This is a genomic window from Streptomyces sp. NPDC026394 (genome assembly GCF_055567735.1).
Genome location: NZ_JBVHPX010000003.1, coordinates 507194 through 564279, shown reverse-complemented (window position 1 = coordinate 564279; position 57086 = coordinate 507194). Strand labels below are relative to the sequence as shown.

Below are 57086 nucleotides of genomic sequence, written 5' to 3'. Positions count from 1 at the left end.
GTCGTGGACGGCGACAAGGCCCGCGCGCAGCAGCGCGCCAAGGGGGAGCGGACGGCCGAGGACCTCCAGGGCATCCTGGGGCAGTACGGCCTGGGCGGCAAGAACGCCGCGAAGGGCAAGGGCGGCGTCGACGTCATCGGCTCCGGCTGGACCTCGATCGCCCACGTCAAGGGCGTCGGCTCCGGTCTCTCCTCGGCCGACGGCAAGGGCGCGTCCGGTGACGCGGCCAAGCTGCTGGACAGCCTGGGCGAGAAGGTGAACGGGAAGTTCGGCTCCGGCCGGCTCTTCAGCACCCGCCTGGTCAACGCCCTGGTGACGGACGACGGCTCGGTCTACGCCGGTGCCGTGGACAAGGAGTCCCTGATCAAGGCGGCCGAGTCCGCCAGGTGACGGGACCGGCGCGGGGCGGGGCCGGCCGGCCCCGCCCCGCGTCCGGGACGGGACCGCCGGCGCGACCGGCCGCGGTCACCGGTGCGACCACAGGCGTGACCACATGGGGGAGCCGATGACGCAGCCGTCCGCCGGGGACCGGGTGATCGAAACCCGGGGGCTGACGAAGACCTACCGCGGCGGGCCACCGGCCGTCGACCGTCTCGACCTCGCCGTACCGCGCGGCACCGTCTTCGGCTTCCTCGGACCCAACGGCTCGGGCAAGACCACCACCATCAGAATGCTGCTCGGCCTGATCGAGCCGTCGGCGGGCGGCGTCCGGCTGCTCGGCGAACCGATGCCGCGGGCCGCCCGCCGGGTGCTCCCCAGGGTCGGCGCCCTCATCGAGGGACCGGCGCTGTACGGCTTCCTCAGCGGGCGGGACAACCTCGTCCGGTACGACGCGGCCGATCCGGCCACGGACCCCCGCACCCGCGGCCACCGCGTGGGCCACGCGCTGGAACGGGTCGGGCTGGCCGCCGCCGCCCGCAAGAAGGCGCGCGCCTACTCGCTGGGCATGAAGCAGCGGCTGGGGCTGGCCGCGGCGCTCCTCCAGCCCCGCGAACTCCTCGTGCTGGACGAGCCGACCAACGGCCTGGACCCGCAGGGCATGCGCGAGATCCGTACGCTCGTCAGAGAGCTGGCGGGCGACGGCACCACCGTCTTCCTCTCCTCCCACCTCCTCGACGAGATAGAGCAGGTCTGTACGCACGCCGCCGTGATGGCCCGCGGCCGGCTCGTCACCCAGGGCACGGTCGCCGCGCTGTCCGCGGGCACGCGCGGGCGGCTGGCGGTCGGCACCCCCGACACCGCCGACGCGGCGCGGGTGCTCAAGGAGTGCGGGGTGACCGACCTCGTGGTGGCGGAGGAGCGGGTGTCCGGTGACCTGCCGACGCCGGCCGGCGGGCCGCCCGACCTGGCGGAGGTGAACGCCGCTCTCGTACGGGCCGGGGTGCGCGTCCGGGCCTTCGGCGTGGAACGGGCGTCCCTGGAGGACGTCTTCGTGCAGTTGACCGGGGAGGGCTTCGATGTCGCGGGTTGAGACGGCCGGGAGCGCGGGGGCCGGGAGGGCGCCGGCCGGCAGCGCGGCCGTGCGCCGTGCGCCGCGACCGCTGTGGTCGCTCGGCCTGCTGCGCAACGAGATCGGCATGACCTTCCGGCGCTGGCGCACCCTCGCGCTGCTCGCCGTCCTCGCCGCCGTACCGGTCCTGATCGGTGTCGCCGTCAAGATCGAGACGAGCGGTGAGGGCGGCGGACCGGGCGGCTCCGGCGGCGCGGCATTCGTCTCCCAGATCACCAACAACGGCCTCTTCCTGGTCTTCACCGCACTCGCCGTCACCCTGCCGGTCTTCCTGCCGCTGGCGGTCGGGGTGGTCGCCGGGGACGCCGTCGCCGGTGAGGCGCACGCGGGGACGCTGCGCTACCTGCTCGTCGCCCCGGCAGGGCGGACCCGGCTGCTGCTGGTCAAGTACGCGACGACGCTGACGTTCTGCCTGGTGGCGACGCTGGTCGTGGCGGTGTCGGCGCTGGTGACCGGCGCGCTGCTGTTCCCGGTCGGCGAGGTGACGCTGCTGTCCGGGACGACCGTGCCGTTCGGCGAGGGGCTGCTGCGGGCGCTGGCGATCGCGGTCGTCGTGGCGCTGTCCCTGGTGGGGGTGGCGGCCATCGGCCTGTTCGTCTCGACGCTCACCAACAGCGGCATCGCGGCGATGGCCACCACCGTCGGTCTGCTGATCGTGGTGCAGATCCTGGACACCATCCCGCAACTGCACGCGATCCAGCCGTACCTCTTCTCGCACCACTGGCTGTCCTTCGCCGACGTGCTGCGCGAACCCGTCTACTGGGACCAGCTCCAGAAGAACTTCGGGCTCCAGGCGGTGTACGCGGCGGTCTTCGGCTCCGCGGCCTGGGCGCGCTTCACGGCGCGGGACGTCACGGCCTGAGCCGCGGCGCCCCGCGCCGTACGCTCCCGGTCCGCCGGTGCGGCCGGCCGTCAGAAGGTGAGCTTCCAGCCGTCGATGTAGCCGGTGTCCTGCGGACCGAGGTCCTGCACCCGCAGCCGCCAGGTGCCGTCGGCCGTCTCGGCGGACGCGTCGACGGTGTACGTGGTGAGCACGTTCGGCGCCGAGTCCGAGCCGCTGGAGTTCTTCAGCCGGTACGCCTGCCCGCTCGGCCCCACGAGGTCGATGGCCAGGTCACCGCGGTAGCTGTGCTTGATGTCCACGCCGACCTGGAGGGTGGCCGGCGCGTTGCCGGTACGGCCGGAGACCGTCACCGACGAGGTCACCGCGGCGCCCGCGTCCGGGATCTGCACGTCGTCGGTGTTCTCGAAGACGGTGCCGCCGGGCGGGGTCGTCGTGCCGACGCCCAGCGTCCACACCGCGTGGGCGACGGCGTCGCTGTTGCGGTCCAGGGCGGTGTCGTCGATGTTCGACGACGTGTCGCAGGAGCGGTGGTAGCAGCGGTCGAAGGGCTGGCCCGCCGTACCGCCCCACTTCTGCGCCTGCGCGGCCGTCTTGGTGTAGTCCGCGCCGGAGAACAGGCCGCCCACGGGGATGCCGACGTTCTTGAACGGCGCGTGGTCGCTGCGGCCGTCGCCCTCGGTCTCGATCTCCGTGGGGACGTTCAGCGAGGCGTAGTACGCCTTGAACACGGCCTCGATGGCGCGGTCGTCGTCGTAGACGAAATAGCCGGGGTTCGGGGAGCCCACCATGTCGAAGTTCAGATAGCCGCTGAACTTCGACCGCTCCGTCGCGGCCAGCCGGCTCACGTAGTACTGCGAGCCGCGCATCCCCAGCTCTTCGGCGCCCCACCAGCCGAACCGCAGGTGCTTGGCGGGCTTGGCGCCCGCGCGGGCGACGGCCAGCGCGGTTTCGAGGACCGCGGCCGAGCCGGAGCCGTTGTCGTTGATGCCGGGGCCCGCGCTGACGGAGTCCAGGTGCGCGCCGGCCATCAGGATCTGGTTCGGGTCGCCGCCGGGCCAGTCGGCGATCAGGTTGTAGCCGGTGGTGCCGCCGGTGGTGAACTGCTGCACGCTGGTGGTGAAGCCCGCGGCGTCCAGCTTGCCCTTGATGTAGTCGATCGAGGCCCGGTAGCCGGGCCGGCCGTGGGCCCGGTTGCCGCCGTTGGCGGTGGCGATCGACTGGAGCTGGCTCAGGTGCGCCTTGACGTTGACCACCGGCAGGTCGGGGGCGGCGGCGGTGCTGACGGCGGGGGCGGTGGAGCGGGCGGCGGCAGGCGCGGCGGTGGCCGCACCGGCCGCCCCGGGTATCGCAACGATCAGGCCGAGTACGGCACCGGCGGCGGTCAGCCCGAGGCCGCCGGGACCGTTGCCGCCGCTGCTGCCAGATCTTCGAAAACGCCTGGTCGTGCAGGGTCTTGCGGCATTCCATGACATGAGGGGTCTCCGGATTCCGAACGTGACATGAACGGACCGTGCATGGCGCGAAGCTGATGCTGGGCGCGCCGCGCCCCGCTGGCAAGGCGGAATCCGGACACCCCGACCCGCATATCGTTCCGCGGCGGATCAGTGCTTGGACGCACCCAGCTCCGGGGCGGATTCCGGGGCGGCTGCCGGAACGGACGGTGCGGAGGCGGACGTGGCCGCCGGGACGGACTGCCCGGCTGCCGGGGCGGTGTCCCGGGTGGCCTGCTCCGCGGTGGCCGGGGTCAGGGCCGCGGCCGTCTCGCCGACCACTTCCTGGGCCGTCTTGCGGGCCGTGGCCAGCGCCGTACGCGCGGACCGGGCGGTGCGCACCGCGTCGTAGGTCAGCACCACCAGCGCCAGCCAGACGAGACCGAAGCCCGCCCAGCGCTCCACCGGCATCTCCTCGTGGAAGACCAGCAGACCGAGCGCGAACTGGAAGGTCGGCGCGAGGTACTGGAGCATCCCGAGCACGGTCAGCGGCAGCCGTACCGCCGCCGCCCCGAAGGCGATCAGCGGCAGCGCGGTGGCCACGCCGCAGCCCATGAGCAGCAGCATCTGGCCCACCCCGCCGGTCAGGAACCCGGCCTCGCCGCGCGCGCCGAGGAAGATCAGGATGCCGAGCGCGGGCAGGAACTGCATCGCCGTCTCGGCGCTGAAGCCCTCGATGCCGCCCAGCTTCACGCCCTTCTTGACCAGGCCGTACGTGGCGAACGTGAACGCCAGCGCGAGGGAGATCCAGGGCACCTGGCCGTACGCCACGGCCATCACGACCACCGCCGCGGTGCCGACGCCCACGGCGGTCCACTGCAGCGGCCGCAGCCGTTCGCGCAGCACCAGCACGCCGAAGGCGATGCTGACCAGCGGGTTGATGAAGTAGCCGAGGCTGGCTTCGAGTACGTGCCCGGCGTTGACCGCCCAGATGTACAGGAACCAGTTGACGGAGATGACCGCGGCGCAGACCAGCACCATGCCGAGCCGCTTGGGCTGCCGCACCAGCTCCCGTACCCAGGACCAGCGGCGTATCGCGGCCAGGATGAGGACGGCGACCGGCAGCGACCACACCATCCGGTGGGCCAGGATCTCGGTGGGGGCCAGGTCGCCCAGCAGGTGCCAGTACAGCGGGAGAAGACCCCACACCACGTACGCGGCGGTGCCGTAGACGAGTCCTGTGCGCTGTTCGTTCTGGGGTTGCAAGGGGCCCTCCGGAGGAATGCTGCTCCATCTGCGCCGGCGGTGGTGCGGGTCGCGCTCCGAAGGTAACGCCGGACGGCCCAACTGTCATGTCCGTTCCGGTAGACGGTCATGACAGGGGCGCGGCGGCGGTGCGGGCCGGCCACCTCGTGGCCGAAAACGACGGTGCCCGTACGGGACGTCCGAAGACGCTCCGTACGGGCACCGGAAGGCCCGTGACCGGCTGCTCAGCCGACCACCGTCCAGGTGTCGTGGCCGGCCAGCAGGGAGGCCAGGTCGCCCTTGCCCTTCTGCTCGATGGCGGTGTCCAACTGCTCACCCATGAGCGTGTCGTACACCGGGCGGTCCACGTTGCGCAGCACGCCGATGGGGGTGTGGTGCAGCGTGTCCGGGTCGGCGAGGCGGGACAGGGCGAACGCGGTGGTCGGCGAGGCGTTGTGCGCGTCGTGGACGAGCACCGCGTCCGCGCCCACCGCCGCCACGTCCACGACCTTCAGGTCGCCGGTGGCCGGATCGCGCACCACGCCCTTGGAGCCGAGGCCGTCCTCGGCGAGCGCTCCGAAGCGGATCGGCTGCCCGTGCTCCAGCCGGATCACGGCCTCCTCGGCCTGCTGCTTGTCCTTGAGGACCTCGAAGGCGCCGTCGTTGAAGATGTTGCAGTTCTGGTAGATCTCCACCAGCGCGGTGCCCGGGTGGGCGGCGGCCGCGCGCAGCACACCGGTCAGGTGCTTGCGGTCGGAGTCGACCGTACGGGCCACGAAGGACGCCTCCGCGCCGATGGCCAGCGACACCGGGTTGAAGGGCGCGTCCAGCGAGCCCATCGGCGTCGACTTCGTGATCTTGCCGACCTCGGAGGTGGGGCTGTACTGGCCCTTGGTCAGGCCGTAGATCCGGTTGTTGAACAGCAGGATCTTGAGGTTGACGTTGCGGCGCAGCGCGTGGATGAGGTGGTTGCCGCCGATGGACAGCGCGTCGCCGTCACCGGTGACGACCCACACCGACAGGTCGCGGCGCGAGGAGGCCAGACCGGAGGCGATGGCCGGGGCACGGCCGTGGATGGAGTGCATCCCGTACGTGTTCATGTAGTACGGGAACCGGGACGAGCAGCCGATGCCCGAGACGAAGACGATGTTCTCCTTCGCCAGACCGAGTTCGGGCATGAAGCCCTGCACGGCGGCGAGAACCGCGTAATCACCGCAGCCGGGGCACCAGCGCACTTCCTGGTCGGACTTGAAGTCCTTCATGGACTGCTTGGCCTCGGCCTTGGGCACCAGGGAGAGCGCCTCGATCGTCGAGGTCCCCTCCGCGATCGTCTCAGTCATTGATGGCCTCCTTAAAGACCTCCGCAAGCTGCTCGGCCTTGAACGGCATTCCGCTGACCTGGGTGTACGAGCGGGCGTCGACGAGGTACTTCGCCCGCAGCAGTGTCGCGAGCTGGCCGAGGTTCATCTCCGGTACGACCACCTTGTCGTAACGCGCCAGCACCGCGCCGAGATTCCGCGGGAAGGGGTTGAGATGGCGCAGATGGGCCTGTGCGACCCGCTCCCCGTCGCGCCGTACGCGCCGGACGGCCGCGGTGATCGGCCCGTACGTCGAGCCCCAGCCCAGCACGAGGGTGTCGGCGCCCCGCGCGGCGGCGGCACCCTGGCCGTCGTGGACGGCCGCCTCCACCGTCGGGTCGTCGACCTCCAGGTCCGGCACCTCGATGCCGTCGATCTTCGCCTGGCGGGTGCGCACCATGAAGTCGTGGTTGGCCGGGTCGTAGGAGATGTTGCCCGTGCCGTCCTGCTTCTCGATGCCGCCGATCCGGTGCTCCAGACCGGGCGTGCCGGGCACCGCCCACGGCCGGGCGAGGGTCTGCTCGTCGCGCTTGTACGGCCAGAACACCTCGGTGCCGTCGGCCAGCGTGTGGTTCGCGCCGGACGCGAACTGCACCCGCAGGTCGGGCAGTTCGTCGACCTCCGGGATGCGCCACGGCTCGGAGCCGTTGGCCAGGTAGCCGTCGGACAGCAGGAAGACCGGCGTACGGTACGTCAGCGCGATGCGCGCCGCGTCCAGCGCCGCGTCGAAGCAGTCGGCCGGTGTCCTCGGCGCCACGATCGGTACCGGCGCCTCGCCGTTGCGCCCGTACATCGCCTGGAGCAGGTCGGCCTGCTCGGTCTTGGTGGGCAGGCCGGTGGACGGGCCGCCGCGCTGGATGTCCACGATGACCAGCGGGAGTTCGAGGGAGACCGCGAGCCCGATGGTCTCCGACTTCAGCGCCACACCGGGGCCCGAGGTGGTGGTCACCGCGAGGGCGCCGCCGAAGGCGGCGCCCAGTGCCGCGCCGATGCCGGCGATCTCGTCCTCGGCCTGGAAGGTCCGCACGCCGAAGTTCTTGTGCTTGCTCAGCTCGTGCAGGATGTCCGAGGCCGGCGTGATCGGGTACGAGCCGAGGTAGAGCGGCAGATCGGCTTGCTGCCCGGCGGCGATCAGGCCGTACGACAGTGCCAGGTTGCCGGAGATGTTGCGGTACGTCCCCGTCGGGAACGCCTGGGTGGCCGGCGCGACCTCGTAGGAGACCGCGAAGTCCTCGGTGGTCTCACCGAAGTTCCAGCCCGCGCGGAACGCGGCGACGTTCGCCTCGGCGATGTCCGGCTTCTTGGCGAACTTCTGCCGCAGGAACGCTTCGGTGCCCTCGGTCGGCCGGTGGTACATCCACGACAGCAGGCCCAGCGCGAACATGTTCTTGGAGCGCTCGGCCTCCTTGCGGGAGAGCCCGAACTCCTTGAGCGCCTCGATCGTCAGCGTCGTCAGCGGTACCGGGTGGACGTTGTACGCCTGCAGCGACCCGTCCTCCAGCGGGCTGACGTCGTAGCCCACCTTCGCCATCGGCCGCTTGGTGAACTCGTCCGTGTTGACGATGATCTCCGCGCCGCGCGGCAGGTCCGCCAGGTTCGCCTTCAGCGCGGCCGGGTTCATCGCCACCAGGACGTTGGGCGCGTCGCCGGGGGTGAGGATGTCGTGGTCCGCGAAGTGCAGCTGGAAGCTGGAGACGCCCGGCAGGGTACCGGCGGGGGCCCGGATCTCGGCGGGGAAGTTCGGCAGCGTCGACAGGTCGTTGCCGAAGGTCGCCGTCTCGGAGGTGAACCGGTCGCCCGTGAGCTGCATACCGTCACCGGAGTCGCCCGCGAACCGGATGATCACCCGGTCCAGGCGACGTACCTCTTTACCGCCGTTTTTACCGCCGTCTGTACCGCCGTTCTTCCCGCCGTCGGCGCCGGTCCCGGGAGCCTGCGGCTCCCGGGTGAGCGCTCCGTCGGCCTGCTCGGCTTGGCTGCTGACCTGGCTGGTCACTGCTTCGGACCTCCCTCGGGGCGGTGGCTCGGGACTCGTCGTGCCGACCGGTCGTCCCACGAACATCGTACGTGGGTAAGGGTCGCCTTCCCTGGGCCGATCACATGATGGACGTGGACATGAGACAGCACTCTGTCAGGAATTGTCATGAAAGAACCGCCCCCCGGCCCCCTTCTCCAAGACGCTCGCGTCTCGGCCTTTGGTTCTACTCCTCAGGTCCCGGGCGGCCCACGGAGCCGCCCGCAACCTGCGTGACTGACAGCGTGTCGGTTTCTCAGGAGTCGAGATAGGTGAGGACGGCCAGCACCCGGCGGTGATCCCCGTCACTCGGCGACAGGCCCAGCTTGAGGAAGATGTTGCTGACGTGCTTCTCCACCGCACCGTCGCTCACCACCAGCTGCCGCGCGATCGCGGAGTTCGTCCGTCCCTCGGCCATCAGCCCCAGGACCTCCCGCTCCCGCGGCGTGAGGTGCGCCAGTACGTCCTGCTTACGGCTGCGGCCGAGCAGCTGCGCGACCACTTCGGGGTCCAGCGCGGTGCCCCCCTCGGCGACCCGGACCACCGCGTCGACGAACTCCCGCACTTCGGCTACCCGGTCCTTGAGGAGATAGCCGACGCCGTGACTGGATCCCGCGAGCAATTCCGTCGCGTACTGCTCCTCCACGTACTGCGACAGCACCAGCACCCCCAGACCCGGGTGATCACGCCGCAGCCGGATCGCGGCCCGCACCCCCTCGTCCGTGTGCGTCGGCGGCATCCGTACGTCCGCCACCACCACGTCCGGCAGCTCACCCTCGGCCGCCAGCTCCCCGATGACCTTGATCAACGCCTCGGCGTCACCCACCCCCGCCACGACGTCGTGCCCTCGGTCGGTGAGCAACCGGGTCAGCCCCTCCCGAAGCAGCACCGAGTCCTCGGCGATGACCACCCGCACCCTGTCCTCCACGGCTCTTCCTGCCCCCACGTCTTGATATTTCCCCACCCTGCGCCCCCAGCATCCCAGCATCCGATCCCGACCGCCCCCACCCGCCCTGAATCGACGGACACGACTGCGGACGGGGCGGGGGCGCCGCCCGGGACGGGGCGGGGTGTCATTCGGGTCGGGGCGGGGGTGCCCCGGGGTGGGCGGGGGTGTCAGCCGGGATGGGGCGGGGGTGTCGTTCGGGATCGGACTCGGGTGGTGCTCCGGGCAGGCGGGGTGGTGACGGGCGCCATTCCGGACAGGGCGGATGGGGGCGGAGGGCGGGCGGGGGAGCGGTGCGGGGCCGGGTACGAGTTGCTGGCTGGGTGGCTGGGTGGCTGGGTGGCTGGGTGGCTGGGTGGCCGGTGGCCGGGGCGCCGGGGCGCCGGGTCGCTGGGTGGTCGGGGGGCCGGGGTGCCGGGCCGCTGGGTGGTCGGGGGCCGGCTGGCCGGGGCGGCGGATAGCCGGGTCGCCGGGGCGGTGGATTGCCGGGCGGGCGGGTGGCGGGATGGCCAGGGGCGGGCGGTCGGGAGTGCCGGGCTGTCGGGTCTCTCGGGGCGCCGCGCTGTCGGACTGCCGGGTCTGCCGGGCCTGTCGGGGCGCTGGGCTGCCGGGGCGCTGGGCTGTCGGGTTGCCGGACCGCCCGGACCGCCCGGACTTCTCCCGGCCCCCGGGCCCCCACGTCCCCCCTCCGGGCCCCCACGTCCCCCCTCCGGGCCCCCACGTCCCCTCCGGCTCCCCCAACGCCCCGGCCCCCGGATCGCCCAGGTGGCCCATGTGATCCCGGCGATCCCGGCGATCCGGGCAGGTGGCCGGGCAGGCCGGGTGGTCCCGGCCGGGTTACGGCGTGGCCCGGCTCGGTCCGGCCGGGTCACGCCGGGGAAGTCAGGCGCGCCAGGGGAGGTCTGCCGTGACGGTGGTCGGGCCGCCCGGCGGGGAGTCGACGACCAGGAGGCCGTCGACCGCGCTGAGCCGCTCGGCCAGGCCCGCCAGCCCGCTGCCGGTTTCCGTGCTCGCACCCCCCTGCCCGTCATCCGCGACGAGCACCATGAGCCGGTCCGCCACCTGCCACACGTCCACGGAGGCGCTGCTCGCCCGGGCGTGCTTGGAGACGTTCTGGAGCAGTTCGGAGACGGTGAAGTAGGCGATGCCCTCGATGGCCGCGGCGGGACGGAGGTCCAGGTCGACGGAGACCTTGACCGGCACCGTGCAGCGGGCGGAGAGGGCCGACAGCGCCGGGCCCAGTCCGCGGTCCGTGAGGATCGCCGGGTGGATGCCGCGCGCGAGGTCCCGCAGCTCCTGCAGGGCGATCTTCACCTCGCCGTGTGCCTCGTCCACCATCTTCGCGGCGGCCTCCGGGTCCTGCGCCAGCTTCTCCTTCGCCAGGCCCAGGTCCATCGCCAGCGACACCAGCCGGGCCTGCGCGCCGTCGTGCAGATCCCGCTCGATGCGCCGCAGGTCGGCGGCGGCGGTGTCCACGACCACCCCGCGGTCCGTCTCCAGCTCCGAGACGCGCGTGGCGAGCAGGGAGGGGCCGAGCAGCCCGTGCACCAGGACGCGGTCCACGTGCGTCAGACCGCGTATCAACCACGGTCCGGCCAGGACCAGCAGCAGGCCGAGCCCGCTGGTCATCGCCATGCCGGGCGGGGAGTCCAGGTACAGGCCGTCTCCCCGGCCGTTGCCCCACAGCTGGATGCCCGGCTGGTCGAGGTAGGCGGGGAACGTCCACTGCCACAGCGGGTAGAGGAACAGGGACCAGGCCGCCGTCCAGAACGTCACCGCGAAGACGAAGGCGAAGACCGCCCAGGGGAAGTGGAGTATCGAGTACAGGAGATGGCGCCAGGAGACACCGCTCTTGAGCACCGCGAAGACCCAGCTCATCATCCCCGGCTTGGCGGCACGCACCGGCTCCGGATGCTCCACGTCCAGATCCAGCAGCGCGCGCGCCCGGACCCGCTCCAGATTGCCGAACCCCCGGCAGCCGAGCAGCGCGCCCGCGAGCACCGGTATGCCCAGGAACGTGACCAGCAGGCCCGCACCGACCGAGACCATGGCGACGGCGTAGCAGAACATCACGCAGGCGACCGGGAGGCTCAGCAGGAGGTAGAGGAACTCCCGCCAGGTACGGCCCGCGAACGGGGCGCGCAGGGCGATGGGCACGCGCGAGGCTGCTGGTGAGGGGGAAGGGGGGCCGTAGGCGGTGTCCATGGTCTCGTCGTCCGTTCTGCCAGGTCCGGGTCGGCCTGCTGCCGGCGCCGTTGTACACCTCCGGCAGCGTCCAACCGCTGCCGCGCCGTCAGACCCGCTGCATCCGGCTCTTCCGACTACCTCAAGACTCCGCGCTCGCCGCCTTCCGCACCATGAGGGAAAGCGCAGTCTTCACCCTGGGGTTTTCCCCACCCCCGCCCCCCCCGCCCGGCGAAGGGGTGGCCCCTCCGACGACCTCACAGGCGGCGGGACTCCCGCCCTCGCAGCCCGTACGCGTCCCGTCCCCGCAGCCCGTACACGCCCCGTACACAGCCCGTGCGTGCTCCGAGCGCGTCCTGCGCGCATCCTGAGCGCGTCACGCGCACGTGCCCCGTACGGACTCCGTACGCGCCCCGTGATCGCCGCGCATCAACTGCCGGCGCCCACGCCTCTCCGCCGAGCTGCCCGTTCCCCCACGCCCTGCTCACCATTGCCCCGTTCCCGCACGCCCCGCTGCCCCTTGCTCCGCCCGCGTGCCTTCCAGCCGCCGCGCGGCGCCGCTCCCGCTGCGGCCCCCGCGCCCCTGCCCGCGGCCTGACGCCCGTCCTCTTCCCCCGCCCGGCCCCGCCACGGCAGCTCGGCCGTCACCCGCGTCGGCCCGCCGGGCGGCGAATCGAGGACGAACACCCCGTCCACCGAACCCAGCCGTTCCGCGAGCCCGGCCATACCGCTGCCGCCGTCCAACCGCGCACCGCCCCGTCCGTCGTCCTGGACCTGGATCAGCAGCCGGTCCTGGGCGCGCCAGAGCTCCACCCGCGCCGCCCGCGCGCCACTGTGCTTGGAGACGTTCTGCAGCAGCTCCGAGACGGTGAAGTAGGCGATGCCCTCGATCGCCGGCGCGGGCCGCTGCGCCACGTCCACCTCCACCGTGACCGGGACCGTGCAGCGACCCGCCAGCGAGGTGAGGGCCGGGCCCAGCCCGCGGTCCGTGAGGATCGCCGGATGGATGCCGCGCGCGAGGTCGCGCAGCTCCTGGAGGGCGAGTTTCACCTCGCCGTGCGCCTCGTCGACCATCTGGGCCGCCGCGTCCGGGTCCTCCAGCAGCTTCTCCTTGGCCAGGCCGAGGCCCATGGCCAGGGCCACGAGCCGGGCCTGCGCCCCGTCGTGCAGGTCACGTTCGATCCGGCGCAGGTCGGCGGCGGCGGTGTCGGAGACCGTCGCGCGGTCCGACTTCAGCTCGGCGATCCGCCGCTCCAGTTCGTCGGAGGGCGACAGCAGGCCACGCACCATCATCCGGTCCACGTTGGCCAGTCCGCGCGCGATCCAGGGCAGCGCGGGCCAGAGCAGGAAGAACGAGACGACCGTCAGCGGGAAGGTCAGGATCGACCACGGCAGCCGGATGAACGCGTACAGCGCGTGCCGCCACCCGACCGGGTCCTTCAGGCGCAGCCACAGCCAGGTGAAGAAACCGTTCCCCGCCGTGTGCAGCGGGCTGGGCTCGTCCACCCGCACGCCCAGCAGGCACCGCGCGCGGGCGCGCTCCAGCTTCCCGTACTGACGGCACACCAGAAGGCCCACCGCGAGCAGCGGCAGCCCCACGACGGTGACGGCCAGCCCGATGCCCGCCACCAGCCAGACGGTCAGTACGGCGAAGGCCAGGACGCCCAGCGGGAGGTCGGTCAGGAGGTGGGCGACCTCCCGCCAGGTCGCGGAGGCGAGCGCGGCCCGGGGCGGCGGCAGGGGATCGCCGCCGTCGTGACGGTGGCCGTGACCGATGGCGCCCGGCGCCGGTGCGGTCCCTCCGGGGAGGGGATCGTGGCGTCGGTCGTGAGCGGAAGGTGCGGTCATACGCCCTAGCTTGCCGGTCACCACGCGTGGCGACCATGGGGAAGGTCGGTGACCGGAGGTGGGGTTTTCCTCACCCCGCAGCCCCGGGCCGGGGCGGTCACGGAGGGCGCGGCTTGTGCGAAGGCGGATCCGGCAGCTTGGATCTCCGACATGAGTGAGCACCAACAGGGACCGTACGGGCAGCAGTCGCCCTACGGACAGCAGGGGCCGTATGGCCAGCAGCCGCCCTACGGGCAACAAGCACCGAACGGACAACAACCGCCCTATGGGCAGCAGCCGCCCTACGAGGCGTACGGGCAGGGGCAGGCACCTGGTCACGGGGCGCCGGGATACGGAGCGCCGGGATACGGGGCACCCGGATACGGCGCGCCGGGCCAGCAGGGGTACCCGTACGGAACACCGCAGGCGGGCGGGCCGCCCACAGGCATGCTGGCAAGTCAGGGGACGCGGCTCGGGGCGCGGGCGCTGGACGGGGTCTTCCAGGTCGCCGCGGTCGTCGTCATCCTCGTCGTGGTCAGCATCGTCCAGTCCCTGCTGCCGCGCGGGGCCGGAGTGGGCATACCGACAGCCCTGGCCGGGATCGTCGGCGTCGTCGCGGTGCTGCTCTACGAGCCGTTCATGAACTGGAAGTACGGCGGCACGTTCGGCAAGCGGATCTGCGGTCTGCGGGTCGCCCGGCTGAGCGACGGGGCGGCGCTGTCCTTCGGGCAGGCGCTGGGGCGTTGGGCCGTGGTGTTCCCGATGGGGTTCGTGCCGTTCCTGGGGCTGCTCAACGTGCTGTGGTGCTGCTGGGACGAACCGTTCCGGCAGTGCTTGCACGACAAGGTGGCCGGCACCGTGGTCGTCAAGCGCGTGTAGGCGCAGGTCAGGGGCTGCTGGGCTGATCGGGGGCGAGTGGCCCGGAGGCTGTCGGCCCGAGGGCGGGCGGCCTGGGTGCGGCCGGGCAGCCGGCCGGGGCAGGTGGTTCCGGGGCGGGTGAGGCGAGTCGTATCGTGTCGCGGTGCGGTGCGGTGCGGTGGGGTGGGGTGGGGTGGGTTCCGGTTCTAGTACGGGGGCGTGGTCGGCATGGTGAACGCTGAGGCCGAACAGCGGGTGACGCTGCGACGGCTGGTGCTGGCGGGCGAACAGCGGCGGATCGACTTGGTGTTGCCCGCGCACGCGCCGATCGGCGAGCTGCTGCCCGAGATTCTGCGGACGGCCGGTGACCGGACGGCCGGTGACCGGACGGCGCACGAGCCGCCGACGTGCCGTCTGGTGACAGCGGGCGGAGCCGTACTCGCGTGGAGCGAGACGCTTGCTTCCGCGAATGTGACGGACGGGTCCGTCGTACGACTGGTACGGGAGCACGGCGTGTCCGAACCCCGGCCGGGCGGAGCGCGCTCGGCGAGACGACGGGTGGCCCGCGTGGCCAGGACGACCGCGGTGGCCACGCCGACCACGGCGGCGATGGCGGTCACGAGGGCCGTGACGACCACGACAGGTACGTCTGGCGATGGGACGAGCGGAGCCGGACAGGGGCGGCGGTCGCGGCCGCAGTGCTGCTCACCGTCGTTGCCTGCGTGTTCGCAGGCCGCCAGTACGGGCTCGACCGGGCCGCACTGTGGCTCGGCCTGGCCACGGTGGCCGCGACCGGAGCCGGTGCGGCGGCCGGCCTCCTGCTCACCAGAAAGGCACCGGCTACCGCGCTGCTCCTGGTGGGCGGAACGCTCGGCGTGTCCGCCTCCTGGGGCGCGGCGCCGGGCGGTGCCCCGCGCCTGGCCGCCGTCGGGCTGACGGTGGCGGTCGTCCTCGCGCTGCTCGGGCTCTGTACGGGCCTGGGACGTGGCGGACTCGTCGGAGCGGCGGCCGTCGCGGCCGCGGTCGGCGGGTGGGCCATCGGGCTGGTGGTCGCCGACCCGGCCCGTACCGGTGTCGTACTGGGCGTGGTCTCGGTCCTCGTACTGGGACACCTGCCGCGGCTCGCGCTGTCGTCGGCCGGGCTGACACGTCTGGACGACCGCCACTCCGGAGGCGCACCGGTCAGCAGGTACCGGGCCGCGGCGGCGCTGGGCGCCACGCACCGCGGGCTCACCCTGGCCGCCGTCACGACGGCCATGTCGGCCGGGGCGGGCGGCGTACTGGCCGTCGGCGGCACCGGCGACGCGTCCGGAACGGTGGACGGCTGGGCGGTGGCGGCCGCGGTGCTGCTGAGCGTCGTGCTGTTCTCGCGGGCACGGGCCTACCCGCTGGCCCTGGAGGTCGTGGCGCTGCTGGTGGCCGGCGCGGCGGTCTGCGTACGGCTCGTCCTGCTGTGGGGTTCCGACGGCGGGGACCCGACAGCCGCGCTGACCGTGCTGAGCCTGTCGGTGGCGGTGCCGCTCGCCGCCCTCGCGGTGCGGCCGCCGGAACACGTACGGCTGCGGATGCGGCATCTGACGAACCTGGTCGAGGCGGTGAGCGTGGTGGCGCTGATTCCGGTCGCCGTCGGGGCGCTCGGGGTGTACGGCGGTCTGCCGGACATGTTCTGACCAGCCGGCCGGCCGCGAAGGACCGGCCGGGTCGACGAAAATGATCGGCCGCGACGGTCGGCCGGAGCGATCAGTCCGACCAGAAGGGGCGGCGGAGGGTTCATGTCAGGACAGACGGGGCAGCCGGGGCAGCCGGGGGCGGAGCAGCCAGGGCAGGAGGGGCAAGCGGGCCGGACGGGGCAGGGAGGGCAGTCGGGGCGGCCAGGGCCGGTGGTGCCGCCGATGCCCGGGTATGCGCCGGGGGCGGGTGGTGGCGCTGTGCCGGGCGGCGGTGCGGTATCGGGCGGCGGTGCCCCTGGTCGCGGGACGGCGCCGACGGCTCCCGCCGCGATGCCCGGCGGCACGCCCGCGGCGCCCGCACCGGTGGCCGTGCCGTTGCCCGGGGCCCGGTCCGCTCCCGGTGCCACGCCCGCGCCCGAACCCGTCATACCGGCTCGTCCGAGTGGCCCGGCCGGCCTGGCCGGCAGCCCCATGAACCCGGCCGGCCCGAGTGGTCCGGCCGGCCCAGTCGCCCCCACAACAGGTGTGCGGCCGCACATGCACCAGCCGCATCGCCCGGCCTCCACCCCCACCCCCGTCTCCGTCCCCGTCCTCCCACCCGAGCTCGACGGTGTGCAGGCCAAGCCCCGGCACGGTGAGACCGTCGCCCGTAGGGCCGGGCGGGCGCTGCGGCGCGTGTTCGCCTCCTCGGCTGCGGCCGAGACCGAGGCCGTCACGCGCGCCGCGCACGCCATCCAGCAGCCCGTGACCACCGGCCGCCAACTGGCCGTCTCCAGCATCCGCGGCGGTGCGGGCAAGTCCACGGTCGCCGCGCTGCTGGCCCTCACGTACGCGCACTACCGCTCGGACCCGGTGCTCGCGGTGGAGGCCGACCCGGCGCTGGGCACGCTGCCGCACCGGCTGGGTGTGCGGGAGGTGCGCTGGTCCGGCACCGATCTGGCGCAGATCGTCGACCCGTCCATGCTGATCACCGACCTGACCGGTTACCTCCTGCCGTTCACGGGCGGCGGCTGGCTGCTGCCCGGCAGTCAGGGCGCGATCGGCGCGCGGCTGGATCTCGACACGTACCGCATCGTCATGACCTCCCTGCGCCGCCACTTCGCGACCACGGTCGTGGACTGCGAGACGCTGCCGGCCGAGGTGGCGCGTACCGCACTGGTCACCACTCAGGCGCGGGTCCTGGTGACGCCGGCGACCGTGGAGGGCGTACGGGCGACCAAGTCCGTGCTGGAGTGGATGGGCGGGGTGCACCGCGGGCTGCTGCCGACCGCTGTCGTCGTGCTCAACCACACGTCGCCCGACGGGGGCATCGACGTACGCAAGGCGGTCGAGCACCTGGGGGCAGGCGGCGCGGCGGTGCTTCCGCTGCCGTACGACCGGCATCTGGCCGGTGGCGGTGCCGTCCGTACGGAGCTGCTGGGCGAACGGACGCGGGAGGCGGCGGCGCGGCTGGCCGCCGAGGTGATGGACCGTGCGGTCTCGCGCGGGCCGGGCAGGCAGCGCGAAGGCTGAGCCGCCACGCGCGGTGCCACGGGGACGTGTACGGGGTCCACGGTGCCGGGTCCAGGTGGGGCGAAGTCGGGCCATAGCCGTCCGCCAGGTGACGCGACTGCTCACCTGGGGCGGGCCAGGGCCTAGACTCCCGTGCGTACAGATCGTCGAAGTCGTTGAACAAGAGCAGTCAGGGAGCGAGGGCGGACGTGCCGGACGCGACCGTACGCACCAGCCTTGCCGCGGACTATTTCCAGGGGTACTCGGTCGTCGGGCTCATCGCCGTGATCGGCGTGCTCTTCGTGGCCGTGGCCTTCGGTGCCGGGCGGCTGCTGCGGCCCGTGGTGCCCACCCCGGAGAAACTGCTCACCTACGAATGCGGCGTGGACCCGGTGGGCGAGGGCTGGGCACACACCCAGGTCCGCTACTACGTCTACGCCTTCCTCTACGTGATCTTCGCCGTCGACTCGATCTTCCTGTTCCCCTGGGCGACGGTCTTCGCCGCCCCCGGTTTCGGCGGCGTCACGCTGGTGGAGATGTTCATCTTCCTCGGCTTCCTCGCCGTCGGCCTGCTCTACGCATGGAAGAAGGGCGTCCTGGAATGGACGTGACGAACGCGAGGCCGGCCACCGCGACGGGCACCGAACTGCCCGTCGTGTCCGCCGGCGGCACCGTCGAACGACGCCGGCTGGGCCCGCTCGCCCGCCTGGCTCCCGAACCCATGAAGGTGGTCCTGAACTGGGGCCGCCGCTACAGCCTGTGGGTCTTCAACTTCGGGCTGGCCTGCTGCGCGATCGAGTTCATCGCCGCGTCGATGGCGCGGCACGACTTCATCCGGCTGGGCGTGATCCCGTTCGCACCGGGCCCCCGGCAGGCGGACCTCATGATCGTCTCCGGCACGGTGACGGACAAGATGGCGCCCGCGGTCAAGCGTCTGTACGAGCAGATGCCGGAACCGAAGTACGTCATCTCGTTCGGAGCGTGCTCGAACTGCGGCGGGCCCTACTGGGACTCGTACGCGGTCACCAAGGGGGTCGACCAGATCATCCCCGTCGACGTGTACGTCCCGGGCTGCCCGCCCCGGCCCGAAGCACTGCTCCAGGGCATCCTCAAGCTGCAGGAGAAGATCGCCCGTGAGTCGCTGGGCGAGCGGTACGGGGTCGCGGGCAACGGCGACGCGCCTTCCGGGCCGTCGGCTGCCGCGCTGCGCAGCGGGCTGGTGACGCCGCCTGCGCCGGAGGCTTCGGCCGAGGCGGGGGAGCCGGCCGGGACGGGGACGTCGGCCGAGGCGTCCCGGGGTGAGGCGTCCGGGGCCGAGGCGCCCGGGGGCGCGGCATCCGGGGGCGCAGCCGAAACCGACACCGGTGGCGGGAAGCCGAAGGGAGCGGGGGACCAGTGAGCGACGAACAGCCTCCGGTCCCGCCGGCCGAGGACATGCCCGCCGACGCGGCCGAAGCCGCCGGGACGCCGTCCGAGTCCGCCGAGTCCAGCGAGCCCGCCGAGTCGGCCGAGGCCACCGAGTCGGTCGAGGCGCCGCCCGTCGGGTGGCTGCCCGGTTCCGCCACCGACCTCTTCGGCCCCGGCGCGACCGCCGAAGAGGCGTACGACCTGCTGACCGTCGACGTACCCGCCGACGCCTGGATCCCGGCGCTCACCACCGCCCGCGACGACCTCGGATGCAGCTACTTCGACTGGCTGAGCGCGGTGGACGAGCCCGGCACCGGCTTCCGCGTCTGCGCCCACCTCGCCGACATCGCCCGGCCCGGCCGCGTACGGCGCCTGGTGCTGCGCACCACCGTCCCGCACGCGGCGGCCGTACTGCCCACCGCCACCGAGGTGTACGCGGGTGCGGGCTGGCACGAGCGGGAGACGCACGAGATGTTCGGCGTGGACTTCACCGGCCACCCGTACCTGGAGCCGCTGCTGCTCCCCGAGAACTTCGAGGGCCACCCGCTGCGCAAGGACTTCGTGCTCGCCGCACGGGTCGCCAAGGCGTGGCCGGGCGCGAAGGAGCCGGGTGAGTCCGAGCACGGCGGGCCCAAGCGCCGCCAGATGCTGCCGCCCGGCGTGCCCGACCCGAACGAGTGGGGCCCGCTGAAGGGCCAGTTGCCGCCTGCCCCGGCCCGGCCCGCCCGTGGCGCACGCGCGGCCGGTGCCCGTGCGGCCGGCGGGGCGGCGGGGGAGCGGCCCGCCCGCCGTACGCGTACGGCGGGCGCGGGCTCGGCGAGCCAGCAGAGCGCCGCGGACAGCGCGCGGACGCCGGCCACGGACGCGGGGGCCTCCGCCGGGACTCCGGCCGCCGCCCCGGCTTCGCCCCCGGCCCCGGCCTCGGCCGCCCGGCCGGAACGCCCTGCCCGCCGGACGCGCAGCGCCGGCCAGGGCTCGGCCAGCCAGCAGGCGGCCGGTCAGGAGCCGACCGGTCAGCAGTCGTCCGGCCACGAGTCGACCGGTCAGGAGTCGTCCGGTCAGCAGGCAGGCCAGGCGTCCGGCCAGGCGGCGTCCGGGCAGGCGCCCGCCGTCACCGGCTCCTCGGACGCTCCGTGGCACCACGCCCGCCCCGCTTTCGAGGACGAGCCGAAGACCGGCGAGAAGCGCGCAGCCGAAGCCGCACCAGCAGCCGGAGCCGCACCCGAGCCCGCACCCGCCCCCGAAGAGAAACCCGCAGCCGAAGGCGAACCCGGGCCCGAGCCCGAGGGCACCGGCCCCAGCGACGGCACCACCGACGACCCCGGCCCCAGCGACGCAGTGGAAGAAGGCGGGACCAGACCATGAGCGACGCCCTCGACATCGCCCTGCGCCTGATCGCCGTCTTCGTCGCCTTCCTGGTCTTCCCGCTGGTCATCGGCCAGACCGAGCACAAGGTCATGGCCCATATGCAGGGCCGCCTCGGCCCCATGTACGCGGGTGGCTTCCACGGCTGGGCGCAGCTCGTGGCCGACGGGGTGAAGTTCGCGCAGAAGGAGGACGTCGTCCCGGCCGGTGCCGACCGGCGGATCTTCCAGCTCGCGCCCGCCGTCGCGCTCCTGCCGTACCTGCTGGTGCTGGTCGCCATCCCGCTCGGCCCGGACAACGCGGTCGGTCAGTCGCTGGACGCGGGCATCTTCTTCGTCCTCGCCGTGATGGGCGTCGGCGTCCTGGGCTCGCTGATGGCGGGCTGGGCCTCGGCCAACAAGTTCTCGCTGCTCGGCGGCTTGCGTACGGCCGCCCAGCTCCTCGCGTACGAGCTGCCGATGCTGCTCGCCGCGGCGTCCGTCGCGATGGCCGCCGGAACGCTCTCGCTGCCCGGCATCCTGGACGCCTTCCACTGGTGGTGGGTGCCGTGGCAGATCGTCGGCGGCCTGGTCTTCTTCACGGCGGGGCTGGCCGAACTGCAGCGGCCGCCGTTCGACATGCCGGTCGCCGACTCCGAGATCATCTTCGGCGCGTACACCGAGTACACCGGGCTGCGCTTCGCGCTGTTCCTGCTCGCCGAGTACGCGGGCATCCTCGTCCTGTGCGCCCTGACCTCCGTCCTCTTCCTCGGTGGCTGGCACGGACCGTTCGGCGCCGACGGGCTCGGCTGGCTGTGGACGCTGCTGAAGACCGCGGTCCTGGCCTTCGGCGTGATCTGGCTGCGCGTCAGCTACCCGCGGCTGCGTGAGGACCAGTTGCAGAAGCTGGCCTGGACGGTGCTGATCCCGCTGGCCCTCGCCCAGATCGCCCTCACCGGCGTCGTCAAGGTGGTGATCTCGTAATGGCCCCGGAGAAGAAGTCCGGCTGGCCCGGCAGCGGTCTGGCCAAGGGGCTGGCCGTGACCCTTCGGACGATGACGAAGCGTTCGGTCACCGAGCAGTACCCGGAGGTCCAGCCCGAACTGGCACCGCGCACCCGCGGTGTGATCGGGCTGTTCGAGGAGAACTGCACGGTCTGCATGCTGTGCGCGCGCGAGTGCCCGGACTGGTGCATCTACATCGACTCCCACAAGGAGACGGTGCCGCCCGCCGCGCCCGGCGGCCGCGAGCGCAGCCGTAACGTCCTGGACCGCTTCGCCATCGACTTCTCGCTGTGCATGTACTGCGGTATCTGCATCGAGGTGTGTCCCTTCGACGCGCTGTTCTGGTCGCCGGAGTTCGAGTACGCCGAGACCGACATCCACAACCTCACCCACGAGCGGGACAAACTCCGCGCATGGATGTGGACGGTCCCGGAGCCGCCCGCCCTCGACCCCGCGGCCGAGGAGCCCAAGGAGATCGCCGCCGCCCGCAAGGCCGCCGACAAGCTCGCCGCGCAGGAAGCGGCCGAACGGCAGGCCGCGCAGCAGGCGACCGAGGAAGCAGCCCGGAACACCGCCCAGGAACAGGAGGGGGAAGCGTGACGCTCGCCGCCGCAAGCCACGGTTTCCTCTCCCCGACCGGGGTCGAGATCGCCTTCCTCCTGGTCGGCCTCGTCACCCTCGGCGCGGCCGTGGTCACCGTCACCACCAAGCAACTGGTGCACGCCGCCCTGTGGCTGGTGGTCGCCCTCGGCGGTATCGCCGTGGAGTACCTGCTGCTGACCGCGGAGTTCATCGCCTGGGTGCAGGTCCTGATCTACGTCGGGTCCGTCGTCGTGCTCCTCCTGTTCGGACTGATGCTCACCAAGGCACCCATCGGCCGCTCCGCGAACGCCGACTCGGGCAACCGCTGGGCCGCGCTCACGGTGGCCGTCGCCTCCGCCGCCGCGCTCGTCTGGGTCGTCACGGACGCGTTCCGTACGACCTGGATCGATCTGGACGGCGCGGTGCAGGGCTCCACCGAAGCCTCCGGGCGCAGCCTGTTCCAGTACTGGGTGCTGCCGTTCGAAGCGCTCTCCGTCCTCCTCCTCGCCGCCCTCGTCGGCGCGATCGTGCTCTCCCGCAAACACGGAGACCGCGAGCGGCCCGGCGCCGGCAAGGGGCCCGGCGGCAAACAGCCCGGCACCCGCAAACGGCCCGGCTCCCGCGAGCAGCCCGGTGACCGCGCACGTCTCGGAGAGGACCAAGGCTGATGCATCTCGCCTATCCCGCCGTCCTCGCCGTCCTCCTGTTCTGCGTCGGCCTGTACGGCGTCCTCGCCCGCCGCAACGCGATCCTCGTCCTGATGTCGGTCGAGCTGATGCTCAACGCGGTCAACCTGAACCTGGTGGCGTTCGACGTCTGGCTGCGCGACAAGCTGCACGCCGGCCAGGCGCTCACCCTCTTCACCATCGCCGTGGCCGCCGCCGAGATCGGCATCGGCCTGGCGATCGTGCTGCTCGTCCACCGCAACCGCGGCAGCTCCGACGTGGACCGCCTCCGCGACCTCGCCGAGCGCCCGGACAGCAGCGGCCCGGACGACGGCAGCGACCCGAACGACGACAGCACCGGCGGCGCGGACGGTGCCGCCGGCCGGCCGCAGCCGGACCACCGGGCGGAGGCCGCCGCGTGACGACCACGACCACCGCCGTACTCGTACCTCTCCTTCCCTTCCTCGGCGCCCTCGCGGGCATCCTCCTCGGCCGCCGCGCGCCCGGCTTCGTGCGCCCGCTGGCCATCCTGCCGACCGTCGCCGCGGCCGCCCTGGCCGTCGTCGTGGCCGTCTCCCAGGGCGGCGGCGCCGGTGCGGGGAAGGCCCCGGTGGACGCCGCGACCCGGCTCAGCCCCACCGGCTCGGTCCCCGTCGACCTCGCCCTGCACATCGACGGCTTCGCCGCCCTCGTCGCCGTACTCGTGGCCGTCGTCGCCTGCTGCGTGCAGATCTACTCGACCGGCTACCTGCGCGACGACCCGCGCTACCCCTCCTACGCCGCCCTGGTCTCCCTCTTCACCGCCGCGATGCTGCTGGTCGTCTACTCCGGCGACCTGATGGTGCTGCTGGTCGGCTGGGAGATCATGGGCATCTGCTCGTACTTCCTGGTCGGGCACTACTGGGAGACCGAAGCCGCCCGCTCCGCCTCCCTCAAGGCGTTCCTCGTCACCAAGCTGGGCGACGTCCCCTTCCTCTTCGGCATCTTCGCGCTCGCCGCCGACGCCGGGACGTTCCGCATCACCGGCATCCTCAAGACGGTGGCCGTCGGCGGCCTGGACCACCCCACCCTCGTCGCGCTGCTCCTGCTGGCCGGTGTCGCGGGCAAGTCCGCGCAGTTCCCGCTGCACACCTGGCTGCCCGACGCGATGGCCGGCCCCACCCCGGTCTCGGCCCTCATCCACGCGGCCACCATGGTCGCCGCCGGCGTCTACTTCGTCGCCCGTCTCCTCCCCGTCTTCGCGGCGTCCGCCACCGCGATGGTCGTCCTCGCCGCCATGGCCGCTGCCACCATGGTCGGCTCCGGTCTCGCCGCCCTGGCGCAGGACGACATCAAACGCGTCCTGGCCTACTCGACGGTCGGCCAGCTCGGCTACATGACCGGTGCCCTCGCCGTCGGCGACCGCGGTGCCGCCGTCTTCCACCTCCTGTCGCACGGCGCGTTCAAGGCCCTGCTCTTCCTCGCCGCCGGTGTGGTCATCCACGCCGCCGGCACCAACTCGCTGGCCGCCATGTCACGGATGCGCGGCCTCGCCCGGCGCACCCCCGACGCCTACTGGACGATGACGGTCGCGCTGCTCGCCCTGGCCGCCATTCCCCCGTTCGCCGGCTTCTTCTCCAAGGAAGCCGTCCTGGGCGCCGCCGAACACGCCGCCACCGGTCACCCGACGGCCTCCGGCACCCTCGCCGCCGTCCCCTCCGCGGCAGGCTGGACCGTTTTGATCGCCGGGCTGCTCACCGCCCTCCTCACCGCCGGGTACGCGACCCGGCTGTGGCTGCTGGCCTTCCACGGCAAGGGCCCGGAACCCGCGCCCGACCACGGCAAGCAGCCGGTCGTCATGAACACCGTGCTGTGGGTGCTGTTCGTCCCCACCCTCGCGCTGGGCCTTGCCACCCCCGTCCTGCCCGACTGGTTCGACGGCCGCTCGCTGACCCCGACCCTGACCACCTCCGTCCTGGGCACCGGTGTCGCCCTCGTCGGCGCCCTGGTCACCTACGGTGCCTGGCGGCACACCACCGCTCTCGCGGCGCGCGTCCCGCTCGGCGCGGTCGCCGTGGACCCGGACGCCGCCCCCGCGGACTCCGAGGAGCGCGCCATCGCCACCCACGCCGCGGCCTACGGCGACAACGCCGGCGCCCCGGACCCCGCCGACCCCGGCCGGCTCCTCCTGGGCCCGCTGCACCGCCCCGCCGCCGTCGGCTTCCACCTCGACGCCGTCTACACCGCCCTGTTCGTCCGGCCGGTGCGGGCCGCGGCCCGGCTCGTGCGCTTCCTCGACCGCGAGGTCGTCGACACGTACGTGCACGGCGCGGGCACCGCCTCCCGCTGGCTGGGAGCCGCCGTCCGCCGCGCCCAGACCGGCAATGTGCAGACCTACCTGGGCGCGCTGCTCGCGGGCTCGCTCGTCCTGGCCGTCGCCGTCGTCCTCGTCGCTACGGGCACGGGAGCCTGACCGTGAATCACACCGCTATGCAGCTTCTCCTCGCGGCCGTCGTCGTCCTCCCCCTGCTGGGCGCGGTCGCCGCCCTGCTCCCGGCCCCGCCCGGTCTCAAGGGCCGCGACCCCGACCAGGCCGTACTGCGCCACGGCGTGACCGTCACCGGTGTCGTGCTGGCCGCGGCCGTCGCGCTGGCCGTCGGATTCGACCACGACCACCCGGCCCGGATGCAGGCCACCACCGACATCAGCTGGATCCAGGCGCTCGGCATCCGGATCCATCTCGGCATCGACGGCATCTCGCTCCCCCTCCTCGTCCTGACCGCGCTGCTGACCTTCCTCTGCGCGCTCTACAGCTACTTCCACCTGCCCGCGGGCCCGTCCCCCAAGGCGTTCGTGGCCCTGCTCCTGGTCCTGGAGGCCGGCACCCTCGCCACCTTCGCCGTCCTGGACCTCGTGCTGTTCTTCCTCGCCTTCGAGATGGTCCTCATCCCGATGTACTTCCTCATCGCCCGGTGGGGCGGTGCGCAAAGGACGTACGCGGCGTGGAAGTTCATCCTCTACACCCTCCTCGGCTCGGTCGTGATGCTGCTGGGCCTGCTCCTCGTCGGCCTGAAGTCCGGCACGTTCGACATGGTGGCACTAGCCACTGACAACGGCCCGAACTCCCAGCTCAGCCACACCGTCCAGCTCCTCGCGGTGCTCGCGATCGGCATCGGACTGGCCGTCAAGGCACCGATGTGGCCCCTGCACAGCTGGCTGCCCGACGCGCACACCGCCGCCCCCACCGTCGGGTCGGTGCTCCTGGCCGGCGTCCTGCTGAAGATGGGCACGTACGGCTTCGTGCGCATCGCGCTGCCCATCGCGCCGGACGGCATGCACACCTTCGCCCCGTACCTCGCCGCCTTCGCCGCCGTCGGCATCGTCTACGGCTCGCTCGCGTGCCTGGCGCTCGCCCGGCGTGGCGCGAAGGGCGACCTCAAGCGCCTGATCGCGTACAGCTCGGTCGGCCACATGGGCTTCGTGCTGCTCGGCATCGCGACCATGACACCCACCGGCGTCAACGGCGCGCTGTTCGCCAACATCGCGCACGGCCTGATCACCGGCCTCCTCTTCTTCCTGGTCGGCGCCCTCAAGGACCGGTACGGCACCACCGACCTGGACCGGCTCGCGGGCCGCACCGGCGCCGCCCTGTACGGGCGCGCACCGCGCTTCGGCGGCCTGCTGGCGTTCGGCGCCGTCGCCTCCCTCGGCCTGCCCGGGCTCGCCGGGTTCTGGGGCGAGATGCTCGCCATGTTCGGCGCTTTCGAGCCCGCCGCGGGCCTCAGCCGCCCCGCGTTCCTCACCTTCATGGCGCTGGCCGGCCTCGGCACGCTCCTCACCGCCGCGTACCTGCTGATCGTCGTACGGCGGGTGTGCATGGGGGGCAAGGAGCCGGCCGAGGAAGCCGGGGCGGCCGGGGCGCCGGAGCCCGACGGGGCGGCCGGTCCGCTCGGTGCTGACGGGGCACCAGAGGCCGCCGGAGCCACCCGTACCGCCCCCGACATCCCCGACCTGGCCCGCTACGAGTACGCGGCCTGGTCCCCCCTCGCCGTGCTCACCGTCCTCGCCGGCCTGTGGCCCGCGGCCCTCCTCGGCCTCACCGACCCGGCCGTCCAGCAGCTCCTCGGAGGCGGTAAGTGATGAGTTCCGTGACCTCCCTGGTCCAGTCCGTCGACTGGGTCGCCGTCGCACCGCCCACCATCACCGCCGCCGTCGCCCTGGCCGTCCTGGTCGCCGACCTCTTCGTCCCGCAGCACCGCAAGCCGCTCCTCGGCTGGTGCGCGATCGGTGGCCTCGCGCTGGCCGCGCTCTCGCTCGTCCCCCTGGTGGCCGGGGACCGCCGTACCTTCTGCCTGACCACGGACCCGGGCGTGTGCAGCTACGCCGCCGACCACTTCGCCGTCGTCATCCAGTTCCTGGTGCTGGCCGGCGCCCTGCTCACCGCCCTGCTGTCGGTCACCGCCGTCGAGGACCACCGGCTGCCCGCGGGCGAGTTCTGGTTCCTGCTGCTGTCCTCCGCGGCGGGCGCGGCCCTGCTGCCCGCCTCCCGGGACCTGGCGACCCTCGTCATCGCCCTCGAAGTGGCCTCGCTGCCCGCCTTCGCCCTCGTGGGAATCCGGCGCGCGGACCGCCTCACCTCGGAGGCGGCCCTGAAGTTCTTCCTGTCCTCGGTGGCGGCCACCGCGGTCATGCTCCTGGGCGTCAGCTTCGTCTACGCGGCGACCGGCAGCCTCCACCTGTCCCGCGTCGCCACCGCCCTCACGGACCTGCCCGACCCGCAACTGGCCACCCTGGCCACGGCGGGCGTCGCCCTGACCCTCGTCGGCTTCGCCTTCAAGACCGCCGCCGTGCCGTTCCACTTCTGGGTGCCCGACACCTACGTGGGCGCGCCACTGCCGATCGCCGCGTACCTCTCCGTCATCGGCAAGGCCGTCGGCTTCTCGGGCCTCATCCTGGTCACAGTCGAGGGCTTCCCCTCGTACGCGGACGTCTGGGGCCCGGCCGTCGCCGTCCTGGCCGCCCTCACCATGACCGTCGGCAACGTCGCCGCGCTGCGCCAGGCCCCGGAGCGCGCGCACAGCGCGGTACGCCTGCTCGCCTGGTCCTCGGTGGGGCAGGCGGGCTACCTCCTGGTGCCGATCGCCGCCGCCGGGTACGCCGACGACGCGGCACACGCCATCGGCGCGACCGTCGCGTACGCCCTGATGTACGCGGCCGTGAACCTCGGCGCTTTCGGGGTCGCCGCCCTCGTGGCCCGTACGAGCCCCGCCAACCGCATCAGCGACTACCGCGGCCTGGTCACGCGCCGCCCGCTGCCCGCCCTCGCCCTCGGCTTCTTCCTGCTCTGCCTCGCGGGCCTGCCGCCCGGCATCATCGGCCTGTTCGCCAAGGTCACGGTCTTCTCGGCGGCGGTGGACGCGGGCCTTGCGTGGCTCGCCGTCGTCATGGCCGTCAATGTGGTCATCGCGCTCTACTACTACCTCCAGTGGACGGCGGTGCTCTTCCGTGCGGCGGGGGAGACGGCTGACGCGGCTGAGGCGACTGTGGCGGAAGGTGCGGTTGAGTCGCGGGTGGAGGTCGGTGCCCGGGCCGGTGCTGGTTCTGGCGCCGAGGCCGGTCCCGGGGCAGACCACGGGACCGGAGCGGGTGGCGAAGGGGCCGAGGGGCCCGAGGGGGCCCGTACCCGGGCTCCCGAGACGGTCGGGCCGGCCGGACTTCCCAAGGCGAAGGTCCCGGCTCCGCTGGCCGCCGCGATCGCCCTCGCCGCCGTCCTCGGCATCGTCCTTTCCGGCGCGCCGCAGCTCGTCCTCCGCTTCGCCTCCGGCGCGCTCCTCTGAGCGCGCCGCGCGGGCGCACCCGGCACCTCTCGTGAGCACGGTCCGAGCCTGACGGTGGTCCGGGACCGATCGAGGACCGAGCCTGACGGTGGTCCAGGACCGATCGCGGACCGATCCTGAGCGCGGCCCGGCCGCTCTCCTTCCCTCCGGCCGCGATCTTCGGTCACTCCGGCACGGTTCCCCGGCCGACTGCTGGCCGGAATGCGACCGCCGACGATCACTTCGCCGGGGCGCCCGGAATGCGCCCGTGCGCGGGCTCACTCGCACGGCCGTACGCCGTCCCCGCATGCACAAGGGAACTAGCGCCCCTCATCTGGCGTTGACCAGACAGAAAGGGTCCACTGAAAAGTGGAGGAAACGTCAGCAAAGGGTTCCCCTGCCGCACCACCTGGAGGGCGTACCGTGCACCGCAGGCACAACGGGCTCAAGACCGCCGTACTCCTCGGGGGACTGTCCGCACTCATCATCGTCATCGGCGGACTTTTCGGCCGTACGGGCCTGATCATCGCGGTCCTCGTGGCCCTGGGAACCAACGCCTACGCGTACTGGAACAGCGACAAACTCGCCCTGCGGGCGATGCGCGCCCGCCCGGTGAGCGAGTTCCAGGCCCCGCAGCTCTACCGCATGGTCCGCGAGCTGTCCACGGCCGCGCGCCAGCCCATGCCCCGCCTGTACATCTCACCGACCCAGGCCCCCAACGCCTTCGCCACCGGCCGCAATCCGCGCAACGCCGCCGTCTGCTGCACGGACGGCATCCTGCACCTCCTGGACGAACGCGAGCTGCGCGGCGTCATCGGCCACGAACTCAGCCACGTCTACAACCGCGACATCCTCATCTCGTCCGTGGCCGGAGCCCTGGCCTCGGTGGTGATGTTCCTGGTCAACTTCGCCTGGCTGATTCCCATAGGCCGTTCCGACGACGAAGAGGGCCCCGGCATCCTCGGGATGCTCCTGATCATGATCCTCGGGCCGGTGGCGGCCTCCCTCATCCAGCTGGCCGTCAGCCGCTCCCGCGAGTACCAGGCCGACGCCTCCGGCGCCCAGCTCACCGGCGACCCGCTCGCCCTGGCCTCCGCGCTCCGCAAGCTGGAGGCCGGCACCCGGCAGCTCCCGCTGCCGGCCGAACCACGGCTGGAGACGGCGAGCCACATGATGATCGCCAACCCGTTCCGGCCCGGTGACGGGATGACCAAGCTCTTCTCGACCCACCCGCCGATGCGCGAGCGCATCACCCGCCTCGAACAGATGGCGGGCCGTCAGTCCTGACATCGGCCCCCGGCCGCAACTGTTTCCGACCGCCGCTGCGTCTCCCTGGAGGAAAGACACCACCACCGCACCCCACCGGTGCACGGAAGGCTGCCGACCATGAAGCTCATCCTCAACGTCATCTGGCTGATCCTGAGCGGCTTGTGGATGGCCGTCGGCTACGTCCTCGCAGGCATCATCTGCTGCATCCTGATCGTCACGATCCCCTTCGGCATCGCCTCGTTCCGCATCGCGGGCTACGCGCTGTGGCCCTTCGGCCGTACGACGGTGGAGCGGCGCGACGCGGGTGCCGGCTCGGTCATCGGCAACGTCATCTGGGTCATCTTCGCGGGCTGGTGGCTGGCGCTGGGCCACATCGTCACGGGCGCCCTGCAGTGCGTGACGATCATCGGCATCCCGTTCGGCATCGCCAACTTCAAGATGGTGCCGCTCTCCCTGCTCCCGCTCGGCCGCGAGATCGTCCCGACGGACCAGCCCTTCGCCGGGCGCTACTGAGCAGGTCGCGGGATACGGGAGCCCCGCTCCGTCCCGCCCCTCGCTCCGATCGCGTACGGGCCCTCACCGCCGTACGAGCCCCCGAGGCGTCACGTACCGCTGGAAACCGAGCGGTGTGACGCCCGGGATGCTCGCGATGAGGTTCATCACCGCGCCGCCCTGCTGCAGCGACGTCTCGACCACCCGCTGGTGCGCGGCCTCGTCCGTCCACTCGCTGTAGTTGAAGACCCGGCTGCCGTCCTCGCTGATGTGGAAGTTCGAGGAGATCCCGCCGGATCCGGTCCGCGAGGTCCCGGCCGAACCGGGCTGCACCTCGCCCAGCATGTCCAGCAGGCCGTCGACGAGCTGCCGTGCGGCCTCGTGCCCCGTCGTCTCGAAGGAGACGGCCACCACGCACCCCGGCTCCGGCTGTTCGCCCTGCGGCAGCAGGCTGCGGTAGTAGCGGTAACGCCGCGCCCCGCCCGCCTCGACGGCCGCCCGGGAGGCCCCGGCGGGCCCGTCCTCCCCGTCCGCCCACTGCCCGAAGCCGAGGACGGTGCGGCCGTCCGTACCGGTGAGGTAGACCTGCGAGACCAGGCCGTCCGGCAGCGGCGCCGCCCGCAGCGCCCGCGCGGCGCCCTCGGCCATGGCCTGCTGCCGCTCCGGGCTGCCCGCGTCCCACTCGCTGATCAGTACGGTGCCGACACCGGCCCGCCGGATGTCGGGCAGGGTGTCCGCCCGGAACCCGTCCGGGGCCGGGAAGCCACCGGGGTCGGCATCGTGGGCGTGCGCGGTCCGTCGGGTGTTCGTTTCCGAAGTCATGTGAACAGCCTCTGACCTCAACCAAACGTGAGGTCAAGCGCCTGCTCGTGAAAATCGCACGGTGTGCGAGGGTGTCCCCTTCGGGAAGATCAGATGTACGGGGGCGATCGACGGTCATGGCGCGAACCGGCAGATGGATCACGGCATTTCTGGCGGCCGTCGCCGCGCTGGTGCTGCTCGGGCCAGGGGCCGGCGGTTCGAGCGGGGCGCAACTGGACGCCGGGAAGCCGGTCTTCACGCTCCGTTCCCACACGCCGTACGTCCTGCCCGAGGAGAACCTCCCGTACGGCTCCACGGGCGCCTTGGAGGGCGTCCCCCGCCTCACTCCCGCTTTCGGGAACACCGGGACCGCGGCGGCGCCCCGGGGTGTGGTGCTGCGCGTGGACCTCGAAGACGTGCAGTTTCCCCGCAACCCTGGCGCCATGGTCCACGACAACTGCTACTACGGGGTGGGCGGCGGCACGGTCTTCTGCGAATTTCCGGACGCCGTGCCCGTGGGGGCCGCGTACGAGACCGCCGAGCCCCTCCCGTGGGTCACCAGCAATTCCGACGTGGTCGAGGGGGCGTACCGGTACTCCGTGTGGCCGCTGGGCGATCCGCCCCCGGGCACCGAGGACTACAAAAAGCTGGACGCGCGCGGTTCGGGACCCGCACTCGGTCTCGTGCCGGTCGCCGTCGACTCTGTCAAGGGCGGCGGTGAACTGCGCTTCGCTCCGCCCTCGCGGGCGCGGGCCGACTGGTCGGTCAAGGGCATCACCCTCCGCGGCCGGGTCGGCGAGTACGTCACCGTGGGGATGGAGGAGGTCGGCCACGGGGGAGACAGGGTGCGCGTGGACCTGCCGCCGGGGACGTCGTTCGCCCCGCTTTCCAGGGCGGAGCGGGAGGGGACCCCGTCCGAGCAGTACACCTGCGGACGCGACGACCTGGACGGGCAGCTCTACTGCAGCAACCAGCCCAACTACATATCGCTGCGGGTGCGGATCGACCGTCAGGTCGAAGGCGCGGTGGGGAAAGTGTCGGTACGCGAACCCATCCGGGGGGACACCGACCCCACGAACAACTCGGCGCCGATAGAGCTGGAGATAACGGGCACCGCCCCACCCGGCGAGACCGATCCACCCGTCGAGACCGCCGCGCCCGGCGAAGCCGGCCCCGGCGCATCCGCGCAGTCGCCCATGTCGCAGTCCGCCCTCTCGGACGACCGCCGTACCCCTGGGAGCGCGCTCGCCTTGGCAGCCTCCGCCGCCGCTCTCGCGCTGGTGACCGCCCTCCTCACCCGCCGCAAGCGCGCCCGGCGGGCAGACGGCCCGGCATAGGGAGAGGGCGTGTGGAAGAAGGCGTGCGGGACAAGGCGCACGGAACGCGACGGGGGCGCGGCGCCGAGACGGTTCTCGGGGCCGCGCCCCCGGCCGTGTCCGCCACCGGACTCACCGGCAGAGCGCCGATGGACTACCGGTAGTTCACGAACTGCAGCGCGAAGTCCAGGTCCTTGCCCTTCAGCAGCTGCTGCACGGCCTGGAGGTCGTCCCGGCTCTTCGAGCTGACGCGCAGCTCGTCGCCCTGCACCTGCGCCTTGACGCCCTTCGGGCCCTCGTCGCGGATGATCTTGGCGACCTTCTTCGCGTTCTCCTGCGAGATGCCCTCTTCGAGAGAGGCGAAGATCTTGTACTCCTTGCCGGAGGCCTCCGGCTCGCCCGCGTCCAGGGCCTTCAGCGAGATCCCGCGCTTGACCAGCTTGGACTGGAAGATGTCGAGGACAGCCTTCACGCGCTCCTCGGCGTTGGCCCGCATCTCGATCTTCTCGCCCGACCACTTGATCGACGCGTCCACGCCCTTGAAGTCGTAGCGCTGCGAGATCTCCTTGGCGGCCTGGTTGAGGGCGTTGTCGACCTCCTGCCGCTCGACCTTCGAGACGATGTCGAAACTGGAGTCGGCCATCTTGAGTTGGCTCCTCGTACATAGATCCGTCAGGGGTACGGCCCACCTGGGACCGCTACGCAAGCCTAGTCACCCCGAGCATGATCGGTCCGGGAAGAACCGAGTGGCGAACCACCCCCGGCCATCGGGTATGGTTTACGTCGTTGCCCCGGAGCGACGCCACACCGGCGGATCTCCCGGCAGCACAACCCATGGCGGTGTGCCCGAGCGGCCAAAGGGAGCAGACTGTAAATCTGCCGGCTCAGCCTTCCCAGGTTCGAATCCTGGCGCCGCCACAGGTCCGAAAAGGCCCTGGTCCGTGAGAACGGATCGGGGCCTTTTCGCTTGCCGCACGCCTTCCGTTCGAGGGACCGGCCGAGGCCCCGCCGCGCGCGCCGCGCGGAGCGGGGTCCCGGACGGCGCGGTCAGCCCGCGATCGCCCGGACGGCCTCCTCGACCGGAGTCTCGCCGCCGATCAGCTCCAGCGTGCGGCCGGCCGTGCGCGGCTCGTCCAGGAGGGCGGCCAGTACGGCCGCCACGTCGTCCCGGGTGATCTCGTCGCGGCCGGTCGACTCGGCCAGCCGGACCAGGCCGGTGCCCGGGTCGTCCGTCAGGCGGCCCGGCCGCAGGATCGTCCAGTCCAGGCCGGAGCGGGAGCGTACGTCGGCGTCCGCGGCGCCCTTGGCGCGCAGGTACGCGGCGAACACCTCGTCGGTGCCCTCCGGCGGTTCCTTGTCGGCGCCCATCGACGACACGACGACGAAGCGTCGTACCCCGGCCGCCTCCGCCGCGTCCGCGAAGAGCGACGCGGCACCGCGGTCCACCGACTCCTTGCGGTCGATGCCGCTGCCCGGCCCGGCGCCCGCCGCGAAGACCGCCGCGTCCGCGCCTTCGAGGTGCCGGGCGACGTCTGCGACGGTGGCCGTCTCCAGGTCGCAGACGACCGGCTCGGCCCCGGCGGCCAGCAGGTCCCCGGCCTGTTCGGGCCGGCGGATGATGCCCGCCACCTCGTCTCCGCGCCCGGCGAGCAGCCGCTCCAGCCGCAGCGCGATCTGACCATGTCCACCTGCGATGACAATGCGCATGATCCCGACCGTACGCCTGTCGTGCCGCCCGGCGCGGCACCCGGCGCGTGCGGGGTGCGGCCGGGCGCCCCGCTCCCGCCTCGGAGCCGCCCGCTCACCGCTGCGACTGCCGCGGCAGCTCCAGCGCCACCACCGCCGCCGAGTCGCAGTACTCGCGCACCGCGCTCGTCCGGGCCACCACGCGTCCCCGGTGCACGACGATCCGGCTGTACGCGAGCGACAGCACCCCGGCGAGGCTCTCACCCCGTACGGCCAGCAGTTCGGCGGGGAAGCCCGCTTCGACGCGGACCTCCGGGAGGCCCAGCGTGGCGCGGGCGGCCGTGCTGACGGCCCCGTAGGCGGCCTCGGGGCCGGCCTCGCCCAAGGAGGCCAGCAGGTACGCCGCCTCCAGGGGGTCGCCGCGGCCCACCGGGTTCGCCGCGTCGCGCAGGGCGCCGCTGCCGGCCGCCACCCGTACGCCGGCCGCGCGCAGCAGCCGTACGGGCGCGGAACGGGGCCCCCGGCCGCCCGCGGCCCCGCCGTGCCCCGGCGGCCCGCCGCCCTGCCGTTCCAGGGCCGCACAGCCGCCCTGTGGCAGGCACACGACCGTCACGCCGGCCGCCGCGAGCTGTTCGGCCGTGCGGGCCGCGACCTCCGGCGGCGGCGCCGACAGGCCCGCGCACGGCCCGAGGGTCACGCCGGGGCGCAGGCCGCCCGCCATCGCGGCGAACCGGGCGAGACGCGCGGGGTCGTCGCCGTCGGTGTGCAGGTCCACGGCGCAGCCGTGCTCGTTCGCCAGCTCCAGGACGGTCTCGGCGTATCCGGCGGGGTCGGGGTCTAGGTCCGGGCAGCCGCCGACGACCGTGGCGCCCATCTTGAGGGCGTCCCGCAGCATGGCCAGTCCGTCCGCGCCGGCCACTCCGGTGAGCATCCGCGGCACCGCGACCGCGGTCACCTCGGCGAGTCCGCGCAGTGACCGGCTCGCCTGGAGGACGCCTTCCAGCGACCGCAGCCCCTGGACGTCGCCGATCCGTACGTGGGTGCGCAGGGCCGTCGCGCCGTGGCCGAGTTGCAGGAGGGCCGCCTCGGTGGTGCGGCGCTGGACGTCTTCGAGCGTCTCGGCGACGGGGCCGGCGGCGTCGGCGGTCAGTGCGGTGTCGCAGTGCGCGTGCGGCTCGGCGGGGGCCGGGAGCAGCAGGTAGCCGCCGAGGTCGATGCGGGAGCCCTGCGGGGCGAGGCTGCCCGCCGTGCCGACCGCCTCGATGCGCCCGCCGCTGAGCCGTACGTCCACCACGCGGCCGTCGGCGAGCCGTGCGTCACAGAGGACCAGGGTGCCTGCCGCGGCGCCCGTGCCGTCGCTGCCCGTGGCCTTCTCGGGCCCCGGCTGCGGCTGACTGCTGTCGGACATCGCGCTCCTCGAAGGACCGGGCGTGCAAGATCACGCAGCGTGGTCCGAGCCTAGGGGGCGCTCCGGGGACCTTCACGGAGGCGCGAAATAGTCGTACCGGTGTGGTGCGAGGGGCGGCCGGGACGGGGCTCCGGATACGGATTTCACCTTTGGCGGCAGGCCGTGTAATGTCTTCATCGCTCGCCCCAATAGCTCAGTCGGCAGAGCGTCTCCATGGTAAGGAGAAGGTCTACGGTTCGATTCCGTATTGGGGCTCTGATGTGTGAGGTATCCCGCCTTCGGGCGGGGTCCACTCGCATCACAGCGGTGTAGCTCAGTCGGTAGAGCAAGCGGCTCATAATCGCTGTGTCACCGGTTCAAGTCCGGTCACCGCTACTGACAGTAGCCGATTGTGGGGTCGGTCCTCCGATCGGCTACTCTTCTATGCGTTCATCCGTCCATCCGTCCGTCAAGGAGCACTCACGTGGCTGCCACCGACGTCCGCCCGAAGATCACGCTGGCCTGCGTGGAGTGCAAGGAGCGGAACTACATCACCAAGAAGAACCGGCGCAACGACCCGGACCGTCTTGAGATGAAGAAGCACTGCCCGCGCTGCAACTCGCACACCGCGCACCGCGAAACGCGGTAACACCAGGCTCGTCCGCGAGGCCGTCCCCAGACCTTGGGGGCGGCCTCGCGGCGTTGTGGTGCGACGACGGCGGCGCGCGGCGTGGTGCCGGCCCGCCGGGCCGACGTGCCGGTATGGCAAGGTCAGGTTCTTTGCAGGGACCACTTCAGGGAGGTTGCGAGCCCATGGCGCTCGACCAGTCCTTTGTCGGGCGGAGCTACCCGGCCACCGCTCCTTACGAGGTCGGCCGGGAGAAGATCCGCGAATTCGCCGAGGCGATCGGGGACCCCGCACCGGCGTACACCGACGCCGAAGCCGCCAGGGCGCTCGGTCACCCCGATGTGATCGCCCCGCCGACCTTTGTGTTCTCCATCACTTTCCGGGCCGCCGGACAGGTGGTCGAAGACCCGCAGCTGGGGCTCGATTACAGCCGGGTGGTGCACGGCGACCAGAAATTCGTCTACACCCGCCCGGTGCGTGCCGGTGACCGGCTGACCGTCACCTCGACCATCGAGGCGATCAAATCCCTCGCCGGAAACGACATTCTCGATATCCGCGGTGAGGTGCACGACGAAGCGGGCGAGCACGTGGTGACCGCTTTCACCAAGCTGGTGGCGCGCGCCGCCGGGCAGGAGGGCTGACGCGATGACGGCGAAGATCTCTTACGACGACGTCGAGGCCGGCACCGAACTCCCGGCCCGTACCTTTCCTGTGACCCGTGCCACGCTCGTGCGCTACGCGGGCGCCTCCGGCGACTTCAACCCGATCCACTGGAACGAGAAGTTCGCCAAGGAGGTCGGCCTGCCCGACGTGATCGCGCACGGCATGTTCACCATGGCCGAGGCGGTCCGCGTGGTCACCGACTGGACCGGCGACCCGGGCGCCGTCGTCGAGTACGGCGTGCGCTTCACCAAGCCGGTCGTGGTGCCCAACGACGACGAGGGCGCGCTCATCGAGGTCAGCGCCAAGGTCGCGGCCAAGCTGGACGACCAGGCCCGTACGGTCCGGGTCGACCTGACCGCGATGAGCGCCGGGCAGAAGGTGCTGGGGATGTCGCGCGCGGTGGTGCGCCTCGCCTGAGGCGAGTGATCGTCACTGCACGGGGGCGGCCCGGCCGGAGCGGCGGACCGCCCCCGTACTCTTGAGCCCGTGCAGGAACTCACCGACGCTCCCCTCGCCCCGCTGACCACCTTCCGCCTCGGCGGACCGGCCACCCGGCTGCTCACCGCCACCACGGACGACGAGGTGGTCGCGGCCGTCCGCGAGGCCGACGCGGCGGGCACGCCGCTGCTGGTCATCGGCGGCGGCAGCAACCTGGTCATCGGCGACAAGGGCTTCGAGGGCACCGCGCTGCGCATCGCCACCCGCGGCTTCACCCTGGACGGCACCGACCTGACGCTGGCCGCGGGTGAGAACTGGTCCGACGCGGTGGCCCGCACGGTCGAGGCCGGGCTCGCGGGCATCGAGTGCCTGGCCGGCATCCCCGGCTCGGCGGGTGCCACGCCGATCCAGAACGTGGGCGCGTACGGACAGGAAGTGTCCTCCACCATCACCGAAGTGGTCGCGTACGACCGCACAGCGGGCGAGACCGTGACCCTCTCGAACGCCGAGTGCGCGTTCTCGTACCGCCACAGCCGCTTCAAGGAGCACCCCGGCCGGTTCGTCGTGCTGCGCGTGCGCTTCGCTCTGGAGGATGCCGGCGGCCTGTCCGCGCCGATCAAGTACGCGGAGACCGCCCGCACCCTCGGGGTCGAGGCGGGCGACCGGGTGCCGGCCGCCGACGCCCGCGAGACCGTGCTCAAGCTGCGGGCCGGCAAGGGCATGGTGCTGGACCCGGAGGACCACGACACCTGGTCGGCGGGCTCCTTCTTCACCAACCCGGTCCTCACCGAGGACGGGTACGCGGACTTCCTCGCCCGCGTCCACGAGCGCCTCGGCGCGGACGCCACCCCGCCCGCCTTCCCGGCGGGGGAGGGGCGCGTGAAGACCTCGGCCGCCTGGCTCATCGACCGCGCGGGCTTCCCCAAGGGCTACGGCGACGGCCCGGCCCGCATCTCCACCAAGCACACCCTCGCCCTCACCAACCGCGGCGAGGCCACCACCGAGGACCTGCTCGCGCTGGCCCGCGAGGTCCGCGAGGGCGTCCGCGCGGCCTTCGGCGTCACGCTGGTCAACGAGCCGGTGACGGTCGGCGTCACCCTTTAGGACGCGTCGGGGCCCGGAGGGCTCAGCTCTCCGCCGGCCGGCTCAGCCCTCCGCCAGCCACGCCTCCACCCCCGCCAGCAGCTCACGCCGCACGCCCTCCGGCGCCCGCGAGCCCCGTACCGACTGGCGGGCCAGCTCGGCCAGCTCCGCGTCCGAGAAGCCGTGCGCCGCACGCGCGATCTCGTACTGCTCCGCCAGCCGGGAGCCGAACAGCAGCGGGTCGTCGGCGCCCAGCGCCATCGGGACGCCGGCGTCGTACAGCGTCCGCAGCGGTACGTCCTCCGGCTTCTCGTAGACACCCAGGGCCACGTTCGACGCCGGGCAGACCTCGCAGGTCACCCCGCGCTCGGCCAGCCGCCCCAGCAGCGCCGGATCCTCCGCCGCCCGCACCCCGTGGCCGACACGGGACGCGTGCAGGTCGTCCAGGCAGTCCCGGACGCTCGCCGGCCCGGCCAGCTCCCCGCCGTGCGGAGCCGCCAGCAGCCCGCCGTCGCGCGCGATGGCGAAGGCCCGGTCGAAATCGCGCGCGAAACCCCGCCGCTCGTCGTTGGAGAGGCCAAAACCGATCACGCCGTGGTCGGCGTAGCGGACCGCGAGACGGGCCAGCGTACGGGCGTCCAAGGGGTGCTTCATCCGGTTCGCGGCCACCACGACCCGTATCCCGAGACCGGTGTCCCGGGAGGCGGCCCGCACCGCGTCCAGGATGATCTCCAGCGCCGGGATCAGCCCGCCCAGCCGGGGCGCGTACGAGGTCGGGTCGACCTGGATCTCCAGCCAGCCGGAGCCGTCCCGTACGTCCTCCTCGGCGGCCTCCCTGACCAGCCGCTGGATGTCCTCCGGGGAGCGCAGGCAGGAGCGTGCGATGTCGTACAGCCGCTGGAAGCGGAACCAGCCGCGCTCGTCCGTGGCCCGCAGCTTCGGCGGCTCGCCGCCCTTCAGGGCCTCCGGCAGGTGCACGCCGTACTTGTCGGCGAGTTCCAGCAGGGTCGCGGGCCGCATCGACCCCGTGAAGTGCAGGTGCAGGTGGGCCTTCGGCAGCCCTCGGACATCGCGTACACGTTCCATCCCAGGATCTTGCCGTACGGGGCCGACGCGCCGGTAGGCCCTTTCCCGAACGAGCGCCCGCCCGAAAGCAGATGCGGGCCCCGGGGGTTTCCCCCGGGGCCCGCGCATCCGCCGCTGTGCGCTACTTGGCCTCGGCCAGCAGCTTCTGGACCCGCGAGATGCCCTCGACCAGGTCCTCGTCACCCAGCGCGTACGACAGGCGCAGGTAGCCCGGCGTGCCGAACGCCTCCCCCGGGACGACCGCGACCTCGGCCTCCTCCAGGATCAGCTCGGCCAGCTCGACGCTGGTCTGCGGGCGCTTGCCCCGGATCTCCTTGCCGAGCAGGCCCTTGACCGACGGGTACGCGTAGAACGCGCCCTCCGGCTCGGGGCACAGCACGCCCTCGATCTCGTTGAGCATCCGCACCATCGTCTTGCGGCGCCGGTCGAAGGCGACCTTCATCTCCTCGACGGCGTCCAGGTCACCGGAGACCGCGGCGATGGCCGCCGCCTGCGCGATGTTGGAGACGTTGGAGGTGGCGTGCGACTGGAGGTTCGCCGCGGCCTTGATCACGTCCTTCGGGCCGATGGCCCAGCCCACCCGCCAGCCGGTCATCGCGTACGTCTTGGCCACACCGTTGACGACGATGCACTTCTCGCGCAGCTCCGGGACCACCACCGGCAGCGAGGAGAACTCCGCGTCGCCGTAGACCAGGTGCTCGTAGATCTCGTCCGTCAGGACCCACAGGCCGTGCTCGGCGGCCCAGCGGCCCACCGCCTCGACCTGCTCGCGGGTGTAGACCGCGCCGGTCGGGTTGGACGGCGAGACGAACAGCAGGACCTTCGTACGGTCCGTACGGGCCGCCTCCAGCTGCTCCACGGACACCCGGTAACCGGTGGTCTCGTCGGCCACCACGTCCACCGGCACGCCGCCCGCCAGCCGGATCGACTCCGGGTAGGTGGTCCAGTACGGGGCCGGCACGATGACCTCGTCGCCCGGGTCCAGGATCGCCGCGAACGCCTCGTAGATCGCCTGCTTGCCACCGTTGGTGACCAGCACGTTCGCCGCCTCGACCGCGTAGCCGGAGTCGCGCTGCGTCTTCGCGGCGATGGCGGCCTTCAGCTCGGGCAGGCCGCCGGCCGGCGTGTAGCGGTGGAACTTCGGGTCGCGGCACGCCTCGACGGCGGCCTCGACGATGTAGTCCGGCGTGGGGAAGTCGGGCTCACCGGCGCCGAAGCCGATCACCGGGCGCCCGGCGGCCTTGAGGGCCTTCGCCTTGGCGTCGACGGCGAGGGTCGCGGACTCGGAGATCGCCCCGACGCGGGCCGACACCCGACGGTCGGTGGGGGACTGTGCGGGAGGAGTAGCGCTCATGTACTGCATGTTCCCAGACCGCCGTCGGGGCGGGCACACGGGTTTGCGGGCACCACCTCGGGGCTTTCTGTTCGACGCCCGGCCGCGAACCACGTACACTCGCAGACCGTTGGCTCCCGACAGGGCGCGAACGGCCACGCACCTGGTGCAGTGGTCGGGATGCGGTAGGTTGGGGGAACCACAAAGGGTCGTAGCTCAATTGGTAGAGCACTGGTCTCCAAAACCAGCGGTTGGGGGTTCAAGTCCCTCCGGCCCTGCTACACGCACTCGTCGCCGAGTCGCGTGCACGCGTACGTACTGAAATGCACCGCCGTGCGGCTCTACCGGGCGCGGCACGGCAGACGACCCGGATTCAGGTGAGGACGAGTGACGGACGCCCTGGGCTCCATCGACATGCCTGAGCGCGGTCGTTCCGAAGACGAGGGCTCGGACGCGAAGAAGCCCCGCCGCGGCGGCAAGCGCGGCAAGAAGGGCCCGTTCGCCCGCCTCGCACTCTTCTACCGGCAGATCATCGCCGAACTCCGCAAGGTCGTCTGGCCCACGCGGGGACAGCTCTCGACGTACACCACTGTGGTGATCGTCTTCGTCGTCATCGTCATCGGTCTTGTAACCGTGATTGACTTGGGATTCAACGAGGCCGTCAAGTACGTCTTCGGCTGATCCCGCGAAGGGCGCCTTTGCGGGCGCCCCTTTGCATGTTCAACCCCTTGAAGCCAGGAAGAAGCAGCCACCGTGTCTGACCCGAACCTGAACGACGCCGCCGACTCCGTCGAGACGGCAGCGGCCGACGTTGACGCGGCTGCCTCGGCCGAGGTCGAGGGCGACGCTGCGGCGCTTGCCGACGAAGAGGGCGCTCGCGAGATCGTCGAGGGCGCCGACGCGGCCGACGAGCTCGACACCGAGGACGCCGAGGCGGGCGAGCCCGCCGAAGAGGCCGCGGTGAACGTCGAGCCCACCGAAGAGGCCGCCGACGCCGACGAGGCCGATGAGGCTGCCGACGAGGACGCGGCGCAGGACGAGGCCGAGCCGGTCGACCCGATCACCGCGCTCCGCGAGGAGCTGCGCACCCTTCCGGGCGAGTGGTACGTCATCCACACCTACGCGGGCTACGAGAAGCGCGTGAAGGCCAACCTGGAGCAGCGCGCCGTCTCGCTCAACGTCGAGGACTTCATCTACCAGGCCGAGGTCCCCGAGGAAGAGATCGTTCAGATCAAGAACGGCGAGCGCAAGAACGTCCGCCAGAACAAGCTCCCGGGCTACGTGCTCGTGCGCATGGACCTGACGAACGAGTCCTGGGGCGTCGTGCGCAACACGCCCGGTGTGACCGGCTTCGTGGGCAACGCCTACGACCCGTACCCGCTGACCCTGGACGAGATCGTCAAGATGCTCGCCCCGGAGGCCGAGGAGAAGGCCGCCAAGGAGGCCGCCGAGGCCGAGGGCAAGCCGGCGCCGTCCCGCAAGGTCGAGGTCCAGGTGCTGGACTTCGAGGTGGGCGACTCGGTCACCGTCACCGACGGCCCGTTCGCCACGCTGCAGGCCACGATCAACGAGATCAACGCCGACTCGAAGAAGGTCAAGGGCCTGGTCGAGATCTTCGGCCGCGAGACCCCGGTCGAGCTGAGCTTCGACCAGATCCAGAAGAACTGACACCTTCTGGAACCACGCTTCCGAACAGGTCAGACGAGCCCCTCGGGGACCGTCTGACCTGCTCGGTTTTTGGCCGCACCTCTGTACCCGTTATCGTTGTGCGGTATGCCTCCATCCGGATGACCGGATGGTCTGGCGAAAAACCTCTCACTAGGACCCGGAGAGAGCATGCCTCCCAAGAAGAAGAAGGTCACGGGGCTCATCAAGCTCCAGATCCAGGCCGGTGCCGCGAACCCGGCTCCGCCGGTCGGCCCCGCGCTGGGTCAGCACGGCGTCAACATCATGGAGTTCTGCAAGGCCTACAACGCCGCGACCGAGTCGCAGCGTGGCTGGGTCATCCCGGTGGAGATCACGGTCTACGAGGACCGTTCCTTCACCTTCGTGACCAAGACGCCGCCGGCCTCGAAGATGATCCTGAAGGCCGCGGGCGTGGAGAAGGGCTCCGGCGAGCCGCACAAGACCAAGGTCGCCAAGATCACGGCCGACCAGGTCCGCGAGATCGCCACCACCAAGATGCCCGACCTGAACGCCAACGACCTGGACGCCGCGTCGAAGATCATCGCCGGCACCGCCCGTTCCATGGGCATCACGGTCGAGGGCTGACAGCCACCCCGCATCCGCCCCGCGGCACCCGCCGCATCACGGGGCACGTGGCAGGGCCAGGCGCTGGCCCGTACCACGACTCCATCGCCACCATTCAGGAGCAGCAGTGAAGCGCAGCAAGACTCTTCGCAACGCGGACGCGAAGATCGACCGGGAGCGTCTGTACGCCCCGCTCGAGGCCGTCCGTCTGGCCAAGGAGACCTCCGCGGCCAAGTTCGACGCGACCGTCGAGGTCGCCATGCGTCTGGGTGTCGACCCGCGCAAGGCCGACCAGATGGTCCGTGGCACCGTGAACCTTCCGCACGGCACCGGTAAGACCGCCCGGGTCCTGGTCTTCGCGACCGGCGACCGTGCTGCGGCCGCGGAAGCCGCCGGCGCCGACATCGTCGGCTCCGACGAACTGATCGACGAGGTCTCCAAGGGCCGCCTGGACTTCGACGCCGTCGTCGCCACGCCGGACCTCATGGGCAAGGTCGGCCGCCTCGGCCGCGTGCTCGGTCCCCGTGGTCTGATGCCGAACCCGAAGACCGGCACCGTCACCCCGGATGTCGCCAAGGCTGTCACCGACATCAAGGGCGGCAAGATCGAGTTCCGCGTGGACAAGCACGCGAACCTCCACTTCATCATCGGCAAGGTGTCCTTCGACGACACCAAGCTGGTGGAGAACTACGCCGCGGCGCTGGAGGAGATCAACCGTCTCAAGCCGTCCGCCGCCAAGGGCCGCTACATCAAGAAGGCCACCATCGCCACCACGATGGGCCCCGGCGTCCCGGTCGACGGCAACCGCACCCGCAACCTCCTCGTCGAGGAGGACGCGCTCGCCGTCTGAGTCTGACGGCAGGCGCGCGCGTACGCGTACGCCGGGCCCCGCACCTCCTCCGAGGTGCGGGGCCCGGCGCTTTTTCCGGCCATCGGACCCGTACGGGACGGCGCGGGGCGTTCGGGACCCGGTAGGGCCCGGCACCGGGTGCTGTCAGCCCTCTGCACTACGCTCACCCGCAGTCGTAAAGCTGATCTACAACGGGGAGACACACGTGCGTACTGCGCGGATCACGGCGGTCGCGGCCGGCGTCGTCATGCTGGCCGGTCTGACCGCCTGCGGCGGCAAGGACGGCGGCAACAAGGCGGGCGGCGACGCGGGCGGCAACGGCTCGCCCGTCCAGGCCGCCGCCGCGGCGCTGCGGACGGCCTCCGAGAAGACCGGCTCGGAGAAGTCGGCCAAGGCCGAGACGACGACCACGTCGGGCCAGGCGACACAGACCATGAAGAGCGAGATCGACTGGTCCGAGGGCATGCGGATGAACGTCGAGATGTCCGGGAAGGGCGGGCTGGGCGGCGGCAAGCCCATGAAGGCCGTCTACACCCCGGAGGCCGCGTTCCTCAACCTCGGCGGCGGCAAGTCCTGGCTGAAGTACGACTACAACGCGATGGCCAAGAAGAGCCCGATCTACGCGGTGCTCAAGGACCAGATGCAGAACAGCAACCCGTCGCGGTCCGTCGGTCTGGTCCTCGCGTCGGGGAAGGCCAAGAAGGCCGGTACGGAGGACGTACGCGGCGTCCGGGCGACCCACTACACCGCCACCTTCGACGCGGCCGAGCTGGCCCGTATGCAGGTGTCCGAGAACTTCAGCGCCAAGGACATGAAGGCGCTGGAGGAGTCGTTCCAGCAGACCGGCACGGAGAACCAGACCCTCGACCTCTGGATAGGCCCGGGCGACCTGCTGGTCAAGAAGGCCGAGAAGACCCGGACCCATGTGGGTCTCGTGGAGAGCACGACCTACTACTCCGACTACGGCACCAAGGTGAGCGTCCAGGAGCCACCGGCCTCGCAGGTCACCGACGGCAGCAAGATCGGGGCCGGCGCCGCGGCCGGAGGCCTGACGGGCTGACCCGACGCCCTCCCGACCCGCCGTTTCCGGGCCCGGCGCGCCGCGCGCCGCCGGGTCCAGGGGCGGATTTGCCTGCGCGGTGGCCGTTCGCGTACCGTAGCGAAGAAGCCAAAGACCGCTGGTTGTCTCTGTGCGCCCTTGTGGCGTACGGAACCGAAGGATCCGCTAGCTGCGGACGGCCTGCGCAGGTGGACGAGGAAGAACTCCCGGACGAAGTCTGTTTTTCGCCCGGTCGAGCCATGCCCCGTGCGCTTGCGCCGGGGCGTTTGTTTTGCCCAGCCCCTTCTGCGCGGTCCTCATCACCCGGAAGGAGGCCGAGGCTCATGGCGAGGCCCGACAAGGTCGCAGCCGTCGAGGAGATCACGGAGAAGCTCCGTAACTCCAACGCCGCTGTTGTGACCGCGTACACCGGACTGTCCGTCGCTCAGCTCAAGCAGCTGCGCCGTTCGCTCGGTGACAACGCTCAGTACCGTGTGGTGAAGAACACGCTGACCAAGATTGCGGCCAATGAGGCCGGGATCACGCTGGACGAGCACCTCAAGGGCTCGACGGCTGTCGCCTTCGTGACCGGTGACCCGGTCGAGGCGGCTAAGGGTCTTCGTGACTTCGCCAAGGAAAACCCCTCTCTCGTCATCAAGGGCGGTGTCCTCGACGGCAGGGCGCTGTCCGCCGACGAGATCAAGAAGCTTGCGGACCTCGAGTCCCGCGAGGTTCTGCTCGCCAAGCTGGCGGGTGGCATGAAGGCGTCCATGGCCAAGGCCGCGGCGACCTTCCAGGCCCCGCTCACGAAGATGGTCCGCACCGCGGAAGCTCTTCGCAGCAAGGTCGAGCAGGGCGGTGCCGGTGAGCCGGCTCCCGCCGAGGCCGCGGAGTAACCACTCCGTAGTCCAGCGGGCACGTCTGCTCAGCACGCCCGCCGCAATGTACATCCGGCACCAGCCGAATTAGTGGAAGGACCGCCACCATGGCGAAGCTCACCCAGGACGAACTGCTGGCCCAGTTCGAGGAGATGACCCTGCTCGAGCTCTCCGACTTCGTGAAGAAGTTCGAGGAGAAGTTCGACGTCGAGGCTGCCGCCCCGGTCGCCGTCGCCGCCGCCGGTGCCCCGGGCGCCCCGGCCGCCGAGGCCGCTGAGGAGCAGGACGAGTTCGACGTCATCCTCACCGGTGCCGGCGACAAGAAGATCCAGGTCATCAAGGTCGTGCGCGAGCTGACCTCGCTGGGTCTGAAGGAGGCCAAGGACCTCGTGGACGGCACCCCGAAGCCGGTCCTCGAGAAGGTCGCCAAGGACGCCGCGGACAAGGCCGCCGAGGCCCTCAAGGGCGCCGGCGCCTCCGTCGAGGTCAAGTGACCCGACGAGTCTGCTGACTCTTCGCAAACCTGAAGGCGATCACCCATGCGGGTGGTCGCCTTCGGGCGTTCGGGCCGCGGCTGCGCCGCCCCGGCCTTCCGTGCGAGTATGGTGATCTTCGTTGCCCGGCCGTGCACCCCGTGACGATCTTCCAGTGGGTGGGGGGCCTTGACGAACCGCACGCAGCGCGCAATTCTCAGGACGCGACGTCAGAAGCGATCCGGGTTCGAGGCATGGATCGCCGGCGAAGAGGGAAGCATCGGGGTGCGCCTGTTGGCGCACGGCTCGTGGCAGGCATAAGACGTTGGGCGTTGAGACGAACAAAGAGGGGTACCTCCGTCACGGAGGGTGCCGCCTCCCGGAGGGAGAAGATCGGTATCACGGTGCTGGGCCGGTCTCCGGAAACTCGCTCTGGACATCAGTGTGCCGAGTGGCTACACTGACCCTTTGCGCTGCCTGTTAGCTGCTCCCTGCCCGTCACCAGGGGCATACCCGAGCTCGAGCAATGCCGACTGATCCGCCCTGACCTGGGCCTTTCCTCCGGCTGTGTTCGGTCCGGGACCGGTACGCGCGTAGTGAGTCCGAGCCCTCGGAAGGACCCCCTCTTGGCCGCCTCGCGCAACGCCTCGACTGCCAATACGAACAACGGCGACAGCACCGCCCCGCTGCGCATCTCTTTTGCGAAGATCAAGGAGCCCCTCGGGGTTCCGAACCTCCTTGCGCTGCAGACCGAAAGCTTCGACTGGCTGCTCGGCAATGCCGCATGGAAGGGTCGCGTCGAGGCTGCGCTGGAAAGTGGTCAGGACGTCCCCACCAAGTCCGGTCTGGAGGAGATCTTCGAAGAGATCTCCCCGATCGAGGACTTCTCCGGGTCGATGTCGCTGACGTTCCGCGACCACCGATTCGAGCCCCCGAAGAACTCCATCGACGAGTGCAAGGAGCGCGACTTCACGTACGCGGCTCCGCTCTTCGTCACGGCTGAGTTCACCAACAACGAGACCGGTGAGATCAAGTCTCAGACGGTCTTCATGGGCGACTTCCCGCTCATGACCAACAAGGGCACCTTCTGCATCAACGGCACCGAGCGTGTCGTCGTCTCGCAGCTGGTCCGCTCGCCGGGCGTCTACTTCGACAGCCAGATCGACAAGACGTCCGACAAGGACATCTTCACCGCCAAGATCATCCCGTCCCGGGGTGCCTGGCTGGAGATGGAGATCGACAAGCGCGACATGGTCGGCGTGCGCATCGACCGCAAGCGCAAGCAGTCCGTGACCGTCCTCCTCAAGGCCCTCGGCTGGACGACCGAGCAGATCCTGGAGGAGTTCGGCGAGTACGAGTCCATGCGCGCCACCCTGGAGAAGGACCACACCCAGGGCCAGGACGACGCGCTGCTCGACATCTACCGCAAGCTGCGCCCGGGCGAGCCGCCGACGCGCGAGGCCGCGCAGACGCTGCTGGAGAACCTCTACTTCAACCCGAAGCGCTACGACCTCGCGAAGGTCGGCCGCTACAAGGTCAACAAGAAGCTGGGCGGCGACGAGCCGCTGGACGCCGGTGTGCTGACCACCGACGACGTCATCGCCACGATCAAGTACCTGGTCAAGCTGCACGCCGGCGAGACCGAGACGATCGGCGAGAACGGCACGGAGATCGTCGTCGAGACCGACGACATCGACCACTTCGGCAACCGCCGCCTGCGCAACGTCGGCGAGCTGATCCAGAACCAGGTCCGTACGGGTCTCGCCCGTATGGAGCGTGTCGTGCGTGAGCGCATGACCACCCAGGACGTCGAGGCGATCACGCCGCAGACCCTGATCAACATCCGGCCGGTCGTCGCCTCCATCAAGGAGTTCTTCGGCACCAGCCAGCTCTCCCAGTTCATGGACCAGACCAACCCGCTGTCGGGTCTGACCCACAAGCGCCGGCTGTCCGCGCTGGGCCCCGGTGGTCTCTCCCGTGAGCGGGCCGGCCTGGACGTCCGTGACGTGCACCCCTCGCACTACGGCCGCATGTGCCCGATCGAGACCCCCGAAGGCCCGAACATCGGTCTGATCGGTTCGCTCGCCTCGTACGGCCGGGTCAACGTCTTCGGCTTCATCGAGACGCCGTACCGCAAGGTCGTCGACGGCCGGGTCACCGAGCAGGTCGACTACCTGACCGCCGACGAGGAAGACCGCTTCCTCATCGCGCAGGCGAACGCTCCCCTCACCGAGGACATGGAGTTCGCCGAAGGCCGCGTCATGTGCCGCCGTCGCGGTGGTGAGGTCGACCTCGCCGCCCGCGAGGACGTGGACTACATGGACGTCTCGCCGCGCCAGATGGTGTCGGCCGCGACCGCCATGATCCCCTTCCTGGAGCACGACGACGCCAACCGCGCGCTCATGGGATCGAACATGATGCGCCAGGCCGTGCCGCTGATCAAGGCGGAGGCCCCGCTGGTCGGCACCGGCATGGAGTACCGCTGCGCGGTCGACGCCGGTGACGTCATCAAGGCCGAGAAGGACGGTGTGGTCCAGGAGGTCTCCGCGGACTACATCACCGTCGCCAACGACGACGGCACGTACACCACGTACCGCGTCGCCAAGTTCACCCGCTCCAACCAGGGCACCTCCTTCAACCAGAAGGTCGTCGTGGACGAGGGCGCGCGCGTCGTCGTGGGCCAGGTGCTCGCCGACGGTCCCTCCACCGACGAGGGCGAGATGGCGCTGGGCAAGAACCTGCTCGTCGCCTTCATGCCCTGGGAGGGCCACAACTACGAGGACGCGATCATCCTGTCGCAGCGCCTCGTGCAGGACGACGTCCTGTCCTCGATCCACATCGAGGAGCACGAGGTCGACGCCCGGGACACCAAGCTGGGCCCGGAGGAGATCACCCGGGACATCCCGAACGTCTCCGAGGAGGTCCTCTCGGACCTCGACGAGCGCGGCATCATCCGCATCGGTGCCGAGGTCGTCGCCGGCGACATCCTCGTCGGCAAGGTCACGCCCAAGGGTGAGACCGAGCTGACCCCCGAGGAGCGTCTGCTGCGCGCGATCTTCGGTGAGAAGGCCCGTGAGGTCCGTGACACCTCGCTGAAGGTCCCGCACGGCGAGATCGGCAAGGTCATCGGCGTCCGCGTCTTCGACCGTGAAGAGGGCGACGAGCTGCCCCCGGGCGTGAACCAGCTGGTCCGCGTCTACGTGGCGCAGAAGCGCAAGATCACCGACGGTGACAAGCTCGCCGGCCGTCACGGCAACAAGGGCGTCATCTCCAAGATCCTGCCGGTCGAGGACATGCCGTTCCTGGAGGACGGCACCCCGGTCGACATCATCCTCAACCCGCTGGGTGTCCCGTCCCGAATGAACCCGGGACAGGTCCTGGAGATCCACCTCGGCTGGCTCGCCAGCCAGGGCTGGAAGGTCGAGGGCGACGCCGACTGGCAGAAGCGTCTTCAGGCGATCGGCGCCGACGAGGTCGCGCCCCGCACCAACGTCGCGACCCCGGTCTTCGACGGTGCGCGCGAGGATGAGCTCGCTGGTCTGTTCGACTCCACGCTGCCGAACCGCGACGGTGAGCGGATGGTCAAGGACACCGGCAAGGCCCGGATGTTCGACGGCCGTTCCGGTGAGCCGTTCCCGGACCCGATCTCGGTCGGGTACATGTACATCCTGAAGCTCCACCACCTGGTGGACGACAAGCTGCACGCGCGTTCGACCGGTCCGTACTCGATGATCACCCAGCAGCCGCTGGGTGGTAAGGCCCAGTTCGGTGGCCAGCGCTTCGGTGAGATGGAGGTGTGGGCGCTGGAGGCTTACGGCGCCGCGTACGCCCTCCAGGAACTGCTGACCATCAAGTCCGACGACGTGACCGGCCGCGTGAAGGTGTACGAGGCGATCGTCAAGGGCGAGAACATCCCCGAGCCCGGCATTCCCGAGTCCTTCAAGGTGCTCATCAAGGAAATGCAGTCGCTGTGCCTGAACGTGGAGGTGCTGTCCTCGGACGGCATGTCCATCGAGATGCGCGACACGGACGAGGATGTCTTCCGCGCCGCGGAGGAGCTCGGTATCGACCTGTCCCGGCGCGAGCCGAGCAGCGTCGAAGAGGTCTGACGGGCCTGGCCGGGGCTCCTTTCCCCCAAGGAGCCCCGGTCGCCCCGGACCCGTACAGACCATGATGTAGAGCCCATTTTTTCGCTTACGCGAAGGGCACGACCCTGAAAGAGGGATTGACGACAGTGCTCGACGTCAACTTCTTCGACGAGCTGCGGATCGGCCTGGCGACCGCGGACGACATCCGACAGTGGTCCCACGGTGAGGTCAAGAAGCCGGAGACCATCAACTACCGCACCCTCAAGCCGGAAAAGGACGGGCTCTTCTGCGAGAAGATCTTCGGTCCGACCCGGGACTGGGAGTGCTACTGCGGCAAGTACAAGCGTGTCCGGTTCAAGGGCATCATCTGCGAGCGCTGTGGCGTCGAGGTCACTCGCGCCAAGGTGCGCCGTGAGCGGATGGGCCACATCGAGCTGGCCGCCCCCGTCACGCACATCTGGTACTTCAAGGGCGTTCCGTCGCGGCTGGGCTACCTGCTCGACCTCGCCCCGAAGGACCTGGAAAAGGTCATCTACTTCGCCGCCTACATGATCACGTGGGTGGACGAGGAGCGCCGTACGCGCGACCTGCCCTCGCTGGAGGCGCACGTCTCCGTCGAGCGTCAGCAGATCGAGCAGCGCCGCGACGCCGACCTGGAAGCCCGCGCCAAGAAGCTCGAGACCGACCTGGCCGAGCTGGAGGCCGAGGGCGCCAAGGCGGACGTGCGCCGCAAGGTGCGCGAGGGCGCCGAGCGTGAGATGAAGCAGCTGCGCGACCGCGCGCAGCGCGAGATCGACCGCCTCGACGAGGTGTGGAGCCGCTTCAAGAACCTCAAGGTCCAGGACCTGGAGGGCGACGAGCTGCTCTACCGCGAGCTGCGTGACCGCTTCGGCACGTACTTCATGGGCGGCATGGGCGCGGCTGCCCTGCAGAAGCGCCTGGAGTCCTTCGACCTCGACGAAGAGGCCGAGAAGCTCCGCGAGATCATCCGCACCGGCAAGGGCCAGAAGAAGACCCGTGCGCTCAAGCGCCTGAAGGTCGTCTCCGCGTTCCTGCAGACCCGCAACAGCCCCAACGGCATGGTGCTGGACTGCATCCCGGTCATCCCGCCGGACCTGCGTCCGATGGTGCAGCTGGACGGTGGCCGCTTCGCGACCTCCGACCTGAACGACCTGTACCGCCGCGTGATCAACCGCAACAACCGCCTCAAGCGGCTTCTCGACCTCGGTGCCCCCGAGATCATCGTGAACAACGAGAAGCGGATGCTGCAGGAGGCCGTCGACGCGCTGTTCGACAACGGCCGCCGCGGCCGCCCGGTGACGGGCCCCGGCAACCGTCCGCTGAAGTCCCTCAGCGACATGCTGAAGGGTAAGCAGGGCCGGTTCCGTCAGAACCTGCTCGGCAAGCGTGTGGACTACTCCGCGCGTTCCGTGATCGTCGTCGGTCCGCAGCTGAAGCTGCACCAGTGCGGTCTGCCGAAGGCCATGGCGCTGGAGCTCTTCAAGCCGTTCGTGATGAAGCGCCTGGTCGACCTGAACCACGCGCAGAACATCAAGAGCGCCAAGCGGATGGTCGAGCGCGGCCGTACGGTCGTCTACGACGTCCTCGAAGAGGTCATCGCGGAGCACCCGGTCCTGCTGAACCGTGCGCCCACCCTGCACCGCCTCGGCATCCAGGCCTTCGAGCCGCAGCTGGTCGAGGGCAAGGCCATTCAGATTCACCCGCTCGTGTGCACCGCGTTCAACGCGGACTTCGACGGTGACCAGATGGCCGTGCACCTGCCGCTGTCCGCGGAGGCGCAGGCCGAGGCCCGCATCCTGATGCTGTCCTCGAACAACATCCTCAAGCCGGCCGACGGCCGTCCGGTCACCATGCCGACCCAGGACATGGTGCTGGGCCTGTTCTTCCTCACCACCGACGAGGCGGAGCGCAAGGTCATCGGCGAGGGCCGGTCCTTCGGCTCGGTCGCCGAGGCGATCATGGCCTTCGACAACCGGGAGCTCTCGCTCCAGGCGAAGGTCGACATCCGCTTCCCGATCGGCACCGTCCCGCCCCGCGGCTGGACCCCGCCGGCGCAGGAGGAGGGCGAGCCCGAGTGGCAGCAGGGTGACAGCTTCCGGCTGCGGACGACCCTGGGCCGCGCGCTCTTCAACGAGCTGCTGCCCGAGGACTACCCGTTCGTCGACTACTCGGTGGGCAAGAAGCAGCTCTCCGCGATCGTCAACGACCTGGCCGAGCGCTACCCGAAGGTCATCGTGGCGGCGACGCTCGACAACCTGAAGGCGTCCGGTTTCCACTGGGCGACCCGTTCCGGTGTCACCGTCGCGGTCTCGGACATCGTCGTGCCGGAGGCCAAGAAGGCCATCGTCGCGGGCTACGAGGCCCAGGACGAGAAGGTTCAGAAGCAGTACGAGCGCGGTCTGATCACCAAGGACGAGCGCACTCAGGAACTGATCAACATCTGGACCAAGGCGACCAATGAGGTCTCCGAGGCGATGAACGCGAACTTCCCCAAGACGAACCCCATCTTCATGATGGTTGACTCGGGTGCCCGAGGAAACATGATGCAGATGCGGCAGATCGCCGGTATGCGTGGTCTGGTGTCGAACGCGAAGAACGAGACCATCCCGCGACCCATCAAGGCGTCGTTCCGTGAGGGTCTGTCCGTGCTGGAGTACTTCATCTCCACCCACGGTGCCCGTAAGGGTCTCGCGGACACCGCCCTGCGTACCGCCGACTCGGGTTACCTGACCCGTCGTCTCGTGGACGTCTCGCAGGACGTCATCATCCGCGAGGAGGACTGCGGCACCGAGCGCGGTCTGAAGCTGCGGATCGCCAGCAAGGGCGCCGACGGCATCCTGCGCAAGGCGGACGACGTCGAGTCCAGCGTGTACGCACGCATGCTGGCCGAGGACGTCGTCGTGGACGGCAAGGTCATCGGCCCCGCCAACGTCGACCTGGGCGATGTCCTCATCGACCAGCTCGTCGCGCACGGCGTCGAGGAGGTCAAGACCCGCTCGGTCCTGACCTGCGAGTCCGCCGTCGGCACCTGCGCCTTCTGCTACGGCCGTTCGCTGGCCACCGGCAAGCTGGTCGACATCGGTGAGGCGGTCGGCATCATCGCCGCCCAGTCCATCGGTGAGCCCGGCACCCAGCTGACGATGCGTACCTTCCACACCGGTGGTGTGGCGGGTGACGACATCACCCTGGGTCTGCCGCGTGTCGTCGAGCTCTTCGAGGCCCGTACGCCCAAGGGTGTCGCCCCGATCTCCGAGGCCGCCGGCCGCGTCCGGATCGAGGAGACCGAGAAGACCAAGAAGGTCGTCGTCACGCCGGACGACGGCAGCGACGAGACGGCGTACGGCGTCTCGAAGCGTGCCCGTCTGCTGGTGGGCGAGGGTGACCACGTCGAGGTCGGTCAGGCGCTGACCGTGGGTGCCGTCAACCCGCACGACGTGCTGCGCATCCTGGGCCAGCGCGCCGTCCAGGTCCACCTGGTCGGCGAGGTCCAGAAGGTCTACAACAACCAGGGCGTGGCGATCCACGACAAGCACATCGAGATCATCATCCGGCAGATGCTGCGCCGTGTGACGATCATCGAGTCCGGCGACGCCGAGCTGCTGCCGGGCGAGCTGGTGGAGCGTACGAAGTTCGAGAGCGAGAACCGTCGTGTGGTCCAGGAAGGCGGCCACCCGGCCTCCGGCCGTCCGCAGCTGATGGGTATCACCAAGGCTTCGCTGGCCACCGAGTCCTGGCTGTCGGCGGCGTCCTTCCAGGAGACGACCCGGGTGCTCACCGACGCGGCGATCAACGCCAAGTCGGACTCCCTGATCGGCCTCAAGGAGAACGTCATCATCGGTAAGCTCATCCCGGCCGGTACGGGCCTGTCCCGCTACCGCAACATCCGGGTGGAGCCCACCGAGGAGGCCAAGGCCGCGATGTACTCGGCCGTCGGTTACGACGACATCGACTACTCGCCCTTCGGCACCGGCTCCGGCCAGGCGGTCCCGCTGGAGGATTACGACTACGGTCCGTACAACCAGTAAGGGCCCGGCCGGCCGTGCGCGGCCGGACCGGACACGCGCTGTGAGCGGCAGGGCGGTCACCCCCCGGGGTGGCCGCCCTGCGGCGTTGCGGGGCGGATCGCTCCGTCGGCGGTCCGCCGGCTCCACTTGCGGTGGCCGGCGCGGTGTGGTGGCGCGCGCGGAATCATTCGCGGGGAACCGTGCGCTCTTCCGGCGCGTACTGAATGATGGGTGGTACTGCCTAATGTGGGGGAGGTGCTGAGAGTGGCGTTCCAGCCGTGGCAGGGTGGACAGCCGGCGCCGTGGCAAGGCGGGCAGCCGGTCCAGGGCCCGGGCCAGGTCCCGGCGATGCGTGCGTCGCACGCCGACCGGGAGCGTGCGGTGGACGTGCTGAAGGCCGGTTTCGCCGAGGGGCGGCTTCCGCAGCAGGAGTACGAGCAGCGCATCGGGCGCGCGTATCAGGCACAGACCCAGGCCGAGCTGCAGATGCTGGTGGCGGACCTGCCGCAGGGGCCGATGCCGCAGTCGCAGTTCGGGCCGCCGCCCGCGGTGCCGCCGACGTTCATGCCGGTGCAGCCGATGACGGCGCCGACCAACGGTTCGGCGACCGGCGCGCTGGTGTGCGGCATCCTCGCCCCGGTGACGTGGGGTCTGACGTCGATACCCGCGGTCATCCTGGGGCACAAGGCGCGGGCCGAGATCCGCCGCACGGGGGAGCGCGGGGACGGTCAGGCGGTCGCCGGGCTGGTCCTGGGCTGGCTGGGGATCAGCGGCTGGCTGCTGTTCTTCATCCTGATGGTCTTCGTGGGAGCGACGAACCTCTGAGGGCGCGTGGGACGGGGCACGGAAGGCGCCGGTGGCGCGGGGGCTGCCGAGTACCGGGGAGCGGCTCCGGGGGCCGCAGGGCGGCCGCCACGGCGCGCGCGGCGATGGCCGAGCCTTCTTCCGTACGGCCGCTGATCGCACTACGGTGGCCGCAGCGCCGGGGGAGTCCGGCGTGTCCTTCGCGTGTGCATTTGTTTTGACCGCAGCCCATGCGGTAGGTACGCTCTGACCTTGTGCCTGGGGTGTCCTCAGGCTGCCGTGCGTGCACTCGTCCGTACGGAAGCCGGGTCTCGACACCGCAATCTGCCGCCCTCCTCGTTCCAGCGAGGGGTCTGCAGTATTCGACACACCCGACCGCGTGGGTCGGGGACTGTTCCAGGTTAGCTTTACCGAGACTGGCACACAGAAACCGGAGAAACGGTGCCTACGATCCAGCAGCTGGTCCGCAAGGGCCGGCAGGACAAGGTCGAGAAGAACAAGACGCCCGCACTGGAGGGTTCGCCCCAGCGCCGCGGCGTCTGCACGCGTGTTTTCACGACCACCCCGAAGAAGCCGAACTCGGCCCTGCGTAAGGTCGCACGTGTGCGTCTGACCAGCGGCATCGAGGTCACCGCTTACATTCCGGGTGAGGGCCACAACCTGCAGGAGCACTCGATCGTGCTCGTGCGTGGCGGCCGTGTGAAGGACCTGCCGGGTGTTCGGTACAAGATCATCCGCGGCTCCCTCGACACGCAGGGCGTCAAGAACCGCAAGCAGGCTCGCAGCCGCTACGGCGCCAAGAAGGAGAAGTAAGAATGCCTCGTAAGGGCCCCGCCCCGAAGCGCCCGGTCATCATTGACCCGGTCTACAGCTCTCCTCTGGTGACCTCCCTCATCAACAAGGTCCTGCTGAACGGTAAGCGCTCCACCGCCGAGCGCATCGTTTACGGCGCCATGGAGGGTCTGCGTGAGAAGACCGGCAACGACCCGGTCATCACGCTGAAGCGCGCGCTGGAGAACATCAAGCCGACCCTTGAGGTCAAGTCCCGCCGTGTCGGTGGCGCGACCTACCAGGTCCCGGTCGAGGTCAAGCCCGGCCGCGCCGCCACGCTCTCGCTGCGCTGGCTCGTGGGCTACTCGCGCGCCCGCCGCGAGAAGACCATGACCGAGCGCCTCATGAACGAGCTGCTGGACGCCTCGAACGGCCTCGGCGCTTCGGTCAAGAAGCGCGAGGACACGCACAAGATGGCCGAGTCCAACAAGGCCTTCGCGCACTACCGCTGGTAGTCGCTACCCCCATCGAGACCGAGAGAAGATTGAGCCGATATGGCTACCACTTCGCTTGACCTGGCCAAGGTCCGCAACATTGGGATCATGGCCCACATCGACGCGGGCAAGACGACCACCACCGAGCGGATCCTGTTCTACACCGGTGTCTCCTACAAGATCGGTGAGGTCCACGACGGCGCTGCCACGATGGACTGGATGGAGCAGGAGCAGGAGCGCGGCATCACGATCACGTCTGCCGCGACGACCTGCCACTGGCCGCTGAACAACGTTGATCACACCATCAACATCATCGACACCCCGGGCCACGTCGACTTCACCGTCGAGGTGGAGCGTTCGCTGCGCGTGCTCGACGGTGCCGTGACGGTGTTCGACGGCGTTGCCGGTGTTGAGCCGCAGTCCGAGACCGTCTGGCGCCAGGCCGACCGCTACGGCGTGCCGCGCATCTGCTTCGTCAACAAGCTCGACCGCACCGGTGCGGAGTTCCACCGCTGCGTCGACATGATCGTGGACCGCCTGGGCGCGACCCCGATCGTGATGCAGCTGCCGATCGGTACCGAGGCGGACTTCAAGGGCGTCATCGACCTCGTCTCCATGAAGGCGCTGGTCTGGTCCGCCGAGGCCGCCAAGGGCGAGATGTACGACACCGTCGACATCCCGGCCACGCACACCGAGGCTGCCGACGAGTGGCGCGGCAAGCTGCTCGAGGCCGTCGCCGAGAACGACGAAGAGATGATGGAGCTGTACCTGGAGGGCCAGGAGCCCACCGTGGACCAGCTGCACGCGGCGATCCGCCGCATCACCATCAACTCCGGCAAGGGCGGCGACACCACCGTCACCCCGGTCTTCTGCGGCACCGCGTTCAAGAACAAGGGCGTGCAGCCCCTGCTCGACGCGGTCGTGCGCTACCTGCCGTCGCCGCTGGACGTCGAGGCCATCGAGGGCCACGCCGTCAACGACGCGGAAGAGGTCATCAAGCGCCGCCCCTCCGAGGAGGAGCCGCTGGCCGCTCTGGCGTTCAAGATTGCGAGCGACCCC

At 71.0% G+C, this 57086-nt stretch carries 49 protein-coding genes, 4 tRNA genes and 1 pseudogene (2 of these 54 running past the window's edge); 41 read left to right on the top strand and 13 right to left on the bottom strand.

The window, feature by feature from the left end:
* The 3 genes from ACZ4QV_RS10955 to ACZ4QV_RS10945 all read left to right on the top strand — a co-directional run.
* Positions 1-390: the 3' end of a LolA family protein gene (locus tag ACZ4QV_RS10955; RefSeq protein ID WP_467762785.1), read on the top strand. The gene continues 915 nt to the left of window position 1, outside the view; the window shows 390 of its 1305 coding nt (coding positions 916-1305); its start codon lies beyond the left edge, outside the window; the stop codon is at positions 388-390.
* 115 nt (positions 391-505) lie between these two features.
* A complete protein-coding gene (locus ACZ4QV_RS10950) occupies positions 506-1471 on the top strand; it encodes an ABC transporter ATP-binding protein (protein ID WP_361615396.1) in 966 nt (321 codons plus the stop codon).
* Positions 1458-2372 carry an ABC transporter permease gene (locus tag ACZ4QV_RS10945; RefSeq protein ID WP_361615398.1) on the top strand — a complete coding sequence of 305 codons (915 nt, stop codon included), beginning with the start codon at positions 1458-1460 and terminating at the stop codon, positions 2370-2372. The genes ACZ4QV_RS10950 and ACZ4QV_RS10945 overlap by 14 nt, the downstream gene beginning before the upstream one ends.
* A gap of 50 nt (positions 2373-2422) precedes the next feature.
* On the opposite strand, the gene ACZ4QV_RS10940 is transcribed toward ACZ4QV_RS10945, so the two are convergent.
* From ACZ4QV_RS10940 to ACZ4QV_RS10910, 7 genes are all read right to left on the bottom strand, one after another.
* Entirely contained in the window at positions 2423-3826 is a 1404-nt protein-coding gene (locus ACZ4QV_RS10940) for a M28 family metallopeptidase (protein WP_361584250.1), read from the bottom strand.
* 129 nt (positions 3827-3955) lie between these two features.
* The gene (gene rarD / locus ACZ4QV_RS10935) at positions 3956-5050 is read right to left on the bottom strand and encodes an EamA family transporter RarD (RefSeq protein WP_361584253.1); all 1095 of its coding nucleotides are present in this window, start codon (positions 5048-5050) and stop codon (positions 3956-3958) included.
* 224 nt (positions 5051-5274) lie between these two features.
* On the bottom strand, positions 5275-6369 hold the full coding sequence (locus ACZ4QV_RS10930) for a 2-oxoacid:ferredoxin oxidoreductase subunit beta (RefSeq protein WP_361149090.1): 1095 nt from the start codon (positions 6367-6369) through the stop codon (positions 5275-5277).
* Positions 6362-8383, bottom strand: a complete 2022-nt coding sequence (locus ACZ4QV_RS10925) for a 2-oxoacid:acceptor oxidoreductase subunit alpha (protein WP_361584256.1) — start codon at positions 8381-8383, stop codon at positions 6362-6364. The genes ACZ4QV_RS10930 and ACZ4QV_RS10925 overlap by 8 nt, the downstream gene beginning before the upstream one ends.
* A 274-nt stretch (positions 8384-8657) precedes the next feature.
* Complete coding sequence (locus ACZ4QV_RS10920) at positions 8658-9317, bottom strand: response regulator transcription factor (protein ID WP_361150145.1); 660 nt, start codon at positions 9315-9317, stop codon at positions 8658-8660.
* Positions 9318-10229: 912 nt separating this feature from the next.
* Positions 10230-11552, bottom strand: a complete 1323-nt coding sequence (locus ACZ4QV_RS10915; RefSeq protein ID WP_361584259.1) for a sensor histidine kinase — start codon at positions 11550-11552, stop codon at positions 10230-10232.
* Positions 11553-11960: 408 nt separating this feature from the next.
* Positions 11961-13379, bottom strand: a complete 1419-nt coding sequence (locus tag ACZ4QV_RS10910) for a sensor histidine kinase (RefSeq protein ID WP_361879288.1) — start codon at positions 13377-13379, stop codon at positions 11961-11963.
* 150 nt (positions 13380-13529) lie between these two features.
* Here ACZ4QV_RS10910 and ACZ4QV_RS10905 point away from each other — a divergent pair, with 150 nt between their 5' ends.
* The 16 genes and pseudogenes from ACZ4QV_RS10905 (at position 13530) to ACZ4QV_RS10830 (ending at position 29955) form a co-directional block, all read left to right on the top strand.
* Positions 13530-14237 (top strand): RDD family protein, encoded by a 708-nt coding sequence (locus tag ACZ4QV_RS10905; RefSeq protein WP_361584265.1) that lies wholly within the window; start codon positions 13530-13532, stop codon positions 14235-14237.
* Between the two features lie 207 nt (positions 14238-14444).
* Positions 14445-14654: pseudogene (locus ACZ4QV_RS10900) on the top strand (EsaB/YukD family protein); the annotation flags it as partial.
* A 284-nt stretch (positions 14655-14938) separates the two neighbouring features.
* Positions 14939-15886, top strand: a complete 948-nt coding sequence (locus tag ACZ4QV_RS10895; protein WP_467762784.1) for a secretion protein snm4 — start codon at positions 14939-14941, stop codon at positions 15884-15886.
* A gap of 537 nt (positions 15887-16423) precedes the next feature.
* Positions 16424-17398: a nucleotide-binding protein gene (locus ACZ4QV_RS10890; RefSeq protein WP_361149104.1), complete on the top strand. Its 975-nt coding sequence runs from the start codon at positions 16424-16426 to the stop codon at positions 17396-17398.
* Positions 17399-17586: 188 nt separating this feature from the next.
* Positions 17587-17988 carry an NADH-quinone oxidoreductase subunit A gene (locus tag ACZ4QV_RS10885; protein WP_031002969.1) on the top strand — a complete coding sequence of 134 codons (402 nt, stop codon included), beginning with the start codon at positions 17587-17589 and terminating at the stop codon, positions 17986-17988.
* Complete coding sequence (locus ACZ4QV_RS10880; RefSeq protein WP_467762783.1) at positions 17979-18776, top strand: NADH-quinone oxidoreductase subunit B; 798 nt, start codon at positions 17979-17981, stop codon at positions 18774-18776. The genes ACZ4QV_RS10885 and ACZ4QV_RS10880 overlap by 10 nt, the downstream gene beginning before the upstream one ends.
* Positions 18777-18811: 35 nt before the next feature.
* Entirely contained in the window at positions 18812-20149 is a 1338-nt protein-coding gene (locus ACZ4QV_RS10875) for an NADH-quinone oxidoreductase subunit C (protein ID WP_467762817.1), read from the top strand.
* Positions 20146-21111 carry a complex I subunit 1/NuoH family protein gene (locus ACZ4QV_RS10870; protein WP_031002976.1) on the top strand — a complete coding sequence of 322 codons (966 nt, stop codon included), beginning with the start codon at positions 20146-20148 and terminating at the stop codon, positions 21109-21111. Before ACZ4QV_RS10875 ends, ACZ4QV_RS10870 begins: the two co-directional genes overlap by 4 nt.
* The gene (locus tag ACZ4QV_RS10865) at positions 21111-21731 is read left to right on the top strand and encodes a NuoI/complex I 23 kDa subunit family protein (RefSeq protein ID WP_467762782.1); all 621 of its coding nucleotides are present in this window, start codon (positions 21111-21113) and stop codon (positions 21729-21731) included. Before ACZ4QV_RS10870 ends, ACZ4QV_RS10865 begins: the two co-directional genes overlap by 1 nt.
* A complete protein-coding gene (locus ACZ4QV_RS10860; protein WP_467762781.1) occupies positions 21728-22381 on the top strand; it encodes an NADH-quinone oxidoreductase subunit J family protein in 654 nt (217 codons plus the stop codon). Before ACZ4QV_RS10865 ends, ACZ4QV_RS10860 begins: the two co-directional genes overlap by 4 nt.
* Positions 22381-22800, top strand: a complete 420-nt coding sequence (gene nuoK, locus ACZ4QV_RS10855; protein WP_361584276.1) for an NADH-quinone oxidoreductase subunit NuoK — start codon at positions 22381-22383, stop codon at positions 22798-22800. The genes ACZ4QV_RS10860 and nuoK overlap by 1 nt, the downstream gene beginning before the upstream one ends.
* Positions 22797-24830 carry an NADH-quinone oxidoreductase subunit 5 family protein gene (locus ACZ4QV_RS10850; protein ID WP_361584278.1) on the top strand — a complete coding sequence of 678 codons (2034 nt, stop codon included), beginning with the start codon at positions 22797-22799 and terminating at the stop codon, positions 24828-24830. Before nuoK ends, ACZ4QV_RS10850 begins: the two co-directional genes overlap by 4 nt.
* A gap of 17 nt (positions 24831-24847) precedes the next feature.
* Positions 24848-26497: a complex I subunit 4 family protein gene (locus tag ACZ4QV_RS10845; protein ID WP_361584508.1), complete on the top strand. Its 1650-nt coding sequence runs from the start codon at positions 24848-24850 to the stop codon at positions 26495-26497.
* Positions 26497-28194, top strand: a complete 1698-nt coding sequence (locus ACZ4QV_RS10840; RefSeq protein ID WP_361584281.1) for an NADH-quinone oxidoreductase subunit N — start codon at positions 26497-26499, stop codon at positions 28192-28194. Before ACZ4QV_RS10845 ends, ACZ4QV_RS10840 begins: the two co-directional genes overlap by 1 nt.
* A gap of 402 nt (positions 28195-28596) precedes the next feature.
* Complete coding sequence (gene htpX / locus ACZ4QV_RS10835) at positions 28597-29460, top strand: zinc metalloprotease HtpX (protein ID WP_361149124.1); 864 nt, start codon at positions 28597-28599, stop codon at positions 29458-29460.
* Between the two features lie 99 nt (positions 29461-29559).
* A complete protein-coding gene (locus ACZ4QV_RS10830; protein ID WP_361149126.1) occupies positions 29560-29955 on the top strand; it encodes a YccF domain-containing protein in 396 nt (131 codons plus the stop codon).
* 63 nt (positions 29956-30018) lie between these two features.
* Here ACZ4QV_RS10830 and ACZ4QV_RS10825 read toward each other — a convergent pair whose 3' ends face one another.
* On the bottom strand, positions 30019-30756 hold the full coding sequence (locus tag ACZ4QV_RS10825; protein ID WP_361149129.1) for a hypothetical protein: 738 nt from the start codon (positions 30754-30756) through the stop codon (positions 30019-30021).
* 116 nt (positions 30757-30872) lie between these two features.
* On the opposite strand from ACZ4QV_RS10825, the gene ACZ4QV_RS10820 reads away from it, so the two are divergent.
* Positions 30873-32072 carry a hypothetical protein gene (locus ACZ4QV_RS10820; protein ID WP_361619940.1) on the top strand — a complete coding sequence of 400 codons (1200 nt, stop codon included), beginning with the start codon at positions 30873-30875 and terminating at the stop codon, positions 32070-32072.
* 133 nt (positions 32073-32205) lie between these two features.
* Here ACZ4QV_RS10820 and ACZ4QV_RS10815 read toward each other — a convergent pair whose 3' ends face one another.
* Positions 32206-32694, bottom strand: coding sequence for a YajQ family cyclic di-GMP-binding protein (locus ACZ4QV_RS10815; RefSeq protein ID WP_361149133.1), 489 nt, complete (start codon positions 32692-32694; stop codon positions 32206-32208).
* Positions 32695-32887: 193 nt separating this feature from the next.
* On the opposite strand from ACZ4QV_RS10815, the gene ACZ4QV_RS10810 reads away from it, so the two are divergent.
* Positions 32888-32969 (top strand) — tRNA-Tyr (locus ACZ4QV_RS10810).
* 129 nt (positions 32970-33098) lie between these two features.
* Here ACZ4QV_RS10810 and ACZ4QV_RS10805 read toward each other — a convergent pair.
* Together ACZ4QV_RS10805 and ACZ4QV_RS10800 are read right to left on the bottom strand one after the other, a co-directional pair.
* A complete protein-coding gene (locus tag ACZ4QV_RS10805) occupies positions 33099-33758 on the bottom strand; it encodes an SDR family oxidoreductase (RefSeq protein WP_467762780.1) in 660 nt (219 codons plus the stop codon).
* A gap of 94 nt (positions 33759-33852) precedes the next feature.
* On the bottom strand, positions 33853-35145 hold the full coding sequence (locus ACZ4QV_RS10800; RefSeq protein WP_361149138.1) for an amidohydrolase family protein: 1293 nt from the start codon (positions 35143-35145) through the stop codon (positions 33853-33855).
* Positions 35146-35327: 182 nt separating this feature from the next.
* Here ACZ4QV_RS10800 and ACZ4QV_RS10795 point away from each other — a divergent pair.
* The 6 genes from ACZ4QV_RS10795 (at position 35328) to ACZ4QV_RS10770 (ending at position 37957) form a co-directional block, all read left to right on the top strand.
* A tRNA-Thr gene (locus ACZ4QV_RS10795) sits at positions 35328-35400 on the top strand.
* A 47-nt stretch (positions 35401-35447) separates the two neighbouring features.
* Positions 35448-35520, top strand: a tRNA-Met gene (locus ACZ4QV_RS10790).
* An 88-nt stretch (positions 35521-35608) separates the two neighbouring features.
* Complete coding sequence (rpmG, locus tag ACZ4QV_RS10785; RefSeq protein WP_006604855.1) at positions 35609-35773, top strand: 50S ribosomal protein L33; 165 nt, start codon at positions 35609-35611, stop codon at positions 35771-35773.
* Positions 35774-35937: 164 nt separating this feature from the next.
* Complete coding sequence (locus ACZ4QV_RS10780) at positions 35938-36393, top strand: MaoC family dehydratase N-terminal domain-containing protein (RefSeq protein ID WP_361149141.1); 456 nt, start codon at positions 35938-35940, stop codon at positions 36391-36393.
* Between the two features lie 4 nt (positions 36394-36397).
* Entirely contained in the window at positions 36398-36832 is a 435-nt protein-coding gene (locus ACZ4QV_RS10775; RefSeq protein WP_361149144.1) for a MaoC family dehydratase, read from the top strand.
* A gap of 69 nt (positions 36833-36901) precedes the next feature.
* Positions 36902-37957, top strand: coding sequence for a UDP-N-acetylmuramate dehydrogenase (locus ACZ4QV_RS10770; protein WP_361584297.1), 1056 nt, complete (start codon positions 36902-36904; stop codon positions 37955-37957).
* Between the two features lie 42 nt (positions 37958-37999).
* Here ACZ4QV_RS10770 and ACZ4QV_RS10765 read toward each other — a convergent pair whose 3' ends face one another.
* Both ACZ4QV_RS10765 and ACZ4QV_RS10760 read right to left on the bottom strand, forming a co-directional pair.
* Positions 38000-39022 (bottom strand): adenosine deaminase, encoded by a 1023-nt coding sequence (locus tag ACZ4QV_RS10765; protein ID WP_361616002.1) that lies wholly within the window; start codon positions 39020-39022, stop codon positions 38000-38002.
* A gap of 121 nt (positions 39023-39143) precedes the next feature.
* The gene (locus tag ACZ4QV_RS10760) at positions 39144-40376 is read right to left on the bottom strand and encodes a pyridoxal phosphate-dependent aminotransferase (RefSeq protein ID WP_467762779.1); all 1233 of its coding nucleotides are present in this window, start codon (positions 40374-40376) and stop codon (positions 39144-39146) included.
* A 184-nt stretch (positions 40377-40560) separates the two neighbouring features.
* Here ACZ4QV_RS10760 and ACZ4QV_RS10755 point away from each other — a divergent pair.
* The 14 genes from ACZ4QV_RS10755 to fusA form a co-directional block, all read left to right on the top strand.
* Positions 40561-40633: transfer RNA gene (locus tag ACZ4QV_RS10755), tRNA-Trp, on the top strand.
* 109 nt (positions 40634-40742) lie between these two features.
* Complete coding sequence (gene secE, locus ACZ4QV_RS10750) at positions 40743-41036, top strand: preprotein translocase subunit SecE (RefSeq protein ID WP_030017011.1); 294 nt, start codon at positions 40743-40745, stop codon at positions 41034-41036.
* A 72-nt stretch (positions 41037-41108) separates the two neighbouring features.
* Positions 41109-42023: a transcription termination/antitermination protein NusG gene (gene nusG, locus ACZ4QV_RS10745; protein WP_361616004.1), complete on the top strand. Its 915-nt coding sequence runs from the start codon at positions 41109-41111 to the stop codon at positions 42021-42023.
* Between the two features lie 168 nt (positions 42024-42191).
* Complete coding sequence (gene rplK, locus ACZ4QV_RS10740) at positions 42192-42626, top strand: 50S ribosomal protein L11 (protein WP_030017009.1); 435 nt, start codon at positions 42192-42194, stop codon at positions 42624-42626.
* A 106-nt stretch (positions 42627-42732) separates the two neighbouring features.
* Positions 42733-43455, top strand: a complete 723-nt coding sequence (gene rplA / locus ACZ4QV_RS10735) for a 50S ribosomal protein L1 (RefSeq protein WP_361149160.1) — start codon at positions 42733-42735, stop codon at positions 43453-43455.
* Positions 43456-43660: 205 nt separating this feature from the next.
* Positions 43661-44515, top strand: a complete 855-nt coding sequence (locus tag ACZ4QV_RS10730; protein ID WP_467762778.1) for an SCO4651 family lipoprotein — start codon at positions 43661-43663, stop codon at positions 44513-44515.
* A 323-nt stretch (positions 44516-44838) separates the two neighbouring features.
* Positions 44839-45390, top strand: coding sequence for a 50S ribosomal protein L10 (gene rplJ / locus ACZ4QV_RS10725; protein WP_030017006.1), 552 nt, complete (start codon positions 44839-44841; stop codon positions 45388-45390).
* Between the two features lie 89 nt (positions 45391-45479).
* Positions 45480-45866 (top strand): 50S ribosomal protein L7/L12, encoded by a 387-nt coding sequence (gene rplL / locus ACZ4QV_RS10720; RefSeq protein WP_030017005.1) that lies wholly within the window; start codon positions 45480-45482, stop codon positions 45864-45866.
* A gap of 605 nt (positions 45867-46471) precedes the next feature.
* On the top strand, positions 46472-49954 hold the full coding sequence (rpoB, locus tag ACZ4QV_RS10715; protein WP_125055648.1) for a DNA-directed RNA polymerase subunit beta: 3483 nt from the start codon (positions 46472-46474) through the stop codon (positions 49952-49954).
* Between the two features lie 125 nt (positions 49955-50079).
* Positions 50080-53979 (top strand): DNA-directed RNA polymerase subunit beta', encoded by a 3900-nt coding sequence (locus ACZ4QV_RS10710; RefSeq protein WP_030017003.1) that lies wholly within the window; start codon positions 50080-50082, stop codon positions 53977-53979.
* 327 nt (positions 53980-54306) lie between these two features.
* Complete coding sequence (locus ACZ4QV_RS10705; RefSeq protein WP_361149167.1) at positions 54307-54783, top strand: DUF1707 and DUF4190 domain-containing protein; 477 nt, start codon at positions 54307-54309, stop codon at positions 54781-54783.
* A 420-nt stretch (positions 54784-55203) separates the two neighbouring features.
* A complete protein-coding gene (gene rpsL, locus ACZ4QV_RS10700) occupies positions 55204-55575 on the top strand; it encodes a 30S ribosomal protein S12 (protein ID WP_003948652.1) in 372 nt (123 codons plus the stop codon).
* Positions 55576-55577: 2 nt separating this feature from the next.
* Positions 55578-56048 carry a 30S ribosomal protein S7 gene (gene rpsG / locus ACZ4QV_RS10695; RefSeq protein WP_030017001.1) on the top strand — a complete coding sequence of 157 codons (471 nt, stop codon included), beginning with the start codon at positions 55578-55580 and terminating at the stop codon, positions 56046-56048.
* A gap of 39 nt (positions 56049-56087) precedes the next feature.
* Positions 56088-57086: the 5' portion of an elongation factor G gene (gene fusA / locus ACZ4QV_RS10690; protein ID WP_361149170.1), read on the top strand. The gene runs 1122 nt beyond the window's last position; 999 of the gene's 2121 nt are visible here — the first part of the coding sequence; it begins with the start codon at positions 56088-56090; the stop codon falls past the right edge of the window.

What these genes read in the sequence shown, in the direction of transcription:
- ACZ4QV_RS10845 (WP_361584508.1), top strand. Translation starts at nt 24,848, where the DNA reads ATGCAGCTTCTCCTCGCGGCCGTCGTCGTCCTCCCCCTGCTGGGCGCG.
- ACZ4QV_RS10760 (WP_467762779.1), bottom strand. Translation starts at nt 40,376, where the DNA reads ATGAGCGCTACTCCTCCCGCACAGTCCCCCACCGACCGTCGGGTGTCG.
- rplL (WP_030017005.1), top strand. Translation starts at nt 45,480, where the DNA reads ATGGCGAAGCTCACCCAGGACGAACTGCTGGCCCAGTTCGAGGAGATG.
- ACZ4QV_RS10890 (WP_361149104.1), top strand. Translation starts at nt 16,424, where the DNA reads ATGCACCAGCCGCATCGCCCGGCCTCCACCCCCACCCCCGTCTCCGTC.
- ACZ4QV_RS10905 (WP_361584265.1), top strand. Translation starts at nt 13,530, where the DNA reads ATGAGTGAGCACCAACAGGGACCGTACGGGCAGCAGTCGCCCTACGGA.
- ACZ4QV_RS10880 (WP_467762783.1), top strand. Translation starts at nt 17,979, where the DNA reads ATGGACGTGACGAACGCGAGGCCGGCCACCGCGACGGGCACCGAACTG.
- ACZ4QV_RS10805 (WP_467762780.1), bottom strand. Translation starts at nt 33,758, where the DNA reads ATGCGCATTGTCATCGCAGGTGGACATGGTCAGATCGCGCTGCGGCTG.
- ACZ4QV_RS10775 (WP_361149144.1), top strand. Translation starts at nt 36,398, where the DNA reads ATGACGGCGAAGATCTCTTACGACGACGTCGAGGCCGGCACCGAACTC.
- ACZ4QV_RS10765 (WP_361616002.1), bottom strand. Translation starts at nt 39,022, where the DNA reads ATGGAACGTGTACGCGATGTCCGAGGGCTGCCGAAGGCCCACCTGCAC.
- ACZ4QV_RS10915 (WP_361584259.1), bottom strand. Translation starts at nt 11,552, where the DNA reads ATGGACACCGCCTACGGCCCCCCTTCCCCCTCACCAGCAGCCTCGCGC.
- rpsG (WP_030017001.1), top strand. Translation starts at nt 55,578, where the DNA reads ATGCCTCGTAAGGGCCCCGCCCCGAAGCGCCCGGTCATCATTGACCCG.
- ACZ4QV_RS10870 (WP_031002976.1), top strand. Translation starts at nt 20,146, where the DNA reads ATGAGCGACGCCCTCGACATCGCCCTGCGCCTGATCGCCGTCTTCGTC.
- ACZ4QV_RS10705 (WP_361149167.1), top strand. Translation starts at nt 54,307, where the DNA reads ATGCGTGCGTCGCACGCCGACCGGGAGCGTGCGGTGGACGTGCTGAAG.
- ACZ4QV_RS10815 (WP_361149133.1), bottom strand. Translation starts at nt 32,694, where the DNA reads ATGGCCGACTCCAGTTTCGACATCGTCTCGAAGGTCGAGCGGCAGGAG.
- rplK (WP_030017009.1), top strand. Translation starts at nt 42,192, where the DNA reads ATGCCTCCCAAGAAGAAGAAGGTCACGGGGCTCATCAAGCTCCAGATC.
- ACZ4QV_RS10950 (WP_361615396.1), top strand. Translation starts at nt 506, where the DNA reads ATGACGCAGCCGTCCGCCGGGGACCGGGTGATCGAAACCCGGGGGCTG.
- ACZ4QV_RS10820 (WP_361619940.1), top strand. Translation starts at nt 30,873, where the DNA reads ATGGCGCGAACCGGCAGATGGATCACGGCATTTCTGGCGGCCGTCGCC.
- ACZ4QV_RS10945 (WP_361615398.1), top strand. Translation starts at nt 1,458, where the DNA reads ATGTCGCGGGTTGAGACGGCCGGGAGCGCGGGGGCCGGGAGGGCGCCG.
- ACZ4QV_RS10875 (WP_467762817.1), top strand. Translation starts at nt 18,812, where the DNA reads ATGCCCGCCGACGCGGCCGAAGCCGCCGGGACGCCGTCCGAGTCCGCC.
- ACZ4QV_RS10940 (WP_361584250.1), bottom strand. Translation starts at nt 3,826, where the DNA reads ATGTCATGGAATGCCGCAAGACCCTGCACGACCAGGCGTTTTCGAAGA.
- rplJ (WP_030017006.1), top strand. Translation starts at nt 44,839, where the DNA reads ATGGCGAGGCCCGACAAGGTCGCAGCCGTCGAGGAGATCACGGAGAAG.
- ACZ4QV_RS10930 (WP_361149090.1), bottom strand. Translation starts at nt 6,369, where the DNA reads ATGACTGAGACGATCGCGGAGGGGACCTCGACGATCGAGGCGCTCTCC.
- ACZ4QV_RS10825 (WP_361149129.1), bottom strand. Translation starts at nt 30,756, where the DNA reads ATGACTTCGGAAACGAACACCCGACGGACCGCGCACGCCCACGATGCC.
- ACZ4QV_RS10830 (WP_361149126.1), top strand. Translation starts at nt 29,560, where the DNA reads ATGAAGCTCATCCTCAACGTCATCTGGCTGATCCTGAGCGGCTTGTGG.
- ACZ4QV_RS10800 (WP_361149138.1), bottom strand. Translation starts at nt 35,145, where the DNA reads ATGTCCGACAGCAGTCAGCCGCAGCCGGGGCCCGAGAAGGCCACGGGC.
- ACZ4QV_RS10865 (WP_467762782.1), top strand. Translation starts at nt 21,111, where the DNA reads ATGGCCCCGGAGAAGAAGTCCGGCTGGCCCGGCAGCGGTCTGGCCAAG.
- ACZ4QV_RS10780 (WP_361149141.1), top strand. Translation starts at nt 35,938, where the DNA reads ATGGCGCTCGACCAGTCCTTTGTCGGGCGGAGCTACCCGGCCACCGCT.
- nuoK (WP_361584276.1), top strand. Translation starts at nt 22,381, where the DNA reads ATGCATCTCGCCTATCCCGCCGTCCTCGCCGTCCTCCTGTTCTGCGTC.
- ACZ4QV_RS10840 (WP_361584281.1), top strand. Translation starts at nt 26,497, where the DNA reads ATGAGTTCCGTGACCTCCCTGGTCCAGTCCGTCGACTGGGTCGCCGTC.
- ACZ4QV_RS10910 (WP_361879288.1), bottom strand. Translation starts at nt 13,379, where the DNA reads ATGACCGCACCTTCCGCTCACGACCGACGCCACGATCCCCTCCCCGGA.